General features: G+C 71.3%; 52 protein-coding genes and 2 tRNA genes (1 of these 54 running past the window's edge). 39 read left to right on the top strand and 15 right to left on the bottom strand.

Translation table 11 applies throughout. The annotated features are described in order from the left end of the window. The 4 genes from A6A25_RS18230 to A6A25_RS18215 form a co-directional block, all read left to right on the top strand. Positions 1 to 263, top strand: the 3' portion of a protein-coding gene (locus tag A6A25_RS18230) for a 2-hydroxyacid dehydrogenase (protein WP_073891652.1). The gene continues 652 nt to the left of window position 1, outside the view; 263 of the gene's 915 nt are visible here — the last part of the coding sequence; its start codon lies off the left edge, out of view; it ends in the stop codon at positions 261 to 263. 72 nt (positions 264 to 335) lie between these two features. Further along, complete coding sequence (locus A6A25_RS18225; protein ID WP_073891650.1) at positions 336 to 1,070, top strand: DoxX family protein; 735 nt, start codon at positions 336 to 338, stop codon at positions 1,068 to 1,070. Positions 1,071 to 1,113: 43 nt separating this feature from the next. Next, positions 1,114 to 1,629: a DUF2716 domain-containing protein gene (locus tag A6A25_RS18220; protein ID WP_073891648.1), complete on the top strand. Its 516-nt coding sequence runs from the start codon at positions 1,114 to 1,116 to the stop codon at positions 1,627 to 1,629. After that, positions 1,626 to 1,877, top strand: a complete 252-nt coding sequence (locus A6A25_RS18215; protein WP_073891646.1) for a hypothetical protein — start codon at positions 1,626 to 1,628, stop codon at positions 1,875 to 1,877. Before A6A25_RS18220 ends, A6A25_RS18215 begins: the two co-directional genes overlap by 4 nt. 47 nt (positions 1,878 to 1,924) lie before the next feature. Here the strand turns inward: A6A25_RS18215 and ilvD are convergent, their stop codons facing one another. The 3 genes from ilvD to A6A25_RS18200 form a co-directional block, all read right to left on the bottom strand. After that, entirely contained in the window at positions 1,925 to 3,769 is a 1,845-nt protein-coding gene (ilvD, locus tag A6A25_RS18210; RefSeq protein ID WP_073891644.1) for a dihydroxy-acid dehydratase, read from the bottom strand. Between the two features lie 78 nt (positions 3,770 to 3,847). Continuing rightward, complete coding sequence (locus A6A25_RS18205) at positions 3,848 to 4,291, bottom strand: vitamin K epoxide reductase family protein (RefSeq protein ID WP_073891642.1); 444 nt, start codon at positions 4,289 to 4,291, stop codon at positions 3,848 to 3,850. Next, positions 4,288 to 4,737: a PH domain-containing protein gene (locus tag A6A25_RS18200; RefSeq protein WP_158073756.1), complete on the bottom strand. Its 450-nt coding sequence runs from the start codon at positions 4,735 to 4,737 to the stop codon at positions 4,288 to 4,290. The genes A6A25_RS18205 and A6A25_RS18200 overlap by 4 nt, the downstream gene beginning before the upstream one ends. 287 nt (positions 4,738 to 5,024) lie before the next feature. On the opposite strand from A6A25_RS18200, the gene A6A25_RS18195 reads away from it, so the two are divergent. The 12 genes from A6A25_RS18195 (at position 5,025) to cimA (ending at position 21,553) form a co-directional block, all read left to right on the top strand. Then, entirely contained in the window at positions 5,025 to 6,863 is a 1,839-nt protein-coding gene (locus tag A6A25_RS18195) for an acetolactate synthase large subunit (RefSeq protein WP_073891640.1), read from the top strand. A gap of 55 nt (positions 6,864 to 6,918) precedes the next feature. Continuing rightward, positions 6,919 to 7,425: an acetolactate synthase small subunit gene (ilvN, locus tag A6A25_RS18190; protein ID WP_073891785.1), complete on the top strand. Its 507-nt coding sequence runs from the start codon at positions 6,919 to 6,921 to the stop codon at positions 7,423 to 7,425. Positions 7,426 to 7,456: 31 nt separating this feature from the next. Next, on the top strand, positions 7,457 to 8,470 hold the full coding sequence (gene ilvC, locus A6A25_RS18185) for a ketol-acid reductoisomerase (RefSeq protein WP_073891639.1): 1,014 nt from the start codon (positions 7,457 to 7,459) through the stop codon (positions 8,468 to 8,470). A gap of 63 nt (positions 8,471 to 8,533) precedes the next feature. Continuing rightward, positions 8,534 to 8,803 carry a DUF397 domain-containing protein gene (locus A6A25_RS18180; protein ID WP_073891637.1) on the top strand — a complete coding sequence of 90 codons (270 nt, stop codon included), beginning with the start codon at positions 8,534 to 8,536 and terminating at the stop codon, positions 8,801 to 8,803. Positions 8,804 to 8,884: 81 nt separating this feature from the next. After that, the gene (locus A6A25_RS18175) at positions 8,885 to 9,754 is read left to right on the top strand and encodes a glycosyltransferase family 2 protein (protein ID WP_073891635.1); all 870 of its coding nucleotides are present in this window, start codon (positions 8,885 to 8,887) and stop codon (positions 9,752 to 9,754) included. 331 nt (positions 9,755 to 10,085) lie between these two features. Next, entirely contained in the window at positions 10,086 to 11,675 is a 1,590-nt protein-coding gene (serA, locus tag A6A25_RS18170) for a phosphoglycerate dehydrogenase (RefSeq protein WP_073891633.1), read from the top strand. A 268-nt stretch (positions 11,676 to 11,943) separates the two neighbouring features. Further along, positions 11,944 to 15,285, top strand: coding sequence for a S8 family serine peptidase (locus tag A6A25_RS18165; RefSeq protein WP_083668437.1), 3,342 nt, complete (start codon positions 11,944 to 11,946; stop codon positions 15,283 to 15,285). Between the two features lie 229 nt (positions 15,286 to 15,514). Then, positions 15,515 to 16,552 (top strand): 3-isopropylmalate dehydrogenase, encoded by a 1,038-nt coding sequence (locus A6A25_RS18160; protein WP_073891631.1) that lies wholly within the window; start codon positions 15,515 to 15,517, stop codon positions 16,550 to 16,552. A gap of 420 nt (positions 16,553 to 16,972) precedes the next feature. Further along, the gene (locus A6A25_RS18155) at positions 16,973 to 18,046 is read left to right on the top strand and encodes a FecCD family ABC transporter permease (protein ID WP_073891781.1); all 1,074 of its coding nucleotides are present in this window, start codon (positions 16,973 to 16,975) and stop codon (positions 18,044 to 18,046) included. Next, entirely contained in the window at positions 18,046 to 18,795 is a 750-nt protein-coding gene (locus A6A25_RS18150) for an ABC transporter ATP-binding protein (RefSeq protein WP_073891629.1), read from the top strand. Before A6A25_RS18155 ends, A6A25_RS18150 begins: the two co-directional genes overlap by 1 nt. Further along, positions 18,792 to 19,769: an ABC transporter substrate-binding protein gene (locus A6A25_RS18145; RefSeq protein ID WP_073891627.1), complete on the top strand. Its 978-nt coding sequence runs from the start codon at positions 18,792 to 18,794 to the stop codon at positions 19,767 to 19,769. The genes A6A25_RS18150 and A6A25_RS18145 overlap by 4 nt, the downstream gene beginning before the upstream one ends. A gap of 188 nt (positions 19,770 to 19,957) precedes the next feature. Next, positions 19,958 to 21,553 carry a citramalate synthase gene (cimA, locus tag A6A25_RS18140; protein WP_073891625.1) on the top strand — a complete coding sequence of 532 codons (1,596 nt, stop codon included), beginning with the start codon at positions 19,958 to 19,960 and terminating at the stop codon, positions 21,551 to 21,553. Here cimA and A6A25_RS18135 read toward each other — a convergent pair. Continuing rightward, complete coding sequence (locus tag A6A25_RS18135) at positions 21,534 to 22,166, bottom strand: S1 family peptidase (RefSeq protein WP_073891623.1); 633 nt, start codon at positions 22,164 to 22,166, stop codon at positions 21,534 to 21,536. The genes cimA and A6A25_RS18135 overlap by 20 nt on opposite strands. A gap of 57 nt (positions 22,167 to 22,223) precedes the next feature. Between A6A25_RS18135 and A6A25_RS18130 the strand changes: the two genes are divergently transcribed. Then, positions 22,224 to 22,994, top strand: coding sequence for a fumarylacetoacetate hydrolase family protein (locus A6A25_RS18130; RefSeq protein WP_073891621.1), 771 nt, complete (start codon positions 22,224 to 22,226; stop codon positions 22,992 to 22,994). A 4-nt stretch (positions 22,995 to 22,998) separates the two neighbouring features. Here the strand turns inward: A6A25_RS18130 and A6A25_RS18125 are convergent, their stop codons facing one another. Then, on the bottom strand, positions 22,999 to 24,246 hold the full coding sequence (locus tag A6A25_RS18125; protein ID WP_073891619.1) for an FAD-dependent oxidoreductase: 1,248 nt from the start codon (positions 24,244 to 24,246) through the stop codon (positions 22,999 to 23,001). A gap of 90 nt (positions 24,247 to 24,336) precedes the next feature. Between A6A25_RS18125 and gltX the strand changes: the two genes are divergently transcribed. The 4 genes from gltX to A6A25_RS18105 all read left to right on the top strand — a co-directional run bounded on the left by gltX (position 24,337) and on the right by A6A25_RS18105 (position 26,986). Further along, complete coding sequence (gene gltX, locus A6A25_RS18120) at positions 24,337 to 25,818, top strand: glutamate--tRNA ligase (protein WP_073891617.1); 1,482 nt, start codon at positions 24,337 to 24,339, stop codon at positions 25,816 to 25,818. 104 nt (positions 25,819 to 25,922) lie between these two features. Further along, positions 25,923 to 26,660 carry an HAD family hydrolase gene (locus A6A25_RS18115; protein WP_241828772.1) on the top strand — a complete coding sequence of 246 codons (738 nt, stop codon included), beginning with the start codon at positions 25,923 to 25,925 and terminating at the stop codon, positions 26,658 to 26,660. Between the two features lie 101 nt (positions 26,661 to 26,761). Then, positions 26,762 to 26,833, top strand: a tRNA-Gln gene (locus A6A25_RS18110). A gap of 80 nt (positions 26,834 to 26,913) precedes the next feature. Further along, a tRNA-Glu gene (locus A6A25_RS18105) sits at positions 26,914 to 26,986 on the top strand. Positions 26,987 to 27,252: 266 nt separating this feature from the next. On the opposite strand, the gene A6A25_RS18100 is transcribed toward A6A25_RS18105, so the two are convergent. Continuing rightward, the gene (locus A6A25_RS18100; RefSeq protein ID WP_053723084.1) at positions 27,253 to 27,954 is read right to left on the bottom strand and encodes an IclR family transcriptional regulator; all 702 of its coding nucleotides are present in this window, start codon (positions 27,952 to 27,954) and stop codon (positions 27,253 to 27,255) included. A gap of 71 nt (positions 27,955 to 28,025) precedes the next feature. On the opposite strand from A6A25_RS18100, the gene leuC reads away from it, so the two are divergent. From leuC to A6A25_RS18085, 3 genes are all read left to right on the top strand, one after another. Beyond that, positions 28,026 to 29,429, top strand: a complete 1,404-nt coding sequence (gene leuC, locus A6A25_RS18095) for a 3-isopropylmalate dehydratase large subunit (RefSeq protein WP_073891613.1) — start codon at positions 28,026 to 28,028, stop codon at positions 29,427 to 29,429. 15 nt (positions 29,430 to 29,444) lie between these two features. Further along, positions 29,445 to 30,047, top strand: coding sequence for a 3-isopropylmalate dehydratase small subunit (gene leuD / locus A6A25_RS18090; protein WP_073891611.1), 603 nt, complete (start codon positions 29,445 to 29,447; stop codon positions 30,045 to 30,047). 209 nt (positions 30,048 to 30,256) lie between these two features. After that, positions 30,257 to 30,940: an HU family DNA-binding protein gene (locus A6A25_RS18085; RefSeq protein ID WP_073891609.1), complete on the top strand. Its 684-nt coding sequence runs from the start codon at positions 30,257 to 30,259 to the stop codon at positions 30,938 to 30,940. A gap of 207 nt (positions 30,941 to 31,147) precedes the next feature. Here A6A25_RS18085 and A6A25_RS18080 read toward each other — a convergent pair whose 3' ends face one another. From A6A25_RS18080 to A6A25_RS18070, 3 genes are all read right to left on the bottom strand, one after another. After that, positions 31,148 to 32,059, bottom strand: coding sequence for an NUDIX hydrolase (locus A6A25_RS18080; protein WP_143193240.1), 912 nt, complete (start codon positions 32,057 to 32,059; stop codon positions 31,148 to 31,150). Between the two features lie 7 nt (positions 32,060 to 32,066). Continuing rightward, positions 32,067 to 34,343 carry an RNA degradosome polyphosphate kinase gene (locus A6A25_RS18075; protein WP_073891607.1) on the bottom strand — a complete coding sequence of 759 codons (2,277 nt, stop codon included), beginning with the start codon at positions 34,341 to 34,343 and terminating at the stop codon, positions 32,067 to 32,069. Positions 34,344 to 34,414: 71 nt separating this feature from the next. Continuing rightward, the gene (locus A6A25_RS18070) at positions 34,415 to 34,621 is read right to left on the bottom strand and encodes a hypothetical protein (RefSeq protein ID WP_073891605.1); all 207 of its coding nucleotides are present in this window, start codon (positions 34,619 to 34,621) and stop codon (positions 34,415 to 34,417) included. A gap of 87 nt (positions 34,622 to 34,708) precedes the next feature. Between A6A25_RS18070 and A6A25_RS18065 the strand changes: the two genes are divergently transcribed. Then, a complete protein-coding gene (locus A6A25_RS18065) occupies positions 34,709 to 36,259 on the top strand; it encodes a hypothetical protein (protein ID WP_143193235.1) in 1,551 nt (516 codons plus the stop codon). 22 nt (positions 36,260 to 36,281) lie between these two features. Here the strand turns inward: A6A25_RS18065 and cofC are convergent, their stop codons facing one another. Next, positions 36,282 to 36,890, bottom strand: a complete 609-nt coding sequence (gene cofC, locus A6A25_RS18060; protein WP_073891601.1) for a 2-phospho-L-lactate guanylyltransferase — start codon at positions 36,888 to 36,890, stop codon at positions 36,282 to 36,284. A gap of 109 nt (positions 36,891 to 36,999) precedes the next feature. On the opposite strand from cofC, the gene A6A25_RS18055 reads away from it, so the two are divergent. The 4 genes from A6A25_RS18055 to A6A25_RS18040 all read left to right on the top strand — a co-directional run bounded on the left by A6A25_RS18055 (position 37,000) and on the right by A6A25_RS18040 (position 40,429). After that, positions 37,000 to 37,701, top strand: coding sequence for a lysophospholipid acyltransferase family protein (locus tag A6A25_RS18055; RefSeq protein ID WP_073891777.1), 702 nt, complete (start codon positions 37,000 to 37,002; stop codon positions 37,699 to 37,701). Between the two features lies 1 nt (position 37,702). Continuing rightward, positions 37,703 to 38,707 (top strand): NAD(P)H-dependent glycerol-3-phosphate dehydrogenase, encoded by a 1,005-nt coding sequence (locus A6A25_RS18050; RefSeq protein ID WP_073891599.1) that lies wholly within the window; start codon positions 37,703 to 37,705, stop codon positions 38,705 to 38,707. Continuing rightward, the gene (locus A6A25_RS18045; protein ID WP_073891597.1) at positions 38,704 to 39,762 is read left to right on the top strand and encodes a cystathionine gamma-lyase; all 1,059 of its coding nucleotides are present in this window, start codon (positions 38,704 to 38,706) and stop codon (positions 39,760 to 39,762) included. The genes A6A25_RS18050 and A6A25_RS18045 overlap by 4 nt, the downstream gene beginning before the upstream one ends. Before the next feature lie 199 nt (positions 39,763 to 39,961). Further along, a complete protein-coding gene (locus A6A25_RS18040; RefSeq protein WP_073891595.1) occupies positions 39,962 to 40,429 on the top strand; it encodes a cysteine dioxygenase in 468 nt (155 codons plus the stop codon). On the opposite strand, the gene A6A25_RS18035 is transcribed toward A6A25_RS18040, so the two are convergent. After that, a complete protein-coding gene (locus tag A6A25_RS18035) occupies positions 40,413 to 41,060 on the bottom strand; it encodes a pyridoxamine 5'-phosphate oxidase family protein (RefSeq protein ID WP_073891593.1) in 648 nt (215 codons plus the stop codon). The two genes, A6A25_RS18040 and A6A25_RS18035, sit on opposite strands and share 17 nt — an antisense overlap. Before the next feature lie 67 nt (positions 41,061 to 41,127). Between A6A25_RS18035 and A6A25_RS18030 the strand changes: the two genes are divergently transcribed. Both A6A25_RS18030 and A6A25_RS18025 read left to right on the top strand, forming a co-directional pair. After that, the gene (locus tag A6A25_RS18030) at positions 41,128 to 42,522 is read left to right on the top strand and encodes an aminotransferase-like domain-containing protein (RefSeq protein ID WP_073891591.1); all 1,395 of its coding nucleotides are present in this window, start codon (positions 41,128 to 41,130) and stop codon (positions 42,520 to 42,522) included. A gap of 106 nt (positions 42,523 to 42,628) precedes the next feature. After that, positions 42,629 to 43,696, top strand: coding sequence for a D-alanine--D-alanine ligase family protein (locus tag A6A25_RS18025; protein WP_073891589.1), 1,068 nt, complete (start codon positions 42,629 to 42,631; stop codon positions 43,694 to 43,696). On the opposite strand, the gene A6A25_RS18020 is transcribed toward A6A25_RS18025, so the two are convergent. Then, complete coding sequence (locus A6A25_RS18020; RefSeq protein ID WP_083668436.1) at positions 43,693 to 44,262, bottom strand: DUF3515 domain-containing protein; 570 nt, start codon at positions 44,260 to 44,262, stop codon at positions 43,693 to 43,695. The two genes, A6A25_RS18025 and A6A25_RS18020, sit on opposite strands and share 4 nt — an antisense overlap. Before the next feature lie 20 nt (positions 44,263 to 44,282). Next, entirely contained in the window at positions 44,283 to 44,516 is a 234-nt protein-coding gene (locus A6A25_RS18015; protein WP_073891587.1) for an Lrp/AsnC family transcriptional regulator, read from the bottom strand. 97 nt (positions 44,517 to 44,613) lie between these two features. Here A6A25_RS18015 and A6A25_RS18010 point away from each other — a divergent pair, with 97 nt between their 5' ends. The 4 genes from A6A25_RS18010 to A6A25_RS17995 are packed head-to-tail and all read left to right on the top strand — an operon-like array spanning position 44,614 to position 47,297. After that, the gene (locus A6A25_RS18010; RefSeq protein ID WP_073891585.1) at positions 44,614 to 45,579 is read left to right on the top strand and encodes a thiamine-phosphate kinase; all 966 of its coding nucleotides are present in this window, start codon (positions 44,614 to 44,616) and stop codon (positions 45,577 to 45,579) included. A gap of 53 nt (positions 45,580 to 45,632) precedes the next feature. Next, the gene (locus A6A25_RS18005; RefSeq protein WP_380735258.1) at positions 45,633 to 46,064 is read left to right on the top strand and encodes a GNAT family N-acetyltransferase; all 432 of its coding nucleotides are present in this window, start codon (positions 45,633 to 45,635) and stop codon (positions 46,062 to 46,064) included. A 22-nt stretch (positions 46,065 to 46,086) separates the two neighbouring features. Beyond that, the gene (locus A6A25_RS18000) at positions 46,087 to 46,608 is read left to right on the top strand and encodes a gamma carbonic anhydrase family protein (protein ID WP_073891581.1); all 522 of its coding nucleotides are present in this window, start codon (positions 46,087 to 46,089) and stop codon (positions 46,606 to 46,608) included. A 14-nt stretch (positions 46,609 to 46,622) separates the two neighbouring features. Continuing rightward, positions 46,623 to 47,297, top strand: a complete 675-nt coding sequence (locus tag A6A25_RS17995) for a uracil-DNA glycosylase (RefSeq protein WP_073891580.1) — start codon at positions 46,623 to 46,625, stop codon at positions 47,295 to 47,297. A 128-nt stretch (positions 47,298 to 47,425) separates the two neighbouring features. Here A6A25_RS17995 and rpmB read toward each other — a convergent pair whose 3' ends face one another. Further along, positions 47,426 to 47,617 carry a 50S ribosomal protein L28 gene (rpmB, locus tag A6A25_RS17990; protein ID WP_073891577.1) on the bottom strand — a complete coding sequence of 64 codons (192 nt, stop codon included), beginning with the start codon at positions 47,615 to 47,617 and terminating at the stop codon, positions 47,426 to 47,428. Positions 47,618 to 47,764: 147 nt separating this feature from the next. Here rpmB and A6A25_RS17985 point away from each other — a divergent pair, with 147 nt between their 5' ends. From A6A25_RS17985 to A6A25_RS17975, 3 genes are read left to right on the top strand one after another with little or no spacing between them, the layout of a single operon-like run. Further along, positions 47,765 to 49,357 (top strand): DAK2 domain-containing protein, encoded by a 1,593-nt coding sequence (locus A6A25_RS17985; protein ID WP_073891576.1) that lies wholly within the window; start codon positions 47,765 to 47,767, stop codon positions 49,355 to 49,357. A gap of 14 nt (positions 49,358 to 49,371) precedes the next feature. After that, positions 49,372 to 51,555, top strand: coding sequence for an ATP-dependent DNA helicase RecG (gene recG, locus A6A25_RS17980; RefSeq protein ID WP_073891574.1), 2,184 nt, complete (start codon positions 49,372 to 49,374; stop codon positions 51,553 to 51,555). Positions 51,556 to 51,604: 49 nt separating this feature from the next. Further along, the gene (locus A6A25_RS17975) at positions 51,605 to 52,414 is read left to right on the top strand and encodes a hypothetical protein (protein ID WP_073891572.1); all 810 of its coding nucleotides are present in this window, start codon (positions 51,605 to 51,607) and stop codon (positions 52,412 to 52,414) included. A gap of 30 nt (positions 52,415 to 52,444) precedes the next feature. Here the strand turns inward: A6A25_RS17975 and A6A25_RS17970 are convergent, their stop codons facing one another. Then, entirely contained in the window at positions 52,445 to 53,758 is a 1,314-nt protein-coding gene (locus A6A25_RS17970; protein WP_241828771.1) for a hypothetical protein, read from the bottom strand. A 373-nt stretch (positions 53,759 to 54,131) separates the two neighbouring features. Here A6A25_RS17970 and A6A25_RS17965 point away from each other — a divergent pair, with 373 nt between their 5' ends. Next, the gene (locus tag A6A25_RS17965; protein WP_073891568.1) at positions 54,132 to 57,509 is read left to right on the top strand and encodes a pyruvate carboxylase; all 3,378 of its coding nucleotides are present in this window, start codon (positions 54,132 to 54,134) and stop codon (positions 57,507 to 57,509) included. Positions 57,510 to 57,671: the final 162 nt, after the last annotated feature.

Below are 57,671 nucleotides of genomic sequence, written 5' to 3'. Positions count from 1 at the left end.
CGGCCCGCGGCGCGGTGGTCGACACCGACGCGTTGCTGGCCGAGCTGACCTCGGGGCGGCTGCGCGCGGCGCTGGACGTGACCGAGCCCGAGCCGCTGCCGACCGACCACCCGCTGTGGACCGCGCCCGGCCTGTTCCTCACGCCGCACGTGGCCGGCAGCTGCACCGGTCACGCCGAGCGGGCGTACGCCGTGGTGTCCGCCGAGGTCGCCCGGTTCGCCCGCGGCGAGCAGCCGCGAAACCTGGTCAAGGGCGAATATTAGCCCGTTCGGGTGAACGCGCGCCGCGAAACGGACGCTCGCGGACGTCGTCCGAACCTCCTAACGTGCGGGTGCGTGGCTACTCACGACGACCGTTCGAGGACATCGGGCGGCTACTCCGACGACGGGTTCTACTCGACGAGTGGCGTGGGCGGAGGAGTTCACCACTTCGACGACGGCACTCGGACGATCGACGGCGACGCGTTCGGCAAGGACACGAAGGGCTTCGACACCTCCGGCTACACGCCGATCACGGACTTGGACGACAAGCCCGCCACCCACTACGACGCCTTCGAGGACGAGGACGACCGCAAGCCGTTCGGCTGGACCGCCAGTGCCGACATCGGCCTGCTGGTGCTGCGGCTGGCGCTGGGCGGCGCGTTCGTCATGCACGGCCTGCAGAAGGTGTTCGGCCTGTTCGGCGGGCCCGGCATCGACGGGTTCGCGGGCTACCTGCAGTCCGCCGGGTTCCGCGAGGCGCGGATCCTGGCGTGGGTCACCGGCGTGACCGAGCTCGGCGGCGGCGCGCTGCTGATCCTCGGCCTGTTCACGCCGCTGGCGGCGGCCGGCGTGCTCGGCGTGATGGCGAACGTCATCGCGCTGAAGTACCGAGGCGGCTTCTTCGCGCCGAACGGCGTGGAGCTGGAGGCGGTCTACGCGGCGATGGCGTTCGCGGTGCTGTTCGCGGGCCCCGGCCGGGCCGCCTTCGACTACAACCGCAGCTGGTTCCGCCACCCGCTGCTGTCCGGTTTCATCTGCCTGGTGATCGCCGCCGGCGCCACCGCGGCGACCCTCTACGTCTTCCGCTGATCCCGGATGCCCGCCGGCCGGCCGCGCACTAGCGTGGTCGGCCGTGGAGGAAGACGCCTGGGTGGAACTGGACCGCGGGTTCCAGGAGCCTCTCTGGGCCGACTTCGTCGAGGAGTTCGGCTTCCGGCCGGGGATCGGTCCCGAGGACTACCCCGCCATCCGCGAGCCGACGCCGTCGGTGACGTGGGACCTCCGGCCGCTGTACGAGCGGTTCGGCGGGCATTCCCGGCCGCTCGCCCAGGTGGTGTGTGACGTGCTGCGGGAGTGCACCGAGTACTGGGAGTCAGTGGTGGCGCACGACTGGGTGCACCCGTCAGTCCTCTACCGGCCGCACCGGGTGCTGGACGTGACCGACCTCGAGCACTGGGACGTCGAGCTCATCCCGAACGGTGACTACGTGATCTTCGTGGCGAAGGACCTGTCCTTCGGCGTGTTCGGGCATCCGTGGGAGCAGAGCCTGTGCTTCTTCGGTGAACCGGCCGTCCGCGCGGTCGAGCGGGTGAACAGCGGCCTGCTCACCCGCGTGCTCCGCCGCGACGGCCGTCCCGAGGCGTCGTGAACGAGCGGGTGACCGCGGCGGTGGCGCAGTTCGCGTTGGTGGTGGTCGGGATACCGGTGGTCTACCTGATCGCGTTCCCGATCGGCCTCACCACGCGTTCGCTGCTGCCGCCCCTCGGGCTGGTCGCGGGCCTCGTCGTGGGCGGGCTGCTCGTCACCAGGGTGCGAAGACCCGTCACCGGGCCGTTGGCCGGGTGGGCGGTGTTCCTCGCCTCACTGGCCCTGGTCTGGTTGCTGAACCGCCCCTAAACAGCGGAAACCGGCCGACGTCCAGTGTCGGCCGGTTCCGGCAAGACCTACTTGTTCACGTCGCGCACGGCGCCCGTGGACGCATCCGTCGCCATCCGGGCGTACGCGCGCAGCGCCGCCGTCACCGGCCGGTCCCGGTCGACCGGCTGCCACGGCCGCTCCGAGGCCTCCATCTTCGCCCGCCGCTCGGCCAGCACGCCCTCGTCCACCAGCAGCTCCAGCCGCCGCTCGTGGACGTCGATCAGGATCCGGTCGCCGTCCTGGACCAAGCCGATCACGCCGCCACCCGCCGCCTCCGGCGAGACGTGCCCGATCGACAGGCCCGACGTGCCGCCGGAGAACCGGCCGTCCGTGATCAGAGCGCACTTCTTGCCCAGCCCCGCGCCCTTGAGGAACGCGGTCGGGTGCAGCATCTCCTGCATGCCCGGCCCGCCCGCCGGGCCCTCGTAGCGCACCACGAGCACGTCGCCCGGCTGGATCTCCTTCTTCAGGATCATTGAGACGGCCTCCTCCTGGGACTCCACCACCCGCGCCGGCCCCTCGAAGCGCCACAGCTCCTCGTCGATGCCCGCCGCCTTGATCACCGCGCCGCGCTCGGCCAGGTTGCCGTGCAGCACGGCCAGCCCGCCGTCCTTGGTGTACGCGTGCTCGACGTCGCGGATGCAGCCGCCGGCCGCGTCCGCGTCCAGCTTCGACCACCGGTTGGACGTGGAGAGCGCCTGCGTCGTGCGCACGCCGCCGGGCGCCGCGTGGAACAGCTCGACCGCCCGCTGCGACGGCGACTCGGCGCGGATGTCCCACTCGCCCAGCCACGACGCGACGTCCGGGCTGTGCACGGTGTGCACGTCCTCGTTGAGCAGGCCGCCCCGCCACAGCTCGCCCAGCAGCGCCGGGATGCCACCGGCCCGGTGCACGTCCTCCATGTGGTAGTCCGAGTTCGGCGACACCTTCGCCAGGCACGGCACCCGGCGGCTCACCGCGTCGATGTCGGCCAGCGTGAAGTCGACCTCGCCCTCCTGCGCGGCGGCGAGGATGTGCAGCACGGTGTTGGTGGAGCCGCCCATCGCCATGTCCAGCGCCATGGCGTTCTCGAACGCCTTGCGGTTGGCGATCGAGCGCGGCAGCACCGACTCGTCGTCCTGTTCGTAGTAGCGTTTGCACAGGTCCACGATCGTGCGGCCGGCCTCGGCGAACAGCTCGCGCCGCGCGGAGTGAGTGGCCAGCGTGGACCCGTTGCCCGGCAGCGCCAGGCCCAGCGCCTCGGTGAGGCAGTTCATCGAGTTCGCGGTGAACATGCCTGAGCACGAGCCGCAGGTCGGGCACGCCGACCGCTCCACCTCGGCCAACCCGGCCTCGTCCACCTCCGGCGAGGCGGACGCGGCGATCGCGGTGATCAGGTCGGTCGGCGCGACGGCCACGCCGTCCACCACGACCGCCTTGCCCGCCTCCATCGGTCCACCGGAGACGAACACGACCGGGATGTTGAGCCGCATGGCCGCGTTGAGCATGCCCGGCGTGATCTTGTCGCAGTTGGAGATGCACACGATCGCGTCGGCCTGGTGCGCGTTGACCATGTACTCGACCGAGTCGGCGATGATCTCCCGCGACGGCAGCGAGTAGAGCATCCCGCCGTGCCCCATGGCGATGCCGTCGTCCACCGCGATGGTGTGGAACTCGCGCGGCACCCCGCCCGCCTCGCGGACCGCCTCGGCCACGATGTCGCCGAGGTCGCGCAGGTGCACGTGCCCCGGCACGAACTGGGTGTAGGAGTTGGCGATGGCCACGATCGGCTTGCCGAAGTCGCTGTCGGTCATGCCGGTCGCACGCCAGAGCGCGCGTGCGCCCGCGGCGTTGCGGCCGTGCGTGGTGGTGCGGGAACGGAGCGGTGGCACGGCTCCTCCAGAAGTCTTTGCCGAGAGAATCGCGAACGACGCGCGCGGGGTGGGGCGCGGGAGGGCGGGAGCGGTGCCTCAGAGATTACTCCGCCGCAACGCGCCGGTGACCAGCACGGCGGCGAGCGCGAGCGTGATCACGTGCACGGCGGTGCACCACAGGCAGATCTTCCCGATCAGCAGGAACTCGGCCGCCACCAGGTACACCACGAACAGCACGCCGACGCCGACCGACACCAGCCGCGCCCAGTGCAGCGCCTCGTTGCGCCAGGCGAACGGCAGGCACGCGACGGTCAGGAACGCGAAGAACGCCAGGCCCAGCACCGCGACCGGGATGCCGAACAGCTCCGACTGCTCGCTGCTGGTGACCGTGCCGCAGTCGATCACCGCGCCCTCGGCGCACAGCAGCGCGCCGGCCGTGAAGTGCGCGACGGTGAGGTAGGTGGAGACCGCCAAGCCCGCCAGCGACAGCACCAGGCTGACGACAGGCACCCAACCCGTGGTCCGCGTGTTCCTGCTCACTCTCCGGACTTTACGGGCGGCGGCGTTTCGTCCCCGTCAGCCTCGGTGGGCTCCTCTTCGGGCTCGTCGGCCGCCGCCACGGCCGTCGGATCGGCCACCCGGCCACCGCTGACCTGCGACAACATCGGCAGGTGCCCGGCGCGGACGGCGGGCAGCCGGACCAGCGAGTCGTCGGTCAGCACCGCCGACAACCACCCCTTCGGGACCACCTTGATCGCCTTCACGTCCGACCACTGCACCTCGCGCTTGCCGAACGTGCCCCGGGCCACGATCCGCTCGCCGTCCACGGTCGTGCGGTTGCGCACCACCCACCACGCGAAGGCCGCCGGCAGCAGGTAGAGGGCTTGGAGACCGGGCACGCCCCAGGCGACGGGCGTCGCGCAGATGGCGGCGGACCCGGCGGCCAGCAGCGCGGGGGTGGGGATGCGGAACACGACTTTCGGCACGTGTCGAGATGCTGCCACCCATCGTCCGAGCGGGTGACTCCGGCCCGCGTCCGCGCACGTGACGCCTTCCACCATCCGGGAGTGCCGTCCCGCACAGTTGACGCTCCACCTGCTTCACGGTTAACGTCAGCGCCATGCAGCGCAACCTCGTTCTCGTACTTCCCAGGCGCGTCGACGCCTAGGCATTCGAGCTTGCGTCGACGCGCGACCCTCGTACGACCCGTTCGGGTTGGCGAGGGTTTTTTCGTGCCCGGACCGTGCATTCTCCTTACCCACGAGGCAGACAGATGACCAGCGCAACCTCGCGACCGGCTCCCGGAGAGTCGTCGTCGCCCCGCCCTGGACCGCGGCCGAAACCGGCCCCGCCGAGCGGCGCTCCCATCCGCGTGACCGGTGCCCAGTCCCTCGTCCGCTCGCTGGAGGCAGTGGGCTGCGAGGTGGTCTTCGGCATTCCCGGCGGCACGATCCTGCCTGCCTACGACCCCCTCCTCGACTCCACCAAGGTGCGCCACGTCCTGGTCCGCCACGAGCAGGGCGCGGGCCACGCCGCCACCGGGTACGCCCAGGCCACCGGCAAGGTCGGCGTCTGCATGGCGACCTCGGGGCCCGGCGCGACGAACCTCGTCACCCCGCTGGCGGACGCCAACATGGACTCCGTCCCGGTGGTCGCCATCACCGGCCAGCAGTCCCGGCCGCTGATCGGCACCGACGCGTTCCAGGAAGCCGACATCTGCGGCATCACGATGCCGATCACCAAGCACAACTTCCTCATCACCGACGCCGCGGACATCCCGCGCGCGATCGCCGAGGCGTTCCACCTGGCCGCGACGGGTCGACCCGGCCCCGTCCTGGTGGACATCCCCAAGGACGTGCTGCAGGAGATGACCTCGTTCTCCTGGCCGCCGGAACTGCGCCTGCCCGGTTACCGGCCGACGACCCGGCCGCACGGCAAGCAGGTGCGCGAGGCCGCGAAGCTGATCGCCGCGGCCCGTCGCCCCGTCCTCTACGTCGGTGGCGGCGTGATCAAGGCCGAGGCGTCGGCCGAGCTGCTGGAGCTGGCCGAGTCCACCGGCATCCCGGTGGTGACCACGCTGATGGCCCGCGGCGCGTTCCCCGACTCGCACCCGCAGCACCTGGGCATGCCCGGCATGCACGGCACGGTCTCGGCGGTCGCCGCGATGCAGAAGTCGGACCTGCTGATCGCCCTCGGCGCGCGGTTCGACGACCGGGTCACCGGCCAGCTGTCCACGTTCGCGCCGGACGCGCAGGTCGTGCACGCCGACATCGACCCGGCGGAGATCTCGAAGAACCGCCGCGCGGACGTGCCGATCGTCGGCGACTGCAAGGAGATCATCCGGGACCTGGTCGACGCGGTCCGCACGGAGAAGGAGAACGCGGCCCGCACGGTCGACCTCGCCCCGTGGTGGGACCAGCTCAACGCGCTGCGCGAGACGTTCCCGCTGGGCTACGACTGGCCCGAGGACGGCACGCTGTCGCCGCAGTACGTGATCGAGCGGATCGGCGCGCTGACCCCGCCCGACACCCTGTTCACCGCGGGCGTCGGCCAGCACCAGATGTGGGCGGCCCAGTTCGTCAAGTACGAGCGCCCGCGCACGTGGATCAACTCCGGCGGCCTGGGCACGATGGGCTACGCGGTGCCCGCGGCGATGGGCGCGAAGGCGGGCGTGCCGGACGTCCAGGTGTGGGCGATCGACGGCGACGGCTGCTTCCAGATGACCAACCAGGAGCTGGCCACCTGCGCCATCGAAGGCATCCCGATCAAGGTCGCCGTCATCAACAACGGCAACCTGGGCATGGTCCGCCAGTGGCAGACCCTGTTCTACGGCGAGCGCTACTCCAGCACCGACCTGGGCACGCACAAGCACCGCATCCCCGACTTCAAGCTGCTCGCCGAGGCGATGGGCTGCGCGGGGCTGCGCGCCGAGTCCCGCGAGGAGGTCGACGCGGTCATCCAGCAGGCCATGGAGATCAACGACCGGCCGGTCGTCATCGACTTCGTGGTCGGCAAGGACGCCCAGGTCTGGCCGATGGTGGCCGCGGGCACCGGCAACAGCGAGATCATGGCCGCGCGGGGCATCCGCCCGCTGTTCGACGAGGACGAGTGATGGCCGAGGACAGCGCCCGGGCGGGCGTGGATCGCAACGACGAGGACGAGTGACGATGACTAGGCACACCCTGAGCGTTCTGGTCGAGGACAAGCCCGGTGTCCTCGCGCGTGTGGCGGGCCTGTTCTCGCGCCGCGGGTTCAACATCGAGTCGCTGGCCGTCGGCCGCACCGAGCACCCCGACATCTCCCGGATGACCATCGTCGTCTCGGTCGACGAGCTGCCGCTGGAGCAGGTCACCAAGCAGCTCAACAAGCTCATCAACGTCATCAAGATCGTGGAGCTGGAGTCCACCGCGTCGGTCCAGCGGCAGCTCCTGCTCGTCAAGGTGCGCGCCGACGCGACGGTGCGCAGCCAGGTCCTGGAGACGGTGCAGCTCTTCCGCGCGAAGGTCGTCGACGTCTCCCCGGAGGCGGTCACCGTCGAGGCCACCGGCACGTCTGAGAAGCTCGACGCGCTGCTGCGGATGCTGGAGCCCTACGGGCTCCGCGAGATCGTCCAGTCCGGCATGGTCGCCATCGGCCGTGGCGCCCGCTCCATCACCGCGACCGCGGTGCGCTGATGTTCCAGTTCCGAGGAAGGAAGTACCACCAGTGAGCGTCGAGATCTTCTACGACGACGATGCCGACCTGAGCATCATCCAGGGGCGCAAGGTCGCGGTCATCGGCTACGGCAGCCAGGGCCACGCGCACGCGCTGAGCCTGCGCGACTCCGGCGTCGACGTCCGGATCGGCCTCCCCGAGGGCTCCAAGTCCCGCGCCAAGGCCGAGGAGGAGGGCCTGCCCGTCGGCACCCCCGCCGAGGTCTCGGCCGAGGCCGACCTGATCATGATCCTGGCGCCGGACACCGCGCAGCGGCACATCTACGCCAACGACATCGCGCCGAACCTGAAGGACGGCGACGCGGTCTTCTTCGGCCACGGCTTCAACATCCGCTACGGCCTGATCACCGTGCCGTCCAACGTGGACGTCGCCATGGTCGCGCCGAAGGGCCCGGGCCACCTGGTCCGCCGCCAGTTCGTGGACGGCAAGGGCGTGCCCGCGCTGATCGCGGTCGAGCAGGACGCCTCGGGCAACGCGCAGGCGCTGGCGCTGTCCTACGCCAAGGGCATCGGCGGCACGCGCGCGGGCGTCATCAAGACGACGTTCAAGGAGGAGACCGAGACCGACCTGTTCGGTGAGCAGGCCGTCCTCTGCGGTGGTGCGTCCGCGCTGGTGCAGGCCGGTTTCGAGGTGCTGACCGAGGCCGGTTACGCGCCCGAGGTCGCCTACTTCGAGTGCCTGCACGAGCTCAAGCTCATCGTGGACCTCATGTACGAGGGCGGCATCGCCCGCATGCGCTACTCGATCTCCGACACCGCCGAGTACGGCGACCTGACCCGGGGCCCGCGCGTGGTCACCCCCGCGGTCAAGGAGGAGATGCGCAAGATCCTGGGCGAGATCCAGGACGGCACGTTCGCCACCGAGTGGGTGAACGAGGACGACGCCGGCCGCGGCAACTACAAGAAGCTGCAGCAGGAGGGCGAGCAGCACCCGATCGAGGAGGTCGGCAAGAAGCTGCGCGGCCTGATGTCCTGGGTCGACCGCCCCATCACCGAAACGGCGTAAGATCGGGCGCTTTTTCGCCGGGGCCCGCGGTTTCGACCGCGGGCCCCGGTATACCTAGGGCCCATGACCGACAGCGCGCCGATCTACGACGACAAGGCCCACGTCCGGGGCAACCTCGACCTCAGCGGAGCCGAGTGGATCCGCAGCGACGAGGGCGCCGAGGACGAGGAGGAGCACGTCGAGATCGCGTTCGTCGAGCACACCGACGGCGTGACCTACACGGCGATGCGCAACTCGGCCCACCCTGACGGCCCGGTGCTGGTCTTCACGCCCGCCGAGTGGGAGGCGTTCATCCTCGGCGTCAAGGACGGCGAGTTCGACGAACCCTGGTGACCCGCGGTTCGGGACCTGCAGCCCGCGCCACTGGTTATGCTGCCGCCCGTCTGGTCGGCGGTGTGACGGGGGTGCGGGACCGTGAAGGTGGTCGGCGTCGCGATGGTGCGCGACGAGGACGACATCCTGGCCACGATGCTGGGGCACCACCTGTCCATCGGCGTGGACGAGGTGCTCGTGGTGGACAACGGCTCGTCCGACGGGACGGGGCGGATCCTGCGCGGCATGAGCCGCACCACCGGCCGGGTCCGGTGGACCCGTGACGACGGCGAGTACCGGCAGTCCGAGGTGACCACGGCGCTGGCGCGCGAGGCCGTGGAGCGGGGCGCGGACTGGGTCCTGGTGATCGACGCCGACGAGTTCTGGCACGCCGACGGCGACCTGCGGTCCCGGCTGGCCGCGACCGAGGCGGACGTCCTGCGGTGCCCCGTGGTGAACTTCGTCCAGGAGCGCGGGCGCGAGCGCAACGCGAGCCAGGGTTTGCTGCGCATGAACCGGCGCGTCGAGCGCGCGGTCGGGCCCGTCGACCGCACGATGGAGCTGGTCACGTCGCAGCAGATCGGGTTCATCGAGATGCAGTACCCGCCCAAGTGCATCTCGCGCGCGGTGCCGACGATCGAGGTGCACCCCGGCAACCACGGTGTGTCCGGGCACGACGGTCCGCACGAGGACGTCGAGGACATCTCCTGCCTGCACGCGCCGTTGCGCAGCCGGGCCGACCTGCGGCGCAAGGCCGAGCAGGGTGCGCGGGTGGCGAGCAGCCCGGGGTTCCGCCCCGACCAGGGCTGGCACGTGCGCCGCTGGCGGGAGTTGGCCGAGGGCGGCGACCTCGACGCCGAGTGGGCCGCGAACAGCTACGACGAGACGGGCAGCCTGGACGTGTACGGCGTGGCGAAGCCCTTGGTGCGCGACGACCGCCTGGCCGCCATCGCCCGCCGGATCGGCGTCTGACCACACCGGAACGCTCAACTCGCGCGACCTGAACGTAGGACATGCGCGTTCCGAACGTAGGACACGCGCGCGAGTCCTACGTTCAGGTCGCGTGTGTCCTACGTTCAGGACCCCCGAGTTCAACGCTCAGGTCGGAACCGGCGGGGTCCATGTAGGACGCGCGTACCGCGTTCCAGCAGGTGAAACAGGGCACCCGGGTGGCGAGCACCGGGTGGGCGCTGACTATGCTCGTTAACAACCCGGACACATTGCCGTGGCCGGCCGGCGCGGGTGACGACCTGCTCGACGGCCCCGCGCTCCCCACCCGTTCACACCACCGGGAGCGACGTCCGTGACCAAGCCCGTTGTCCTCATCGCCGAGAAGCTCGCACCGTCCGTTCTCGACGTCTTCGGTGATGGCATCGAGGTGCGCCACGTCGACGGTACCGACCGTCCCGCGCTGCTCGAAGCCGTCGCCGTCGCCGACGCCCTCCTGGTCCGCTCCGCCACCAAGGTCGACGCCGAGGTCTTCAAGGCCACCACCAAGCTCAAGGTCGTCGCCCGCGCGGGCGTCGGGCTGGACAACGTCGAGGTGCCCGCCGCCACCGAGCGCGGCGTCATGGTCGTCAACGCGCCCACCTCGAACATCGTCAGCGCCGCCGAGCACGCGGTCGCCCTGCTGCTGGCCACCGCGCGCCAGATCCCGGCCGCGCACACCACGCTGCAGAACCACGAGTGGAAGCGCAGCAAGTTCAACGGCGTCGAGGTCCAGGGCAAGACCGTCGGCGTGGTCGGCCTGGGCAAGATCGGCCAGCTGTTCGCCGCGCGCATCGCCGCCTTCGGCACCACGCTCGTCGCCTACGACCCGTACGTCAGCGCCGCCCGCGCCGCGCAGCTCGGCATCGAGCTGGTCACGCTGGAAGAGCTGCTGGAGCGCGCCGACTTCATCTCGATCCACCTGCCGAAGACCCCGGAGACCAAGGGCCTGATCGGCGCCGAGCAGCTGGCCAAGGCCAAGCGCGGCGTGATCATCGTCAACGCCGCCCGCGGTGGTCTGATCGACGAGGAGGCGCTGGCCGAGGCCGTGAAGGAGGGCCAGGTCGGCGGCGCGGGCATCGACGTGTTCTCCACCGAGCCCACCACCGAGAGCCCGCTGTTCGGCCTGCCGAACGTCGTCGTCACCCCGCACCTGGGCGCCTCCACGAGCGAGGCGCAGGACCGGGCGGGCACGGACGTGGCCAAGTCGGTGCTGCTGGCCCTGGCGGGCGACTTCGTGCCGGACGCGGTGAACGTGCAGGGCGGCGGCGTGGTCGGCGAGGAGGTCCGCCCCTACCTGCCGCTGGTGCAGAAGCTGGGCACGGTGGTCGCGGCGCTGAGCGCGAAGGCGCCGACGGCGGTCTCGGTCGAGGTGCGCGGCGAGCTGTCCAGCGAGGACGTCGCGGTGCTGCCGCTGGCCGCGCTGCGCGGCGTGTTCTCCAGCGTGGTCGAGGAGCAGGTCACCTTCGTCAACGCCCCGGCGCTGGCGAACTCGCTCGGCGTGAGCGTCGACCTGGTCAAGGAGCCGGAGAGCGCCAACCACCGCAGCCTGGTCACGGTGCGCGCGGTGCAGGCCGACGGCGCGGTCATCACGGTGTCCGGCACCCTGACGGGTCTGGACCAGGTGGAGAAGCTGGTCGGCATCAACGGCCGCGGCTTCGACCTGCGCGCCGAGGGCAACGTGCTGCTGCTGGAGTACCCGGACCGGCCGGGCGTGATGGGCACCGTCGGCACGCTGCTCGGCGAGGCGGGCGTGAACGTCGAGGCCGCCCAGATCAGCCAGACCAAGGACGGCGCGGACGCGTTCATGCTGCTGCGCGTGGACCGCCCGGTGGACACCGCGGTGCTCGATCCGATCGGCGCGGCCGTCGGTGCGCGCACGGTGCGCTCGGTCAACTTCGACTGATCGGAAGTCCCCGAAACGGAGTAACGCCGCCGAGACCCGTCGATGTATATCGCCGCAGGTCTCGGCGGCGTCACAGTTAACCGTTAGTCGTCAAAACTGTGGTTGCCGTCACTCGTCTGGGCTAACTGATCAGCTCGACCGAGCGATTAGGTTCCTCCCACGAGGTTGACCCGGTGCCGTAGAGGGCACGGCACCACGCGGGCAGTTCCCTTCCCCCACTGGACGACGCTGCCTGCCCGGTCGAATCCGACCTCGCTTGGGGCACGTTGTGAGCCGATCTCGCGTTGTCGCCAGATCTGCCGTACCGGTGCTGGCCGCGATACTCGTCGCCGGGTCCACCGCCGGTACCGCGCTGGCCGCGGAAGATCCGCTGGCACCGTCCGTCGCGAACGCGCGCGGGCTGGATGCCGGCAAGTTGCAGTTGAAGGTGTCCGACCGGCTGACGGCCGCCAAGGGCAGGGTCACCGCGTTCGTGGAGCTGGAGGCCAAGCCGGCCGTCGACACGTTCGCCGAGAAGACCAGCCAGGGCGCGACCAAGCAGCAGGCCAAGGACGCCGCCAAGGCGACCAAGAACGACGCGGGCCGGATCACCGACCTGGTCGTGGGCGCCCTGAAGGTCAAGGACTCCGCCACCAAGGAGCTGTTCCGCACCGCCAACGGCGTGCCGGGCGTGGTCGTCCAGGCCGACGCGGCCAAGGTGCGCGAGCTGGCCCAGCGCCCGGACGTGAAGTCCGTGCGCACGGTGGTGCCGAAGTCCCGCCAGAACTCCACCGCCGTGCAGCTGACGAACACGCTCAAGGCGTGGCAGGAGTACGGCAAGCTCGGTGACGACACCCGCATCGGCATCATCGACACGGGCATCGACTACACCCACAGCGACTTCGCGGGCCCCGGCACCATCGAGGCGTTCCAGGCGATCGACGAGACCAAGGTCGACGCCTCGTACTTCCCGACCGCCAAGGTGGTCGGCGGCTACGACTTCGTCGGCAACGCCTACGACGGCGGCAGCGACGACCCGGCGCTGAACACCCCGAAGCCGGACCCGAACCCGCTCGACTGCAACGGCCACGGCTCGCACGTCGCCGGCACCGCGGCGGGCTTCGGCGTCAACGCCGACGGCAGCACCTTCGAGGGCGACTACACCAAGCTCACCCCCGAGGCGCTGGACGGGATGCGCATCGGCCCCGGCACCGCGCCGAAGGCCCTGCTCTACGCGCTGAAGGTGTTCGGCTGCGACGGCTCGACCAACGTCACCGCGCAGGCCCTGGACTGGTCGCTCGACCCCGACGGCGACGGCGACTTCTCCGACCACCTCGACGTGGTGAACCTGTCGCTCGGCTCGGACTACGGCGCCCCGGACGACCCGGACAGCCTGTTCGTGCGCAAGCTCAACGCCTCCGGTGTGCTCACCGTGTTCTCGGCGGGCAACGGCGGCGACCTGTACGACATCGGCGGCTCGCCGGGCAGCACCCCCGAGGCGCTGACCGTGGCCAGCACCCGTGACGCGTACGTGCTGCGCGACGCGGCCGAGGTGACGGCGCCCGCCGGTTCGGCGGGCAAGAAGCCGGGTCAGTACAGCGTGAACTTCAACTACGAGGGCGCGGACGTCACCGCGCCGGTCGTGGCGATGGGCGACGCGGCCAACAAGGACGGCTGCCTGCCGTTCTCGGCCGCGGACAAGGCCGCCGTCGCGGGCAAGATGGTGTGGCTGGAGTGGGACGACAACGACGCCACGCGTCGCTGCGGCTCCATCGGCCGGGCCGACAACGCCACCGCCGCAGGTGCCGTCGGCGCCGTGTTCACCTCGAACCTGGAGCACTTCAACGCCGGCATCGCGGGCAACGCGGCGATCCCGGTGTTCCAGCTGACCGGCTCGGCGACCGCGGCCCTGCGCCCGGTGCTCGCCGCGGGCACGCTGACCCTCCGCCAGGCGGGTGACCTGCGCACCTCGCTGCCCACGTACGACCAGTCCATCAGCGACACCCCGAGCTCGTTCACCTCGCGCGGCGTGCGCGGCCCGGTCGTGAAGCCGGACGTGGCCGCCCCCGGTGACTCCATCGCCTCGGCGCTGGTCGGCTCGGGCAACAAGACGATGGTCAACTCCGGCACGTCGATGGCCGCGCCGCACATCTCCGGTGTCGCGGCGCTGGTGCGCCAGGTCCACCCGGACTGGACGCCGGAAGAGGTCAAGGCCGCGGTCATGAACACCGCCGGTCACGACGTGAAGGCCGGTGGCAAGACCTACGCGCCCAACCGCGTCGGCGCCGGCCGCGTCGACGGCAAGGCCGCGGTCGAGAACCAGGTCCTCGCCTACGTGCAGGACGACCCGGGCTCGGTGTCGGCGTCCTTCGGCACGGTCGAGGTGGCCGGGCCGGTCAGCCTCACCAAGACCATCAAGGTGGTCAACAAGTCCACCAAGTGGGTGGACTACACAGTGGGTTACGAGGCGCTGACCGAGATCCCGGGCGTGCGCTACGAGCTGTCCGCGAACACCGTGCGGCTCAGCCCGCGCGGCATCGCCCGCGTCACCGTGACGCTGAAGATCGACGACCCGGCGGCGCTGCGCAAGACGGTCGACCCGACCATCGAGGCGAACCACCTCGACGTGCCGCGCCAGTACCTGGCCGACGCGTCGGGCCGGGTCGTGCTCACGCCGACGGCCGGTTCGTCGGTGGCGCTGCGGGTGCCCGTGTACTCGGCGCCGAAGCCGGTGGCCGACATCAACGTGGCCAACAACGTGCGGGTGAACGGCAAGGGCCAGGGCGTGCTCAACCTGACCGGCCGGGGCGTCAACCAGGGCGCTTACCGGTCGCTGGTGAGCGTGCTCGAGCTGCAGGCGTCCTCGCCGCAGCTGGCGGAGTGCCGCCGCAACGTCACCACCAACTGCGTGCTGAACAACACCGCCAAGGGTGGTGACCTGCGGTACGTCGGCGTCGCCTCGACCGCGCCGCTGGCGAAGGCGCAGGGCAACCCGCAGGACGCGATGCTCGCGTTCGGTGTCGCGACCTGGGGCAACTGGTACAACCTGGGCAGCAACACCATCCCGTTCATCGACATCGACACCAACGGTGACGGCACGTTCGACTACGAGGTCTACGCGACCAAGCTGACCGACACCGACCTGCTGGTCGCGGCCACGGTGGACCTGAGCACCGGCGCCACGGTCGACCTGCAGGGCGTCAACGGCCAGTTCGGCGACGTCGACACGAACGTGTTCGACACGAACGTGGTGGTCCTGCCGGTGCTGCTGTCGGCGCTGGGCATCGACGCGTCGGCGGACACCTCGCGGATCAGCTACCAGGTCGGTGTGGCCGGTTTCTACGTGGCACCGGGCACGTCCAACGGCCTGATCGACTCGATCCCGAACGCGCTGTCGTTCGACCCGCTCAAGCCGGGCCTGTGGGTGCAGGGCGGTGGCGACGCCGCGCTGTCCTACCAGGCGCGTCCGGCGACCGCGCTGGTGGTCAACCGGAACGCCGACGCCATCGCGGTCGACGGTTCGGACAGCCTGCTGGTCCTGCACCACCACAACGCCACGGGTGACAAGGCGGACGTGGTGAAGGTGCGGGCGCCGTCGACGGTGAGCCCGGCCGTCCGCTCGGTGGCCTGATCGTTCGTGCACCGCTCTGGCCGGTCGGGGACTGCCCCGGCCGGCCAGAGCCGTTTACGCGTGTTGGGTGACGCCCGATCGGGGGCACTGAACCGTTCGGGTGTCCCGCAGTCCGGGAGATGTGGCCACGGAGGGGTGTTCCGAGTGCGGTTTCACCGCCTCGGACCGGTAGCCTTTCGCAATGGAAACTAGTCCCGCGCAATGGGACTGATACCTGGGAGGTGTGTGGATGCGGCTCGCAGTGATCCCAGGAGACGGGATCGGGCCCGAGGTCGTCGCCGAGGCCCTGAAGGTGCTCGGTGAGGTCGTTCCAGCGGCTGAGATCACCCGCTACGACCTCGGCGCGGCGCGCTGGCACGCCACAGGTGAGTTGCTGCCGGAGTCCGTGCTCGGGGAACTCCGCCAGCACGACGCGATCCTGCTCGGTGCCGTGGGCGACCCGTCGGTGCCGAGCGGAATCCTGGAACGCGGCCTGTTGCTGCGGCTCCGGTTCGAGCTCGACCACCACGTGAACCTGCGCCCGGCCCGGCTCTACCCCGGCGTGCGCAGCCCGATCGCCGATCCGCCCGAGATCGACATGGTGGTGGTGCGCGAGGGCACGGAGGGCCTGTACGCCGGCAACGGCGGGCTCTTGCGGAAGGACACGCCGCACGAGATCGCGACCGAGGTGTCGATCAACACGTCGTTCGGCGTGGAGCGGGTGGTGCGCGACGCGTTCGCCCGTGCCGCGAACCGGCCGCGCAAGCACCTCACGCTCGTGCACAAGACCAACGTGCTCACGCACGCCGGGTCGTTGTGGTCGCGCGTGGTGGAGGAGGTGTCGTTGCAGCACCCGGACGTGACGGTGGCCTACCAGCACGTGGACGCGGCGACGATCCACCTGGTCACCGACCCGGGCCGGTACGACGTGATCGTGACAGACAACCTGTTCGGCGACATCCTGACCGACCTGGCGGCGGCCGTGACCGGCGGCATCGGGCTGGCGGCGTCGGGCAACCTGGACGTGACGCGGCGCAACCCGAGCATGTTCGAGCCGGTGCACGGCAGCGCGCCGGACATCGCGGGCCAGGGCATCGCCGACCCGACGGCGGCGGTCCTCTCCGTCGCCCTGATGCTGGACCACCTCGGCGAGTCCGAGGCGGCCCGGCGGATCGAGGCGTCGGTGGCGTTCGACCTGGCCACCCGCGACCACTCGTCGCCGGGCGCGACCTACGCGGTGGGCGACCGCCTGGCCGCCCTCGTCTCCTCCAACGTCCGCACCGCCTGAACCGCCGCGCGAGTCGAACCTCCAGGTCCCGCGTGTCGAACCTTCAGGACCCCCGAGTTCAACGCTCAGGACCCGGGTGAGCGGACCTGAGCGTTGAACTCGGGGTACGCGAGCGTTCGACACGCGGGACGCGAGCGTTCGACTCGCGGGTAGTAGTGATCAGGGCCACCACGGCGAAGTCGTGGTGGCCCTGAGCGCGTCACGGGTCGTAAGGTCGCGAGAGCCGCCCGTGGGGGAAGTCCGGTCGAAGTCCGGCGCTGACCCGCAACGGTAGGCCGAGCAGCACGCTCGGCGAGCCCGATCACCCGCGGGCGGTGGGAAGAAGCTCCACCTCCTGCCGTGGTCTGCGGGACGGGTGCGCCGGCCCGCCACGTGCGGGTGCGGGTGGCCGGTCTGGGCCACCCGTCCGAAAGGCGACCGGTGACCTCCACCCCCGCCCCGGTGCGCACACCGCCGCCGACACCGCGCCGCCCACCCACCGCGGGCCTGTGTCTGGCCCTCACCGCCGTCCTGGCCGCCTCGGTCGTGGCCGGCGTCGCGCTGGGACCGGTGCGCATCCCGTTCGACGACGTCGTCCGCTTCCTCGCCGCCGCGCTCACCGGCGGCACGATCGACGCCGCCGAAGCGGGCCCCTACCGGATCGTCTGGGACATCCGCCTGCCCCGCGTCCTGCTCGCCGCCGTCGTCGGCGCGGGCCTGTCCGTGGTCGGCGTCGCCATCCAGGCCATGGTCCGCAACGCCCTCGCCGACCCGTACGTGCTGGGCATCTCCTCCGGCGCGAGCGTCGGCGCCACCGCGGTCGTCACCACGGGCCTGTTCGCCTCGCTCGGCATCTACGCGCTCTCCACGGCCGCGTTCCTGGCCGCCCTCGCCGCGATGGCCCTGGTCTACGTCGTCACGGGCGGCGGCCTCACCCCGCTGCGCCTGGTCCTCACCGGCACCGCCCTGGCCTACGGCTTCTCCGCCGTCGCCATGCTGCTGGTCTTCCAGTCGCCACGGGGTGAGGCCGCACGTGCCGCGATGTTCTGGCTGCTCGGCAGCCTCGGCGGGGTCACCTGGACGTCGCTGCCGATCGCCGCCGCCGTCACCGCGGCGGGCGTGGTCTACCTCCGCACCCGCGCGAAGCACCTCAACGCCCTCTCCCTGGGCGACGAGACGGCCACCACCCTCGGCATCGACGTCTCCCGCACCCGCAAGGCGCTGTTCGGCGTCACGGCCGCCATGACCGGCGTGCTGGTCGCGGTCAGCGGCGCGGTCGGGTTCGTCGGCCTCATGCTGCCGCACCTGGTCCGCCTCGTGGTCGGCGCGGACCACCGCAAGGTGCTCGCCGTGGCGCCCCTCGCCGGTGCCTGCTTCCTCATCTGGGTGGACGTCGCCGCACGCCTGCTCGCCGCACCCGAGGAACTGCCCCTGGGCGTCATCACGGCCGCGCTCGGCGTGCCGTGCTTCATCCTGCTGATGCGCCGCCGCGGTTACGTGTTCGGTGGTCGCTGATGGACGTCCGACTCCAAGACCTGACCGTCGCGGGCATCCTGCACGGCATCGACCTGCACGCTCCCGCGAACGAGGTCCACGGCATCGTCGGCCCCAACGGCAGCGGCAAGTCCACCACGCTGCGCTGCGTGTACCGGGCGCTCGCACCGTCCGGGGGAGTGGTCCTCCTCGACGGCCGCGACATCACGCGGTCGAAGATCCGCGACACCGCCGTGGACCTGGCCGCGCTCACCCAGGACAGCCACGTCGAGTTCGACTTCACCGTCACCGAGGTCGTCGCCATGGGACGGCTGCCGCACCGGACCACCCCCGCCCACGACGACGAAGTGGTGGCCGAGGCACTGTCGCGAGTGGACGCCGCCCACCTGGCGCACCGCGGCTTCCTGAGCCTGTCCGGCGGCGAGCGCCAACGCGTCCTCATCGCCCGCGCCCTCGCCCAGCAGCCCAAGGTGCTCGTCCTGGACGAACCCACCAACCACCTCGACATCAGCCACCAGCTGGCGGTCCTCGCGCTGGTCCGGAGCCTGGGCGTGACCGTCCTCGCGGTGCTGCACGACCTCAACCTCGCCGCCGCCCACTGCGACCGCCTGCACGTGCTGGACCACGGCCGCGTGGTGCGCAGCGGCAAGCCCGAGGAAGTGCTCACCCCTGAAGTGCTGCGCGACGTCTTCCACGTCCGCGCCCACGTCGTGCGCCACCCCACCAGCGGAGTCCCCCAGCTGCTCTTCGAACACCAGGAGACCGAGTGAAGAAGCTCGTCGCCCTCGCCGTCCTGCTCACGACGGGCTGTGGCGCGCACATCGCACCGACCGCCGCCGCGGACACGGTCACCGTCACCAATTGCGGCCGGCAGGTCGCGTACGCGAAACCGTCCCGTGTGGTCACCAACGACACCGGCATCGCGGAACTCATGTTCGCGCTCGGTCTGGGCGACCGGATGGCCGGCTACGTGATCGGCGGCGGGCAGGCGAAGGACGTCGACTCCTCACCGTGGAAAGCGGACTTCGAACGCGTGCCGAACCTCGGCGAGCAGATCACCAAGGAACTCGTCCAGGGCGCCGGTGCCGACCTCGTGTTCGCCGGCTGGAACTACGGCTTCTCCGAGCCGACCGGGTTCACCCCGGACGCCCTGGCCGACCTCGGCATCGCCACCTACCAGCTCACCGAGGCGTGCCGCAACGGCGTGGGCAAGCAGCGCGGCATCATGCCGCCGTTGGACGCCCTCTACACCGACCTGCGCAACCTCGGCGACATCTTCGGCGTGCGGGACAAGGCCGAGGAGCTGATCGCGGGCTACCGGGAGCAGGTCGCGGCGGCCGAAGCGCTCGTCAGGCCGTACCGACCGAAGGTGTTCCTCTACGACAGCGGCCTCGACCAGCCGTTCACCTCCGGCCGCAACGCCGCGCCGCACGACATCATCGGCAAGGCGGGCGGCGACAACATCTTCGGCGACCTGGACGACAGCTGGACCACGGTCGGCTGGGAGGCCGTCGTGGACCGCGCGCCGGACGTCGTGCTGATCAACGACTACGCCGACGGCGAGGCGACCACCCCGGACGAGAAGCGGGCGTTCCTGCAGTCCTACCCGCCGCTCGCCGACGTGCCCGCGATCAAGCACAAGAGGTTCTTCGTGCTGCCCTACGCGGCCCTGGTGGAGAGCCCGCGCAACCCGGCCGCGATCGAGGCGTTCGCCAGGTTCTTGGTCGATAGCGTCCACCCATAGTGTGAGACGACCCGTCCGCGGCTTGGTATCCGCGGACGGGTTGTGGCACCATCGCTGACGTGGCTCTCCACACCGTGATCATTATTGACCAGCGCGTCGGGTAGTGCTCCTCGAAGCACCCGACGCGCCGACCTCTCGCATCCTGCGGGGGGTCTTTTTGTTTTCCAAGATCCCCTAGGAGCCCCCTCGTGACCCCCCTCGGCGATTCATTCCACGTCTTCGACACGACCTTGCGGGACGGTGCCCAGCGCGAGGGCATCTCCTACTCGGTCAACGACAAGCTGGCCGTCGCCCGCCTGCTCGACTCGCTGGGCGTCGGCTTCATCGAGGGTGGTTGGCCGGGCGCCATGCCGAAGGACACCGAGTTCTTCGCCAGGGCCGCGGCGGGGGAGCTCACGCTCAAGCACGCGCAGTTGGTCGCGTTCGGCTCGACCCGCAAGGCGGGCGTCAAAGTGGAGCAGGACGCGCAGGTCAGGGCCCTGCTGGACGCGCAGACGCCGGTCGTGACGCTGGTCGCCAAGTCCGACCGCAGGCACATCGAACGGGCACTGCGCACCGACGTGGCGGAGAACTGCGCGATGGTCCGGGACACGGTCGCGTTCCTGGTGGGCGAGGGCCGCCGGGTGTTCCTGGACGCCGAGCACTTCTTCGACGGCTTCGCGTTCGACCCGGACACCGCCCTGCGCGTGCTGGAGTCCGCGGTGGAGGGTGGCGCGGACGTCGTCGTGCTGTGCGACACCAACGGCGGCCAGCTGCCCCTGGGCCTGGCCGAGACCGTCGCCGACGTCATCGCCCGCACGGGCTTCCGCGTCGGCATCCACTGCCAGGACGACACGTCCTGCGCGGTGGCCAACACCATCGCCGCGGTGCAGGCGGGGGCGACCCACGTCCAGTGCACCGCGAACGGCTACGGCGAGCGAGCGGGCAACGCGGACCTGTTCGCCGTCGTCGGGAACCTCGTGACCAAACTCGGCCTGCGGGTGCTACCCGCCGAATCGCTGGCCGAGCTCACCCGGGTCTCCCATGCGCTGGCCGAGATCGCGAACATCGCACCCGACACCCACCAGGCCTACGTCGGGTCGTCGGCCTTCGCCCACAAGGCGGGGCTGCACGCGAGCGCGATCAAGGTGGATCCGGAGCTGTACAACCACATCGACCCGGACACCGTCGGCAACGACATGCGGGTGCTGGTCACCGAGATGGCGGGTCGGGCCAGTCTCGAACTCAAGGGACGTGAGTTCGGGATCGACCTGACCCGCCGGCCCGAAGCGCTCACCAACGTGGTGCGCAAGGTCAAGGAGCTGGAGGCGGGCGGCTGGTCGTTCGAGGCCGCCGACGCCTCCCTGGAACTGCTCCTCAAGGCCGAGCTGTCCGATCTGGACGCGCCACCGTTCGTGCTCGAGTCGTACCGCGTCGTGCTCGACCACCACCAGGACGGCACCATCGTGTCCGAGGCGACGGTGAAGGTGCACGTGGCCGGTGAGCGCGTCATCGCGACCGCCGAGGGCAACGGCCCGGTGCACGCGCTGGACGCCGCGCTGCGCAAGGCGCTCCTGCCCCACCTGTCGTGGTTGGACGCGGTGGAGCTGAACGACTACAAGGTGCGCATCCTCACCGACCACCACGGCACCGACGCCGTCACCCGCGTGCTGGTGGAGTCCACCGACGGCGAGCGCGAGTGGACCACCGTCGGCGTGCACGGCAACATCGTCGAGGCCAGCTGGCTCGCCCTGTGCGACGCGCTGGTGCACAAGGCGCTGCGGGTCACCCCGTCACGAGCGTGAGCCTCTCGGCGGCCAGGATCCGGTTGAGCGGGTAGAAGAAGGACGAGCCGCCGACCGAGCAGTTGCCGCTGCCGCCGAGCGAGTGCCCCTGGGCCTGCGACCCGGTGAAGATGGGCGCCCACTGGTCGCCGGGCTCGGTGCACACGTTCGTCCGCGTGAGGCCGTAGACGATCCCGCCCGGGTAGTTCACGGTCACGTTCTTGGCCTGCACGGTGCCGCACCGCCAGCCGGTGGTGCGGCCCACCGCGCACACCTGTCCGCCGACCGGGGTCTCGAGCGAACCGGTGATGGCGCTGCCGGCGTACCCGGCGATGGTGGGCCGCTGGACCCAGGCGGCGGTGTTCGTTATGCGGACGACGAGGTAGGTCGACCGCACGGCGACGACCGGGCCTATGTCGACCATGTTCGGTCCGCGGACCACCGTGCCGAGCGTGCCGCAGGACGGCGAGATGAGCAGGTGGCCGCGCACGTTGAAGCCGTTGGCGCAACGCGCACCGCTCGACGTGTAGAGGGTCGTGCCGGCTTCCAGCGGGGTGGGCAGGGCCGACGTGGTCGCCGCGGCGGGTGCGGCCGTGGCGACGAGCAGGGTGAGTACGAGCAGCAGGGTTCGCATCCCTTTGACGCTAGGGATGGACGGTGGGGTTTCAAGCCGCCGGTTAGGGTGATTGCCGTGCGCATTGCCCGTATCGCCCAACCCGACGGCCTGGCCTTCGCCGCGATCGAAGGTGACGGCGACGACCTCACCGCGGTCGAGATCGCCGACGACCCCTTCGCCAACCCGACGTTCACCGGTCGCCGCTGGCCGCTGGCCGACGTGCGCCTGCTGGCGCCGTTCCTGCCGCCCAAGATCGTGGCCATCGGCCGCAACTACGCCGAGCACGCCGCCGAGCTCGGCAACGAGGTACCCGCGGAACCGCTGATGTTCCTCAAGCCCAACACCGCGGTGATCGGGCCGAACGCGGACATCAAGCTGCCCGCCGTCTCCGAACGGGTGGACTTCGAGGGTGAACTGGCCGTGGTCGTCGGCGTCGGCGGGCGGGACATCCCCGCCTCCCGCGCCCGCCAGTCGGTCCTCGGCTACACGATCGCCAACGACGTCACCGCGCGCGACCTGCAGAAGGCGGACGGGCAGTGGACGCGGGCCAAGGGCTTCGACACGTTCTGCCCGCTGGGACCGTGGGTGGAGACCGAGTTCGACCCGTCCGACGTGGCCATCCGCACCGAGGTGGACGGCGTGGTCAAGCAGGACTCGCGGACCTCGCTGCTGCTGCACGGCATCCCGGAGCTGATCGAGTACATCTCGTCGGTGATGACCCTGCGACCGCTGGACGTGATCCTCACCGGCACGCCCGCCGGCGTCGGCCCGCTGACCGCCGGGCAGACCGTCTCGGTGACCGTCGAAGGTCTGGGCACGCTGACGAACACCGTCACCAACCGCTGACGCGTCAGCTCCGCTCGATGCGCTCGGGCGCGCGCCGGGCGAACTCCGGCGCGTGCTCGGGCCGCAGCCCGATCGCCACCAGGTACGCGGGCACCCCTTGCAGCCACGGGAACCGCGCCATCAGCCGGACCGGCAGCGGCGGACGCCCCGGCGCGGCGTTCGCCGTGCCGGTGAGCGTCGGCTTGAGGAACGAGTCCTGGATCCGCCGCTGGATCGCCTGGGTCACCGCCGTGGGCAGCCACCGCCTGCGCCGCACCTTCGCCAGCACCTCCGGGCCCAACCGACCGCGGCGCAGCGGTGCGGCGACGAGCGTCGCGGCGGCCACCGCGTCCTGCACCGCCAGGTTGATGCCGACGCCGCCGATGGGTGACATGGCGTGCGCCGCGTCACCGATGCACAGCGCGCCGTCGGCGTGCCAGCGCCGCAGGCGGTCGAGCTTCACGTCCAGCAGCTTCACGTCGTCCAGCGACTCGACGGTCTCCATCCGCTCCGCCAGCCACGGCACCAGCTTCACCACCCGCTGCCGGAACGCGGCGATCCCCTCCGCACGCAGCAGCTCGTCGGTGCCCTTGCGGATGAGGTACGCGCATTGGAAGTAGTCGCCCCGGGGGATCAGCACCATGGCCTGGCCCTGGGTGAACCGCCCGGTGGCGCCGCTGAGCTCGCCGGGGTCGCGCGGCAGCCGGAACCACCACACGTCCATCGGTGCGCCGAACTCGTGCACCGGCAGCCCGAGCTGCTCGCGCACCAGCGAACGCCGCCCGTCGGCCGCGATCACCAGGTCGGCCGCCAGCTCGCCGGTCCCGCCGCCGGGCGTGCGGTAGCGGACGCCGGTCACCTTGCCGCCGCTGCGGAGCAGGCCGGTGAACTCGGTGTTCATCCGCAGGGTGAACGTCGGCTCGCGCTTGCCCGCGTCGGCGAGCAGGTCCAGGAAGTCCCACTGCGGCACGAACGCGATGTGCTTGTGCGGCCCGGGGAGCCGGGTGAGGTCGCCCATCGTCTGCGGGCCGCTGTCCAGCAGCACCTGCACCTTGTCCACGAGCTGGTGCGGCACCTCGGCGAACGACGGCCCCAGGCCCAGCTCGTCCAGCAGCGTCAGCGTCGACGCGTGCACCGTGTCACCGCGGAAGTCGCGCAGGAAGTCCCCGTGCTTCTCCAGGACGGTCACCTCGACACCGGCCCTGGCCAGCAACAATGCCGCCACCATGCCCGCCGGGCCGCCCCCGACGACCACGACGCCAGTCCTGTCCATGAGTCACCCCTCCAGTTTTCAACACCAGTTGAATTACCTCAGGATGCTCCGGCGTGCGGCCCCGGTCAAGCCCGATACGCTGATCGGGTCATGAGCGCATCAGCAGAGGTCCGCGTCCGCTTCTGCCCCTCGCCCACCGGCACCCCGCACGTGGGACTCCTGCGGACCGCCCTGTTCAACTGGGCTTACGCACGCCACACCGGCGGCGCGGTGGTGCTGCGGATCGAGGACACCGACGCGGCTCGCGACTCCGAGGGGTCCTACCTCCAGCTGCTGGAAGCCCTGCGGTGGCTCGGTCTCGACTGGGACGAGGGCCCCGAGGTCGGCGGTCCGCACGCGCCGTACCGGCAGAGCCAACGCCGCGACCTCCACGACGACATCGCCAAGCGCCTGTTCGAGGCGGGCGAGCTGTACGAGTCGTTCTCCACCGCCGACGAGGTCGAGGCCCGCCGCAAGGCCGCCGGCCAGGACCCGAAGCTCGGCTACGACGGCTACGACCGCGACCTGAGCGAGGAGCGGAAGTCCGACCTCCGCGCCGAGGGCCGCGAACCGGTGCTGCGCCTGAAGATGCCCGACGAGGACATCACGTGGGTCGACCTGGTGCGCGGCGAGATCACGTTCAAGGCGGGCAGCGTGCCGGACCCGGTCCTGGTGCGGGCCAACGGCGACCCGCTGTACGCGTTGGTGAACCCGGTGGACGATGCCCTGATGGGCATCACGCACGTCCTGCGCGGCGAGGGCCTGCTCCCGTCGACACCGCGCCAGATCGCGCTGCACCGGGCGTTGACCCGGATCGGCGTCACGTCGTCCACGCCCAGCTTCGGGCACCTGCCGCACGTGCTGGGCGAGGGCGACAAGAAGCTCTCCAAGCGCGACCCGCAGTCGGACCTGTTCCGGTACCGCGACCGCGGGTTCGTGCCCGAGGGCCTGCTGAACTACCTGGCGCTGCTGGGCTGGTCCATCGCCGACGACCGCGACGTGTTCTCGGTCGCCGAGCTGGTCGAGGCGTTCGAGTTGACGAAGGTCAGCCCCAACCCGGCCCGGTTCGACCTGAAGAAGGCCGAGGCGGTCAACGCCACGCACCTGCGCGCGCTGCCGGTCGAGGAGTTCCTCAGCCGCGTGCTGCACTACCTGGTCAGGGACGGCGTGCTGCCGCCCGACCCGAGCCCGGAGCAGGTGGCGGTGCTCGCGGGCGTCGCGCCGCTGGTGCAGGAACGGCTGGTGGTGCTGTCCGAGGCGTCCGGGATGGTGCGGTTCCTGTTCGTGGCGGAAGAGGACTTCGCGCCCGAGGAAGACTCCGCGGCCAAGGCGCTCGGCGAGGACGCCCGGCCCGTGCTGGAGGCGAGCGTGCGCGCCCTGGAATCGGTTCCGGAGTGGACGGCCGCCGCGATCGAGAAGGCGCTGAAAGCGTCTCTTGTGGACGGATTGAGCCTCAAACCGCGCCTGGCGTACGCGCCGGTGCGGGTCGCCGTGACGGGCCGTACCGTCTCGCCGCCACTCTACGAATCCATGGAACTACTGGGTCGGAGTCGCTCGATCGGGCGATTGCGCCGCGCGCTCGGGGCAATCTGACTGGTTCGTTCGGGCGGTTCAGCGGTGCTTGACCGTGCAAGAACCCCTAGATATCACCTCTCTGGTCGAGTCGGACGAGGGGTGACCGCACCTAGCCTCACGGGGTGACAACCGCAGCCCCGACTTTCACCCCTCGGAGAACCGGCGAGATCCGGGCCGTGTGCCTCGACGTCGACGACACCCTTGTCGACTACAGCACGTCGTCCCGGGCCGCCCTGGCCGCGATGGTCGGCAACGCCGACGCCTGGCCGCTGTGGCAGCGCATCACCGATGAGCACTGCGAACGCCTCCTCGCGGGCGAGCTCGAATACGAGACCATGCGGAACATCCGGACCCGGGCGTTCTTCGCGGCCCTCGGCGAGGAGTTGGACCAGGAGGAGGCGACCCGCCGGGAACTGCACCGGCAGGAAGTCCTCGCCTCCGGCTGGCGGCTGTTCCCCGACGTGGTGCCGTGCCTGGAGTGGCTGCGGGCCACCGGTCTGCCCATGGCGGCCGTGAGCAACGCCTCAGGGCGCCACCAGCGGGTGAAGATCGCCTCGCTCGGGTTGGCCCAGTACTTCGACACGGTCCTCATCGCCGGCGAGGTCGGCGCGGCGAAACCGGACCGGGTGATCTTCGACACCGCGTGCGCCGACCTGGGGGTCGAGCTGGGTGACACGGTGCACATCGGCGACCGGCTGCACGCGGACGCGATCGGCGCGCGCGACGCCGGGATGAAGGGCGTGTGGCTGAACCGCCAGGGTCCGCGCGAGGGCGCGCTGCCCAGCGGCATCTCCGCCATCAGCAGCCTCGCTGAGCTGCCGGAACTCCTGGTCTGCGAGCTCTCGGCCGCCTCGGCGTGACCCCGATTTCCGTTCCGCCGGGCCCGTGGTCTAGTATTCCTCCCGGCGGAACGGACAGCCCCCTGAGCAAGACCGACAGGGAGCCGGAGCCGGGAAACCAATGGGGTATGGTGTAATTGGCAGCACGACTGATTCTGGTTCAGTTAGTCTAGGTTCGAGTCCTGGTACCCCAGCTGCAAGGCTAGAAAGAAAGTGTGCTAGACTAGCCGCGCACCGCAGGACAGCAGGACATGAAGTGAATATGAAAGTTCCTGGCCCCGTCGTCTAGCGGCCTAGGACGCCGCCCTCTCAAGGCGGTAGCGTGGGTTCGAATCCCATCGGGGCTACAGATCCGGGAGATCCCTGTTTCGCTGACGCGAAACGGGGATCTTTCGCATTTACACCGGGGGTCCAACCCCCGGACCCCGGGCAGGAGGGCTTCGCCCCCTGCACCCCCCGCGCGTGTGAAGCGTGGAATGTGGATCGGGGCGCGGCTGCCGGAACCCGAGCGGAGGGCTTTCCCCTGCACCCCCAGGCCGGTTGGCACCGTCGAGAGTTGGTGGCGCCCCCGCCGGTTTCGCGTGGCGGGGGCGGGTCACTGCCGATAATCCGGTCAGAGGCGCGACTGGAGGGCCTCGGCGGCGGCCAGGAGGTCGGCGGCCCAGCGGGCGCCCGGGCGGCGGCCCATGCGGTCGATCGGGCCCGAGACGGAGACCGCGGCCACTACCGAACCCGTGCTGTCCCTTACCGGGGCGGAAACAGAGGCTACGCCCGGTTCGCGTTCCGCTACTGATTGCGCCCAACCGCGGCGGCGCACTTCCAACAATGTGCGCTCGCCGTAAACGGCGTCGGCGAGAACCGAGCGTTGAGTTCCCGGATCCGCCCACGCGGCCAATACCTTCGCGCCCGAACCCGCCGTCATCGGCAATCGCGCGCCGATCGGCACGGTGTCGCGCAAACCACTCGGTGGTTCCGCCGACGACACGCAGATCCGCTGCATCCCGTCCCGCCGGTACAACTGGACGCTCTCGCCTGTGATGTCGCGCAACCTCGGCAACACCGAGGACGCCGCGTCGAGCAGCGGGTCGGTGGCCCCGCCCGCCAACTCCGCCAGTGCCGCGCCCGGGCGCCAGCGGCCGTCGGAACCCCGTCGCAGCAACCGGTGCACCTCGAGCCCGACCGCCAACCGGTGCGCGGTAGCCCTCGGCAAGCCCGTCCGGTTGCACAACTCGGCGAGCCCACACGGATCCTTTGCGACGGCGTTCAAGACAGCCACTGCCTTGTCGAGCACGCCGATCCCGCTATGCTGTCCCACAAGCCGATACTAACTTCCCACTGTCTGGGAAGTCCAGATCTATCGACTGTCCAGATCTTGGGAGAGTTGCGATGAGCCGCACGCTCGCGGAGAAGGTGTGGGAAGCACACGTCGTGCGCCACGGCAGTGGCGCGGAGCCGGACCTGCTCTACATCGACCTCCACCTGCTGCACGAAGTGACCAGTCCGCAGGCGTTCGACGGCCTGCGCCTGGCCGGCCGACAGATCCGCCGACCCGACCTCACGATCGCCACCGAGGACCACAACGTCCCGACGGTCGACATCGAGCTCCCCATCGCCGACCCGGTCTCGCGCACGCAGGTCGAGACGCTGCGCAAGAACTGCGCGGAGTTCGGCGTCCGGCTGCACCCGATGGGCGACTTCGAGCAGGGCATCGTGCACGTGGTGGGCCCGCAGCTGGGCCTGACCCAGCCCGGCATGACCGTCGTCTGCGGTGACAGCCACACGTCCACGCACGGCGCGTTCGGCGCGCTGGCGTTCGGCATCGGCACGTCCGAGGTGGAGCACGTGATGGCCACCCAGACGCTGCCGCTGCGGCCGTTCAAGACGATGGCCATCACGGTCGACGGCGAGCTGAAGCCCGGCGTCACGGCGAAGGACATCATCCTCGCGGTGATCGCGAAGATCGGCACCGGTGGCGGTCAGGGCTACGTCCTGGAGTACCGGGGCAGCGCCATCGAGGCGCTGTCCATGGAAGCACGCATGACCGTGTGCAACATGTCGATCGAGGCGGGCGCCCGCGCGGGCATGATCGCGCCGGACCAGACCACGTTCGACTACATCAAGGGCCGCCCGCACGCGCCTTCGGGCGCGGACTGGGACGCGGCGGTCGAGTACTGGCAGACGCTGCGCACCGACGACGACGCCGAGTTCGACGCCGAGGTCCGCCTCGACGCCGACGAGCTGACGCCGTTCGTCACCTGGGGCACCAACCCCGGCCAGGGACTGCCGCTGAGCGCCTCCGTGCCCGACCCGGAGACCATCGTCGACGAGAACGAGCGCGTGGCGGCCGAGAAGGCGCTGACCTACATGGGGCTGGAGCCGGGCACCCCGCTGCGCGACATCCACGTCGACACCGTGTTCCTCGGCTCGTGCACCAACGGCCGCATCGAGGACCTGCGCGCGGCGGCGGACGTCCTGCGCGGCCACAAGGTGGCCGACGGCGTGCGGATGCTCGTCGTGCCCGGGTCCATGCGGGTGCGTGCGCAGGCCGAGTCCGAGGGTCTGCACGAGGTGTTCCTGGCGGCCGGCGCGGAGTGGCGCCAGGCAGGCTGCTCGATGTGCCTGGGCATGAACCCGGACCAGCTCAAGCCGGGCGAGCGCAGCGCGTCGACCTCCAACCGCAACTTCGAGGGCAGGCAGGGCAAGGGTGGCCGCACCCACCTGGTTTCGCCACTCGTGGCCGCCGCCACCGCCGTGCGGGGCACCCTGTCGTCGCCCGCCGACCTGGTCTGAGGGAGTTCTACGAACATGGAAGCGTTCACCACGCACACCGGGGTCGGTGTTCCGCTGCGCAGGTCCAACGTGGACACCGACCAGATCATCCCGGCCGTCTACCTCAAGCGCGTGACCCGCACGGGCTTCGAGGACGGCCTGTTCGCCGCCTGGCGCGGTGACGAGCACTTCGTGCTCAACCAGGAGCCTTTCCGGGCGGGCAGCGTGCTCGTCGCCGGGCCCGACTTCGGCACCGGGTCGTCCCGCGAGCACGCCGTCTGGGCGCTCATGGATTACGGCTTCCGGGTGGTCATCTCGTCCCGGTTCGCCGACATCTTCCGGGGCAACGCGGGCAAGCAGGGCCTCGTGGCGGCCCAGTGCGAGCAGTCCGATGTCGAATTGCTGTGGAAGCTGCTGGAGAACGAGCCCGGCACCGAGGTCACCGTCGACCTGACCGCGAACACGGTTGTGGCGAAGGACTTCACCGCGCCCTTCACCATCGACGAGTACACCCGCTGGCGGCTGCTGGAGGGATTGGACGACATCGCCCTGACCCTGCGGCACGCCGATGACATCACCGAGTTCGAGCAGCGCAGGCAGGGTTGGTTGCCGACTACCGATCCGCTGCCCGCGGGGTGACGCCGAAGGGGCCGGATTCCCTCCCCAACAGCGGGAATCCGGCCCCTTCGATCCCTCCTCCGGCCCCCGGGGTGTCCCTCGACAGGTCGTAATTGCCCACGCCACAACAAGAAATCTGGCGTGGCGATTGGTATTTCCTTGCATATGGGCTTACCGTGGGCAATCAGTCGGCCCGACTAGGGCCGTGAGCGTCCTGGGAGGGACTGAAGGTGAACAAGGCCCAGCTCATCGAGGCGCTCGCCGAGCGCCTTGGCGACAAGAAGAACGCCGCTGCCGCTGTCGACGGCATCGTCGACGTCATCGTCCGCAGCGTCCACAAGGGCGAGAAGGTCAACATCACCGGCTTCGGTGTCTTCGAGAAGCGTGCCCGTGCGGCCCGCACCGCTCGCAACCCGCGCACCGGTGAGACCGTGAAGGTCAAGAAGACCAACGTTCCCGCGTTCCGCGCGGGTTCGACGTTCAAGGACGTCATCAGCGGCACGAAGAAGCTGCCGCGCGTCACGGCCGCCAAGCCCGCCGCGGCCGCGGCGGCCAAGCCGGCCGCCGGGACGAAGGCGCCGGCGACCCGCAGCACCACCGCGCGTACCACCACTGCGCGCGCGACGCGCAGCACCGGTACCGCGACGCGTGCCGCTGCGGCAGCCACGAAGGCGCCGGCGACCCGCCGGACCGCCGCGGCGGCGAAGCCCGCCGCCACCGCCACCAAGGCCGCGCCCGCCAAGAGCACCGCGACCAAGGCCACCGCCGCGAAGACGACGGCGGCCAAGGCGACGGCGGCCAAGCCCGCCACGGCGGCGAAGAAGGCCACCGCGACGAAGGCGTCGACGGCGAAGGCCACCACGGCCGCCGCCGCGAAGCCCGCGGCGAAGAAGGCCCCGGCCAAGAAGAAGTGAAACCGGGCCGGGTGATCACCGGCCAGGTACGCAACACACACGCTCAGGGCCCGGTGCGGACGCGCACCGGGCCCTGAGCGCAACTTACCCCCGGCAGCGCGTTCGAGGCCCGCAGAGCGCGTCTCAGCGGCCGTTCCCGCGTCCGTCCGGTGGCCGATGCCGTCGGTGTCGGGCGGCGGAACCCCGAAGCTTCGGCACCTCGCCGGATCAGGTCGTCGGCACGGGCAGGGCGGTGGGGAAGTAGTGGGCCGAGACCAGCCGCGGCCAGGACGTGTGCGAGTCCGAAGTGGACCACCCCGGCTCCGGTCGGCGGAACGCCAGCAGCCAGGTGCTGCCCTTCTTGCACGGGGTGCCGTCCAGCGACAGACCGCCCAGGTCGGCGAGGGTGGACACGACGTCCGGAATCACACCGCCCTGGCTGCACACGACCGGCGTGCCTGCCCCGTCGGCGATCTCCAGCAGGCGCACCAACCCGGCCTCGCGGTCCGGCCAGTACCCCTCCTCGGACAGCCGGGGCTCCAGCAGCACGCCCACGCCGAGGTCCTCCGCCACGCCCTGGACGGTCTCCACGCACCGCACCCGCGGCGCGGAGTGCACCCGCGCGGGCCCCCACAACGGCAGCATCGACCGCAGCCCGCCCGCCTGCCGCCACCCCGCCGAGCTCAACGGCCGCAGGTCGTCGTCACCCGGCCAGTTGTCCCGCTTGCCCGCCTTCGCGTGCCGCACCAGCAACACCGTCGCCAGGTCCGCGGGCTCCGCCGTGAACGCCGCCAGCACGGTGCGGTCGGTGTCCGACGTCACCAGCGCAGCCGCCTCGGCGATCGGCAACCACCGCAGCTCGTCCACCTCGTCGTTCGGCACGAACGCACCCGAACCGGTGCGCGCGCTGAAGTAGTCCACGACCTTCGGCCGGCCGAAAGCCCGGTACGACACCTGGCACAGGTAGCGGCCGAGGGTGGCGTGGAACCCGGTCTCCTCCAGCACCTCCCGCACCGCCGCGGCCGGCACGGTTTCACCGGCGTCCAACTTGCCCTTGGGCAGGGACCAGTCGTCATAACGCGGTCGGTGCACGACCGCCACGGAACCCTCGCGCCACAGCACGGCGCCGGCCGCCCGGATCAACGACTCACCCCAGCGCGCGGTGGCTGCGCAGCATCTCGGTCTGGTGGTCGCGCACCCGCGTGCCGTCCGCCGGGGACGCCTCCCACTCGCCGTCCGGCTGCAGCACCCAGCACCGCGTGGTCGGTTCCAACGCCGAGTCCATCATCGCGTCGAGCTGCGCGGTGAGCTTCGGGTCGGTGACCCGCACCTGCACCTCGACCCGCCGGTCCAGGTTGCGGTGCATCATGTCGGCGCTGCCGATCCAGTGCTCGCCGCAGCCGACGAAGTGGAACACCCGCGAGTGCTCCAGGAACCGGCCGAGGATGGACCGGACGTGGATGTTCTCCGACAGCCCCTTGATACCCGGCTTCAGCGCGCACACACCCCGCACGACCACGTCCACCCGCACGCCCGCCTGCGAAGCCCGGTACAGCGAGTCGATGACCTGCTCGTCCACCAGCGAGTTCACCTTGATGCGCACACCGGCCGGGTCGCCCGCGCGGGCGTGCTCGATCTCCCGCTCGATGCGCTCCACGATCCCGCGCCGCACGCCGTAGGGCGCCACGAGCAGGCTGCGGTAGTGGTCCTGCCTGGCGTACCCGGTGAGCACGTTGAACAGGTCGGTGAGGTCCGCGCCGATGGTCGGCTCGGCGGTGAGGATGCCGATGTCCTCGTACAGCCGGGCCGTCTTCGGGTTGTAGTTGCCGGTGCCGATGTGGCAGTACCGCTGGATCCGCGAGCCCTCCTGCCGCACCACCAACGACGTCTTGCAGTGCGTCTTCAGCCCCATCAGGCCGTAGACGACGTGCACGCCCGCCTTCTCCAGCTGACGCGCCCACTTGATGTTCGCCTGCTCGTCGAACCGCGCCTTGATCTCCACCAGCGCCACGACCTGCTTGCCCGCCTCGGCCGCGTCGATGAGCGCGTCCACGATCGGGGAGTCGCCGGAGGTGCGGTACAGCGTCTGCTTGATGGCCAGCACGCGCGGGTCGGCCGCGGCCTGCTCGATGAACCGCTGCACGGACGTGGAGAACGAGTCGTACGGGTGGTGCACCAGCACGTCACCCTCGCGCAGGGTGGCGAAGATGCTCTTCGGCGTCTCCCGCTCGCCGAACGCCGAGTGCGTCGCGGGCACGAACGGCGCGTCCTTGAGCTGCTTGCGGTCCACGCTGTAGAGCTGCCACAGGCACGACAGGTCCAGCAGGCCGGGCACCTGGACGACGTCGTGCGGGTCGACCTCCAGCTCGCGCAGCAGCCGCTCCAGCATGTGCTCGGTCATGTCGTCGGCGATCTCCAGCCGCACCGGCGGCCCGAACCGGCGGCGGGCCAGTTCCCGCTCCAACGACTTGAGCAGGTCCTCGTCCTGGTCCTCCTCGACCTCCAGGTCGGCGTTGCGGGTGACCCGGAAGGCGTGGCACTCGATCACCTGCATGCCCGCGAACAGCTCGCCCAGGTGGGCCGCGATGAGGTCCTCCAACGGCAGGAACGTCGCCGTCGGGCTGGTCCGGTCGCTCTCCACGCGGACCAGGCGGGGCACGTTGTCGGGAACCTTGATGCGCGCGAACCGCTCCGCGCCGCCCTCCGGGTCGCGGACCGTCACGGCGAGGTTCAGCGACAGGCCGGAGATGTAGGGGAACGGGTGCGCGGCGTCCACGGCCAGCGGCGTGAGCACCGGGAACACCTGGTCGGTGAAGTAGTTCGTCAGCCGCAGCTTCTCGAAATCGGTCAGCTGCGCCCAGTTGACGATGCTGATGCCGTGCTTCTCCAGCTCCGGCTGCACGTGGTCGAGGAACGCCCTGGCGTGCTGCTCGACCAGCTCCTGGGTGCGCTTGGAGATGCTGGACAGCTGCTCGCGCGGGGTGAGGCCGTCCGCGCTGCGCACCGACAGGCCCGTCTCGTCGCGGCGCTTCAGGCCCGCGACCCGGACCATGTAGAACTCGTCCAGGTTCGACGCGAAGATGGCCAGGAACTTCGCCCGCTCCAGCAGCGGCTGGGAGGCGTCCTCGGCCAGCGCGAGCACCCTGGCGTTGAAGTCCAACCAGGACAGCTCGCGGTTGAAGTACCGGTCGTCGGGCAGGTCGGCCTGCGCCTCGGTGGCCGTGGCGGCCGGTGGTGAGCCCGGGAACGACCGCGTGGGCGCCTCGACGTCCTGCAGCGGCGTGGCACGCGTGCTGCCCCGGCGGGTGGCCGGGCGCGGTCGGCGGCGAGGCGTGCCCGCCGCCGGGGCGGTCGCCCTCGGCGTCCTCGTCCGTCGCTTGGGCGCGGGCTGCTCGGGAGTGTTGTCCGTGCTCACGATCAGCATTGTTCCCCAATATGGGCGACAGTGCGCTGAGCGGAGCCGACCTGGAAGTGAACTCCGCGTCACACCCGGAGTCACGCGGGGAGGAGTACTCCTCGCACGGTGCCGGCGGTATCCCGCACGAGGGTGACCCGTTGGCCGGGGCGCAGTGAGCGCCAGCCGCCTTCGGCGACCGCTTCCGCCGACGCGTCCACCAGCACGCCGTCGTCGCGCAGCACCGTCACTGAGCCGTCCGGGTGATGGGCGCTCACCGTGGCCTGCTCGCGCGGGTGCTCGGTCACGTGCCAAAGCTAGCCGATCGGCGGGTGGTGGGTGGTCGGGAGGCGCTGCCACGCTCCGGAATGGCCCCATCACCGAAGGGAGTCGGCATGAGGGTTGTGGCAGGGGTGTTGAGCGCGGTGCTGGTCGGCGGTGCGCTGGCCGGGCAGGGCACGGGCGTGGCGGCCGCGGCGTCCGCGCCGCAGGAGCGGACCGGTTTGCCGGCGGCGGCCAAGAACGTCGAGCTGCGGGCGGCCGTTCCCGAGACCGAAGGCGCGGTCTCCATCAACTTCATGCAGTACCGGCAGCGCGACGTGATGTTCCTGAGCGGCACGTTCGGGCTCAAGACCTACGACGTGACCGACGTCGACCGGCCCCGGCTGCTCGACCACCTGACCAAGCGGGAGCTGGCGCTGGCGGGCGACGATCCCGAGCAGCGGTTCTGGGAGAACGAGGACGTCACCGTCGACCCGAACCGCAAGCTGGTGTTCCTGGCCCGCGAGCGCAGCGCGTTCGGTCGGCAGGCCGGTGCCGACCGGCCGACCGGCGTGTACTTCGTCTCGGCGGTCGACCCGGCGCGGCTGGAGCTGTTGAGCTTCGCTCCGATGGGCACCGGGCACATCACGTCGTGCGTCAACGACTGCTCGTACCTGTGGACGACCGGCTACGACGGCACGCCGTCCACCGATCCGGACACGTACCGGCGATCCGGCAAGGTGTTCGTCACCGACATCCGCGACCCGCGCAACCCGAAGACCCTGAGCACGTACGTGGACCTCAACCGCAACCAGGGCGAGACGCACATGACGCACGACGTCCAGGTGGACGCGGCGGGCATCGCCTGGGTGGCGGGCACCGGTGGGACGCGCGGCTACCACACGCGCGGTTGGCACCGCGATCCGTTGACCGGGCGGGTGCGCGAGGCGACGCCGGTGGACCCGGTGCCGTACGCGGGCGGTGCGGCGCCGAAGCTGGACATGCCGACGTCGTTCTCGCACAACTCGTTCCGGCCGGTCGGGCGGACGCTGAAGGACGGCCCCAAGCCGTCGCGCGAGCACCCGGCGGGCAGCCTGCTGCTGCACACCGAGGAGGCGTTCGGCTCGGCGACGTGCAAGGACCAGGGTCGGTTCGTCATCTCGTCGTTGGCGGGTTCGACGGGTGGCGAGTCGTGGCGGGCGACGCCGGAGCGGCCGTTCCACCTCAAGACGGTGGGCGTGTGGTCGCCGGACGACCAGGAGGGCACGCTGCCGGGGCCGGACGCGTTCTGCTCGGCGCACTACTTCGACGTGCACGAGCGGATCGTGGCGTACTCCTGGTACGAGCAGGGGACGCGGTTCCTGGACATCAGCGACCCGGCGAACCCGATCCAGGTGGCTTACTGGCGGCCCGAGGGTGCGGTGTCGTTCGCGCCGTACTGGCACCGGGGGCGGGTGTTCGTGGCGGACCTGGCCCGTGGCGTGGAGGTGGTGAAGCTCACCTCCGGGGCGTACGAGGCGCAGGCTTCGCACACCAAGGTGACGTTGAAGACGGGCCCGGTGGACCCCGTCGTGCGACCGGCGGAGAGCCCGCGCCGGAAGTTGCCGTTGGCGCCCGATCCCGACTACGGCTACGCGTGCCCGATGCTCGTCGGTCGTTGCACGCCCGGAGAGCCGTGTTGCTGATGTGACGGTTGGGGTTCGGCGGTCAGCCGCCGACCGGTGCGACGGTGGCGGCGGTGCGTGGGCCCAGGCCCAGGTCCGCCGCCAGTCGCAGGTCTTCGGCCGTGTCCACGTCGTGCCGCAACGACGGCCACGGGCCGAGCAGCGGTGTGGCGCCCGACGCCGTGTGGGCTGCCGCCGATCCGACGCCGAAGGCCGGGGCGAGGTCGCCGCCCGGGGCGGAGAGCAGGAGCGTCGTCCCCGTGCCCTGGCGGTCCGGGCAGAACGCGCGACCGCGTGCCGTCGCCAGGGCCGCGGTGAGGTCTGCCGTCCGCAGTGCGGGCAGGTCGGCTTGGAGGGCGCCGATCACGGAGCCGGCGTCGCGGGCGCGCAGGAGCCGGAAGCCGAAGCGGAGCGACTCGTTCAGACCTTCCGGGCCGGGGGCTGATTCGACGCCGAGGGTGCGCAGCTCGGCGGCGACCGACGGGTCCGACGTGACGGCCAACACACGGCGCACCGCCGGCAGCGCGGCGGCGATGGTGTCCAGGGCGAAGGCCAGGGCCAGCGCCGGACGGTCCAGGCGGTGGCCGACGAGTCGCGACTTGGCCCGTTCCAGCGCCTTGACCGGCACCACCAGGTCGACGTCGGCTCGCACACCGCCATACTCCCGGATGCCGGCTGGACCTGGCCAGTGGCCTCGCGTTTGATTGTCGCCTCCGGTGACGTGGGGAAGACTCCAGGTCCACGACGAAGAGGGAGTGCACGTGGCCAAGGAGAAGGGCGGCTTCTGGGTCGGGCTCGCCGCGGCGGTCTTCTACCCCGCCACCGCGCTGATGGCGCGACGGCGCAACGAGGGCGCGGAGCGGGTGCCGAAGACGGGAGGGGCGCTCATCGTGATGAACCACGTGTCGCACCTGGACCCCGTGTACGACGCCGTCTTCACGCACAAGCAGGGCCGCGTGCCGCACTTCCTCGCCAAGCACAGCCTGTGGAACGTCCCGGTCCTCGGCGCCGTGGTCAAGGGCGCCCGGCAGATCCCGGTCTACCGCGGCACGGCGGACGCCCAGCAGAGCCTGCGCGCCGCGCACGAGGCCCTGGAGCAGGGCCTGGTCGTGATCATCTACCCGGAGGGCACGATCACCCGCGACCCGGACGGCTGGCCGATGACCTCGCGCACCGGTGTGGCGCGGCTCGCGCTGGAGCACGACGTGCCGGTGCTGCCGGCGGCGCGGTGGGGCACGCGTGACGTCTACGACCACTACCGGAAGAAGTTCCGGCCCTTCCCGCGCAAGACGGTGGTGACGAAGGTCGGCCCGCCGGTCGACCTGGACGCCTACCGGGACCAGCCGCAGAACCTGGCGTTGCTGCGCGAGGTGACCGACGTGCTGATGACCGAGGTGAAGGACCTGCTCGCGGACATCCGCCAGGAGCAGGCGCCCGACGGCTTCTACCAGAAGAAGGCCTGACGTGGACCGGGTCGCGGTGCTGGGCGCCGGATCGTGGGGCACCGCTTTCGCCAAGGTGCTGGCCGACTCCGGCACGGACGTGGTGCTGTGGGCGCGGCGTCCCGAAGTGGCCGACGCCATCTCGAAGGGCCGGGTCAACGTCGACTACCTGCCGGACGTGACGCTGCCGGCGAACCTGGCGGCCACCTCGGACGCGGAGAAGGCGTTGGCCGGTGCGCGGGCGGTGGTGCTGGCGGTGCCGAGCCAGACGTTGCGGGAGAACCTGAGCGGCTGGCGGCCGTGGCTGCCGGCCGGCGCGACGCTGGTGAGCCTGGCCAAGGGCGTCGAGCTGGGCACGTTGAAGCGGATGAGCGAGGTGGTCCGCGAGGTCGCGGGCGTGCCCGAGGACCAGGTCGCGGTGGTGTCCGGGCCCAACCTGGCCAAGGAGATCGCGGCCGAGCAGCCGACCGCGACGGTTATCGCGTGCACCGACCACGACCGCGCGGTGGAGTTGCAGCACGCGTGCTCGAACTCGTACTTCCGGCCGTACACGAACGTCGACGTGGTGGGCTGCGAGCTGGGCGGTGCGTGCAAGAACGTGATCGCGCTGGCGTGCGGCATGGCGGCGGGCATGGGGTTCGGGGACAACACGATGGCCTCGATCATCACGCGAGGGCTCGCGGAGACGGCGCGGTTGGGCGCGGCGCTCGGGGCGGACCCGTTGACGTTCGCCGGGTTGGCCGGGTTGGGCGACCTGGTGGCCACGTGCGCGTCGCCGTTGTCGCGCAACCGGTCGTTCGGGGAGCGGTTGGGGCGCGGTGACTCGTTGGCGCGGGCGCAGGAGGCGGCGCACGGGCAGGTGGCCGAGGGCGTGAAGTCGTGCTCGTCGATCCGGGAGCTGGCCGCGCGGGTGGGCGTGGACATGCCGATCACCGACGGCGTGCACCAGGTGTGCCACGAAGGACTGGACCCGCGCGTGCTGACGGCAGCGCTGCTCGGGCGTGAGCGGAAGGCGGAACGCCAGTGACCTGGGGTGACGGCACGCGGGTCGTGCACTCGACGCCGGTGGTGCCGGGTGAGCCGTTCCTGGCGGGGCCGGTGTTCGCGTCGGCCTACCACCTGGGCGGCAACGACACGTACGGGCGGGCGCACAACCCGACGTGGCGGGCGTTGGAGGCGGCGCTGGGCGAGTTGGACGGCGGGCACACCGTGCTGTTCCCGTCCGGCATGGCGGCGATCTCGACGTTCCTGCGGGTGGTGCTCGCGCCCGGCGATGTGGTGATGTTGCCGAGCGACGGCTACTTCCTGACGCGCACGTTGGTCGCGGAGATGCCGGTGGAGGTGGTCGGGGCGCCGACGGCCGGGCCGTACCCGTCGTTCGAGGGGGTGCGGCTGGTGCTGTTGGAGTCGCCGTCCAACCCCGGGCTGGACGTGTGCGACATCACGGCGCTGGCGGAGGCGGCGCACGCGGCGGGGGCGTTGGTGGCGGTGGACAACACCACCGCGACGCCGTTGGGGCAGCAACCGTTGTTGTTGGGCGCGGACGCGGTGGTGAGCAGCGACACGAAAGCCGTCGCCGGGCACAGCGACGTCCTGTTGGGGCACGTGTCCACTTCGGATCCGGCCTTGGCGGAACGGGTGCGTGCGGCGCGGACCACCGGTGGGGCGATCCCCGGCCCGTTCGAGGCGTGGCTGGCGCACCGGGGCCTGGGCACGCTGGACCTGCGGTTGAGCAGGCAGGCGGCGAACGCGGCGGCGTTGTACGAGGCGCTGAAGGCCCACCCGGCGGTGACCGGGCTGCGGTGGCCGGGCGCGCCGGAGGACCCCGCCCACGAGGTCGCGGCCAAGCAGATGCGGCGGTTCGGCGGGGTGCTGACGTTCGAGCTGGCGGGCGCGGACGCGGTGGCGGCGTTCCTGGAGAAGTCGAGGCTGGTGTTCGCGAGCACGAGCTTCGGCGGCCTGCACACCAGCCTGGACCGGCGGGCGCAGTGGGGCGACCCGGTGCCCGAAGGGCTGGTCCGGCTGTCCGCGGGCTGCGAGGACACCGCCGACCTGGTCGAGGACGTGCTCGGGGCGCTGTGACGGGTCCAGTGGGTGGGAGGGGTTGCGTGGCGGCGGGCCGGCTGCCACCCTCGTCACCATGTCTTTCCGCGCCATGACCGACGGGCGGGGTCACATCGACCTCCGCCTGGTCGCCAGCGCGCTCTGTCCTTCCCGGTGATCGTCTCGCGTCCCGCGGGCTGCTGACGCCCGCACCCTCACCGAGCACCGAGAAGGAACCATGTTCGCCGTTCCGGAGAACACCATCGCCCTGCCCCAGTCGCACGCCGCGCTGCACCCCGTGCGGATCGCGCTCGACACGGCGGCACGGCGAGAGCGCTGGGCCCACCTGCTCCGCTACGACCCCGAGACCCGCTTCGCCGCGTTGGTCGACTCCTCGCCGGAGCAGGAGGTGTGGCTGATGAGCTGGTTGCCCGGCCAGCACGCCGACCTGCACGACCACGGCGCGACCAGCGGCGCGTTCACCGTGGTCAGCGGCTCGCTGACGGAGGTCGTCACCCCTGGCCCGACCCAGGTGCTGCACCACCTGGTCGCCGGTCAGTCGCGGGTGTTCGGACCCTCGTACGTGCACCAGGTGCGCAATGACGGCGCCGATCCCGCCGTCACGATCCACGTGTACCGCGACGGCGGGCGCACCGTGCGCCCGGTCCGGTTCGACCCGGTGACGGGGACTACCTCCGCCCGGTGACGTGCGGCGGGACCTCCCAGTCGCCGACCAGCGTCGGGTCCGGCTCGGGCTCGCCCCACACCGTGCGCAGGGGAAGTACGCCCGCCCAGACCGCGTTGGCGGCGATGTCCTCGGGCTCGTCGCCGGGCGGTCCGCTGCGGATCTTCACCGAGGCCTCGGCGAGGTCGAGCGACAGCACGGCGGTCGCGGCGAGCTCCTTCGGCGTCGGCTGCCGGGCGTAGTCCCACGAGCCTGGGGCGAGGTGCTCGGTGAGCAGGCGCAGGGCGTGCAGCTTGGTGTCGGGGTCGGTGACCGGGACGGCCGTGCCGTGGATGACGGCGGCGCGGTAGTTCATCGAGTTGTCGAACACCGAGCGGGCGTAGACGACACCGTCCAGGATGGTGACGCCGACGCACACCGGCACGCCGGTCGCGGCTTCGCGGAGGCTGCGGGCGCCGGTCGAACCGTGCAGGTAGAGGGTGTCGCCGTCGCGGCCGTAGCCCGTGGGCAGCACGAGCGGCGCGTCGTCCACGACGACCGCGAGGTGGCAGACGAGGGCGGCGTCGAGGACCGCGTGCAGCGCCTCGCGTTCGGTCACGGCTCTGATGCGACCGCGCTTGATGGTGCTGCGGTCCGTCGGTGACAACGTCATGGGATCAGCCTCTCCGGTAAAGTGGCCCTCTGCAAGTGCCAATACTCGGCGATTTGAGGTGGCCACTGTGGCGGAGACGGCGTTGGCGGTGGTGTTGGACCGCGAGTCGGCCGAGCCGCTGGCCGTGCAGCTCGCGGACGCCCTGCGCACGGCGGCGGCCGACGGTCGGCTGCGCAGCGGTGACCGGCTGCCCTCGACCCGGGCACTGGCCGAGCGGCTCGGCGTGAGCCGGACCGTGACCGCGGCGGCCTACGAGCAGCTGCACGCCGAGGGCTGGATCGCCGGACGGCACGGGTCGGGCACCTACGTGACGACCACGCCGCCGGGCGCGTTGAAGTCGCGGGCCCGGCCGGTGGCGGTGCCCGCCGTGCCGGTGGACGTGGTGGACCTCGCGCCCGGTGCGCCGTGGGCGGAGGGGTTGGACCGGGCCGCCTGGCGGCGGGCGTGGCGTGCGGCGGCGGACGTGCAGCCGTTGTTCCGGCCGGCGCGCGGCGGGCTGCCGGAGTACCGGGCGGTGGTGGCGGAGCACCTGTTGCGGCACCGGGGGTTGGCGGTGCGCGGCGGGTTGCGGGAGGAACTGGTGCTGGCCACGGGCGGGACGACGGCGGCGTTGGTGGAGCTGGGGTCGGCCGTGCTGCGGCCCGGTGACGCGGTGGCCGTGGAGGAGCCGGGGTACCAGCGGGCGGTGTGGGCGTTGCGGTCGGCCGGGGTGAAGGTCGTGCAGGCGCCCGTCGACGCCGAAGGGCTGTTGGTGGAGGCCGTGCCGCCGGGCGTGCGCGGGGTGTACTGCTCGCCGGCGCACCAGTACCCGATGGGTGGGCGGATGTCGGCGGCGCGCCGGGTGGCGCTGGTGGAGCGGGCGCGGGCGGAGGGGTGGCTGGTCGTCGAGGACGACTACGACGGCGAGCTGCGGTACGACGTGGCGCCGTTGCCGTTGCTGGCGGCGTTGGCGCCGGACGTGGTGGTGCACCTGGGTACGACGAGCAAGATCCTGACGCCGACGCTCGGCGCGGGGTGGATGGTCGCGCCGGAGCCGATCGCCGCCGAGGTGATGGCGCACCGCGACCGGACCGGCACCAGCCCGTCCGCGGCGGGGCAGCGGGTGCTGATCGAGTTGGCGCGCAACGGCGACCTGGGGCGGCACCTGCGCAAGCTGCGCTGTGAGCTGTCCGAGCGGCGTGCGCTGCTGTCGGCGGCTTTCGCCGACGCCGGTGTTCCCGTGCTGGGTGACGACGCCGGCGCGCACATCGTCGTGCCGCTGCCCTCGGCGCAGGCGGAACGCGACGTGCTGGCCGAGGCGCTCGACCGCGGCCTGCGCCTGGACGGCCTGGCCCGCCACCACGCCGGCCGCTCGAAGGTGCACGGCGCCGCCATCGGCTACAGCGCCTGCTCCCGCGACCAGCTGACCGCGGTGGTCCCCGACCTGATCCGCATCCTCACCACCCACGCCCAGCCGTCTTGAGCGTTCAACTCGGGTGTCCTGAACGTAGGACACACGCGGCCCTGAGTTGAACGCTCGGGTGTGCGGCAAAGGTGGCGGGTTACGCCATCCGGGTAGGGTCCGAGCCATGACACAGCGCAAGACCAAGGTCGCCGTGGTGTTCGGCGGGCGCAGCAGCGAGCACACGATCTCCTGCCTGTCCGCCGGCAGTGTCCTGCCCCACCTGGACCGGGACCGGTTCGACGTCGTGCCGGTGGGCATCACGGAAACGGGCGCGTGGGTGATCGGCGCGGACGACACCAAGGCGCTCGAAGTGCGGGACCGGCAGCTGCCCACCGTCAACGCGCTGGTTCCCGTGTCCGGCAGCGAACTCGTGCCGGTGGCGCCCACCGAGGTGCTGGCCGACGTGGAGGTCGTGTTCCCCGTGCTGCACGGCGCGTGGGGCGAGGACGGCACCATCCAGGGCCTGCTCGAACTGGCCGACATCCCCTACGTGGGGCCGGGTGTGCTGGCCAGCGCGGTCGCCATGGACAAGGAGTTCACCAAGCGCCTGCTCAAGGGCGCGGGCCTGCCGGTCGGCGAGTTCGCCGTGCTGCGGCGCGACCAGGAGACGCTGGCGGTCGAGGACCGGGAGCGGCTGGGGTTGCCCGTCTTCGTCAAGCCCGCGCGCGCCGGGTCGTCGGTGGGCATCTCGAAGGTGGTCGACTGGGCGCACCTGGACAGCGCGATCGCGTTGGCGCGCAAGACCGACCCGAAGGTGATCATCGAGGCCGCCGTGTCCGGCCGCGAGGTCGAGTGCGGCGTGCTGGAGTTCCCCGACGGCCGCGTCGAGGCGTCGCTGCCCGCCGAGCTGCGCATCGTGGGCGGCGAGGTCGACTGGTACGACTTCGACGCCAAGTACCTCGACGACGTGTGCGAGTTCGACATCCCGGCCAAGCTGGACGAGCACGTCACCCGCGACCTGCGCGAGATGGCCGTCGCCGCGTTCCGCGCGCTGGACTGCCAGGGCCTGGCCCGGGTCGACTTCTTCGTCACCGACTACGACGAACTCGTCGTCAACGAGGTCAACACCATGCCCGGCTTCACGCCGATCTCGATGTACCCGCGGATGTGGGCCGAGACGGGCGTGGACTACCCGGCGCTGCTGACCACGCTGGTCGAGACCGCGATCGCCCGCGGCACGGGGCTGCGCTAGCGGCTGCCCGTGGTGTCGACGGGGCCCTTGGCCAGGGTGTCGCGGATAGCGGCCGAGACGTCCTGCAGGGGCCCCGTGCCCGCGTCGGACGGCACGGTCAGCGCCACGTACACCGGCCGGTCCACCACGTACCAGGTGGCCGCACCGCCCTCGGCCACTTCCAGCCACTGCACGTCGGAGATCACCCGCAGCCGGGAGGTCGGGGTGAGGTCACGGGGGCGGTCCAGCCCGCACCGCAGCACCACGGGCTCGTGCCGCGCGTCACCCCACGCCGACGCGCCCGCCGGTGCGGGTGACGCCAGCTCGCGGCGCGGGAACGGGACCCCGTTGGACACCAGCTCCGCCGGCAGCGCGCCCAGCAGGGCCTTGCACTCGTCCGACTCGGCCTCCGGCGCGGGCAACGGCACCAGCGCCACGGGGCCGGTGTGGACGGCCGGTTCCTCGGCGTCGCCGCCGAGGAACAAGCCCGCGGCGGCGACGCCGACCGCGAGCAGCGCCGTCAGCCCGACGGCCAACGCGAGCAGTGGGCGGGGGAGCGGCGAGGTGCGTTCCGGTTCCGGTGCCACGCGGCTATGACAGCACGTGCCTACAGGTGGACCACCGGGCAGGTCAGCGTTCGCGTGATGCCTTCCACGTTCTGGATGCGGGCGACCACCAGCTGCGCCAGCTGGTCGACGGTGTCGGCCTCGGCGCGGACGATGACGTCGTACGGGCCGGTGACGTCCTCCGCGGTGGCCACACCGGGGATGCCGGAGATCTCCGCCGCAACGGCGGCTGCCTTCCCGACCTCGGTCTGGATGAGGATGTATGCGTGCACCACGGCGTGCCCCTTCGTCGCGACAGGTTAGGTCGGGGTAGGAACGTGCACAGCAACGTACCCCAGTCGGGGTTCCGAATGCTCAGAACGGGAGGCAATCTTGCGTCCGGAGCCGCCGCGGAACGCGGACACGGTCGCTGAGGTGGGTGAGTTCGGTCTCATCCGCCGGGTGACGGCAGGTCGGACGCAGCCGCCCACCACCCTGCTCGGGCCGGGTGACGACGCGGCTGTCGTCGCGGCACCCGACGGCCGGGTGGTGGTGTCCACCGACGTGCTGGTCGAAGGTGTCCACTTCAGACTCGACTGGTCGTCTCCCGAGCAGGTGGGACGCAAGGCGGCGGCGGTGAACCTGGCCGACGTGGTGGCCATGGGAGCGCTGCCGACGGCCTTGCTGATCGGTCTCGCCTGCCCGTCCGACACGCCGTCCGCCGTGGTCGAGGGGATCACCGCCGGGCTGTGGCAGGAGGCGACCGTCGCGGGTGCCGGTGTGGTGGGTGGCGACATGGTGTCGTCCGCGACACTGGTGATTTCCGTTACCGCGATGGGTGACATGGGTGGTGTGGAGCCTGTCACCCGTTCGGGCGCGCAAGTGGGCGATGTCGTGGCGGTCTGCGGACGGCTCGGCTGGGCCGCGGGCGGACTGGCCGTGCTGCAGCGCGGGTTCCGCTCGCCCGTCGCGGTCGTCGGCGCGCAGCGGAACCCCGAACCGCCTTACGCCGCCGGGCCCCAGGCCGCCGCCGCCGGCGCGACCGCGATGATCGACGTGTCCGACGGCCTGCTGGCCGACCTCGGGCACATCGCGGACGAGTCGGGCATCGGCATCGACATCCGCACCGAGCTGCTGGAGGTGCACCCGCGGCTGATCGACGTCGCCGCGGCGCTCGGCGCGGACGCCAGGCACTGGGTGCTGACCGGTGGCGAGGACCACGCGCTGGCCGCGACGTTCCCCGAACCCGGGGCCGTGCCCGAGGGCTGGAGCACCATCGGCACGGTCCGGCACGGCAGCGGCGTCACCGTCGACGGCCGGGCCTACGAGAAACCCCCTGGCTGGGAGCACTGGCGGTAGGTAACCTGCGGTGTGTGGAACTATGCACGATCGCGTATGACCATCCAGACTCGGTGAAGTTGATCTCCGACATCCAGCAGGTCTACCTGGACCGCTACGGCGAGATCGACGTCACGCCGGTCGACCCCGCGGAGTTCGCCGCGCCGTTGGGGCACTTCGTGGTCGGCTACGTCGACGGCGGGCCGGTGGCGTGCGGCGGGTGGCGCGCGCACGACGAGGCCGAGCACTCGCTGCGCCCCGGTGACGCCGAGATCAAGCGCATGTACGTGGCGGAGGCCATGCGCGGGCGCGGCTTGGCCCGGCTCGTGCTCGCGTCGCTGGAAACGGCGGCGCGGGCGGCCGGGCGCAAGCGGATGGTGCTGGAGACCGGGTTGCGCCAGCCGGAGGCGATCGGGCTCTACCAGTCCAATGGGTACGCGCGCATCGACAACTTCGGCGTCTACCGGCATCATCCGGAAAGCCTTTGCTTCGCGAAGGATCTGTAGAGGACAGCCGGGAGGTACCGCGATGGCGATCTACGCGTTGGGTGACTTCGAGCCGGTGATCCACCCGGACGCCTACGTGCACCCCGACGCGACGGTGATCGGCGACGTGCGGATCGGCGCGCACGCTTCGGTGTGGCCGCAGGCCGTGCTGCGCGGTGACTACGGGCGCATCGAGGTCGGCGCGCGGACGTCGATCCAGGACGGCACGGTCGTGCACTGCACGGAGGTGCACCCGACGTTGATCGGCGCCGAGTGCGTCGTCGGGCACAACGTGCACATCGAGGGCGCGACCATCGCCGACCGGTGCCTGATCGCCTCCGGATCGGTGGTGCTCAACGGGTCCGTGGTGGAGACCGGCGCGATCGTCGGCGCGGGCGCGGTGGTGTCGTTCGAGGGTCACGTGCCGGCGCGGTCGATGGCGCTCGGGGTGCCCGCGAAGGTGCGCGAGGGTTACGTCGTGCCGGACGGCGCGTGGCAGTTCGCGGTGGACAAGTACGTGCAGAACATCTTGACCTACCGCAAACAACTGCGGCGCCTGGACTGAGATAGGGTCCCGCCGTGGCACGTCCGCTTGAGGAGATCATGGAAGCCGGCTGGGCCGCGGCGCTCGCGCCCGTGGCCGATCGCATCGCCGCGATGGGCGAGTTCCTGCGGGCGGAGGTGGCCGCCGGGCGGACCTACCTGCCCGCCGGGGAGAACGTGCTGCGGGCGTTCCAGCAGCCGTTCCACTCGGTGCGGGTGCTGATCGTCGGCCAGGACCCGTACCCGACGCCGGGGCACGCGGTGGGTCTGAGCTTCTCGGTGTCGCCGGAGACCCGGCCGATCCCGAAGAGCCTGGTCAACATCTACACCGAGTACATGTCCGACCTGGGGCACCCCAAGCCGTCCAACGGCGACCTGACCCCGTGGACCGAGCGCGGCGTGCTGCTGCTCAACCGCGCGCTGACGGTGCAACCGGGCAAGTCGAACTCCCACCGCAACAAGGGCTGGGAGCCGGTGACCGAGCAGGCGATCAAGGCGCTGGCCGAGCGGGACGCGCCGCTGGTCGCGATCCTGTGGGGCAGCCAGGCGCGTGCCCTCAAGCCGCTGCTGGGCGCCGACCGCTGCGTGGAGTCGGTCCACCCGAGCCCGTTGTCGGCGGCGGGCGGCTTCTTCGGCTCGCGGCCGTTCAGCAAGGCGAACGAGCTGCTGGTCAAGCAGGGCGCCGAGCCGATCGACTGGAAGCTGCCCTAGTTCTCGTCACGCCGGGTGACTGCGCTGCCTGCGCACAGTCATCCTGGCGGCTGGTTCGTCCGCATGCCGAAAGGCCCCCGGGAACGAGTCCCGGGGGCCTTTCGACAAGCTCGTTCAGGCGCGGGTCGTCAGCCGCGCACCACCTTGCCCGCCTTCAGGCACGAGGTGCACACGTTCAGCCGCTGCCGCGTCGAAGACGAAACCTTCGCGCGCACGGTCTGAATGTTCGGGTTCCACCGGCGGTTGGTGCGCCGGTGGGAGTGCGAGACCGACTTGCCGAAGCCCGGCCCCTTGCCACAGACGTCGCACACGGCAGCCACGTCAGCCACTCCTTAAGGTTTCTTCAGCGGTACTCACGCCCCGGCGGGCGCGCAAGCGTGCACAAGCCTCAGCCGGGCATGGCAACCCAGACAGGGTAGCCGGTGGCGCGTTCCGCCTCCAAACCGGGTGCGAATACCCTCGCCGGCATGCAGGCTCTCGATGCGGTCGCGGTGCGTCAGTGGGCGGACGCCTGCGTGCGGTCCCTGGACGCCAACCGGGAGGACCTCGACCGCATCAACGTGTTCCCCGTGCCGGACGGCGACACCGGGACGAACCTGCTCCAGACGATGCGCTCGGCGTTGGACGCGCTGCTCAGGACGCCCGTGGACACGGTCGGGGCGGCGTTGGGCGCGCTCGCGCGCGGTGCCCTGGCCGGGGCGCGCGGCAACTCCGGGGTGATCCTGTCGCAGGTGCTGCGCGGTCTGGCGGAGGCTGCGCAAGGGGCATCGACGGCGTCCGGCGCGTCGCTGCGGCGGGCGTTGTGGCGTGCCGACGAACTGGCCACCGCCGCCGTGTCGACGCCGGTGCCGGGCACGGTGCTGTCGGTGCTGCACGCGGCGGCCGAGGCAGCTCGCGACTGCACGTCCGACGACCTGGACGAGGTGGTCACGGTCGCGGCGAAGGCCGGTGCCGAGGCGTTGGCCAACACGCCCCGCCAGTTGGCGGTGCTGGCCAGGGCCGGTGTGGTCGACGCGGGTGGGCGCGGGCTGGTGGTGCTGCTGGACACGCTGGCGGCGGTGATCACCGGGCGGGAGGTCGAGGACGTGCCGGTCGTCGTCACGGTGCCGCGCGACGCGCTCACGACGGCGCGCGAAGCCGGGTCGGCCGAGTACGAGTACGAGGTCATGTACCTGCTGGACGGCACGCCCGACGCGGAGGCGCTGAAGGACGAGCTGACGGCCGTCGGCGACTGCGTGTCCGTGGTCGGTGACGGTGCCGGCCTGTGGACCGTGCACGTGCACTGCAACGACATCGGCGCGGCCGTCGAGGCGGGTGTCCGGGCGGGTCGGCCGCACCGGATCACGGTGGCCAGGTTCGCCGACCAGATCGCCGCCCAGGCGCCCCGGTTCGTGCGCGACCGGGCGATCGTCGTGCTGGTCGAGGGCGAGGGCGCGGCCGAGCTGTTCCGGTCCGAGGGCGCGGTCGTGTTCGAGCCCGGTGACGAGGTGACGGCCGCCGACCTGCTGGCCGTGGTGGTGAGCACGCGGGCGCGGCAGGTGACCGTGCTGCCCGGTGACCCGAAGTGGCGCGAACCGCTGGACGACGCCGTCACGCAGGCCGTCGCCGCGGGTCAGGACGTCGTGGTGGTGCCGACGTTCTCGCCGGTGCAGGCGTTGGCTGCGCTGGCCGTGCACTCGCCGTCGAGGCGCGCCGGTGACGACGTGGTCGCGATGGCGGAGGCCGCGGCGGCGACCAGGCGCGGCGAGGTCGCGGTGTCCGACCGGGAGGCGATCACGTGGGTCGGCCGGTGCCGTCCCGGTGACCTGCTCGGCATGGTGGACGGTGAGGTCGTGGTGATCGAGCCCGGTGACGCCGACGTCGGCGAGCTGGCGTGCCGGCTGGTCGACCGGATGCTCGCCAGCGGCGGCGAGCTGGTCACCGTGCTGCTGGGGCAGGGTGCCCCGGACGGGGTGGAACGGGTGTTGGAAGATCACCTGCGCGTCGTCCACCCGGAGGTCGAGCTGGCCGCTTACCGGGGTGGGCAGCGTGACGCCCTGCTCACTGTCGGTGTGGAGTAGTTGAATAGGCCGCGATGACGACCTTCGACGAGAAGCTGGTGTCGGTGCTCGGCAAGAAGAGCGCCGACGCGCTGGAGGCCGGGCTCGGCCTGACCACCGTCGGTGAGCTGCTGCGCCACTACCCGCGCCGGTACGACGAGCGCGGCAAGCTGACCGAGATCGCCGGGCTGGAGCTGGGCGAGCACGTCACCGTGCAGGCGCGCGTGAAGAGCGCGCGGCAGCGGCGGATGAAGTCGCGCAGCGGCGAGCTGCTGGAGGCCGTGATCACCGACGGCACCAGCGACCTGCACCTGGTGTTCTTCGGTCGCGGCTCGCGCAAGGTCGAGCGGGAGCTGCTGCCGGGGCGCGAGGCGATGTTCGCGGGCAAGGTCGGCATGTTCAACGGCAAGCTCCAGCTCGCCCACCCCGACTACCAGGTGCTCGACGGGGAGGGTGTCGCGGCGGCGGACTTCGCCGGCGCGTTGATCCCGGTCTACCCGGCCGCGCAGGGCATCCAGTCGTGGAACGTCTCCAACTGCGTCGAGCAGGTGCTCGCGGTGTGGGACGGGGTGACGGAGGACCCGCTGCCGGAGTCGCTGCGCGCCGAACGCGGGCTGATCGGGCTGGAACAGGCGTTGCGGCACATCCACCGGCCGGACGGCTGGGCCGCGATCACCATCGCGCAGCAGCGGCTGAAGTGGGACGAGGCGCTCGCGGTGCAGCTCGCCCTGGCGCAACGCCGCCGTTCGGCGACGGCCCGCCCCGCGCCCGCGTGCCCGCCCCGGCCGGGTCTGGTGCGGGAGGCGTTCGACGCCCGGCTGCCGTTCGAGCTGACGGCGGGGCAGCGCGAGGTAGGCGAGCACATCGCCCACGACCTGTCCGGCGAGCACCCGATGAACCGGCTGCTGCAAGGGGAAGTCGGCTCGGGCAAGACGATCGTGGCGTTGCGGGCGATGCTGCAGGTCGTGGACGCCGGGCGGCAGGCGGCGATGCTCGCGCCGACGGAGGTGCTGGCGGCGCAGCACGCGCGGTCGTTGCGGGAGTCGCTGGGTGATCTGGGGCAGGCTGGCGAGCTGGGCGGTGCCGAGCACGCGACGCGGGTGACGTTGCTGACCGGGTCGATGCCGGCGGCGGCGCGGAAGCGGGCGTTGCTGGAGATCGTGTCCGGCGAGGCCGGGATCGTGGTCGGCACGCACGCGTTGATCCAGGACAAGGTGGAGTTCGCGGACCTGGGGCTGGTCGTGGTGGACGAGCAGCACCGGTTCGGCGTGGAGCAGCGGGCGGCGCTGAGCGGGCGCGCGGGCGGGTCGACACCACACGTGCTGGTGATGACCGCCACGCCGATCCCGCGCACGGTCGCGATGACGGTGTACGGCGACCTGGAGGTGTCCGCGCTGCGCGAGTTGCCGCAGGGGCGTTCGCCGATCAGCACGTCCGTGGTGCCGGTGGCGTCGAAGCCGGGGTGGCTGGACCGGGCCTGGCGGCGCATCCACGAAGAGGTCGGTAAGGGTCACCAGGTGTACGTGGTGTGCCCGCGCATCGGTGACGGTGCGGCGGAGGACGACGCGGAAACGCCGCCGAAGGAGGACGCCGGCTCCGACCGGAGGCCTCCGCTCGCGGTGGTGGACGTGGCGAACAAGCTGGCCGAGGGGCCGTTGCGCGGGCTGCGGATCGACATCCTGCACGGCCGGATGGCGCCGGACGACAAGGACGCCGTGATGCGGGCGTTCGCGGCGAACGAGGTGCAGGTGCTCGTCGCCACGACCGTGGTCGAGGTCGGCGTGAACGTGCCCAACGCCACCGTGATGGTGATCATGGACGCGGACCGGTTCGGCGTGAGCCAGCTGCACCAGCTGCGCGGGCGGGTCGGCCGGGGCAGCGCGCCGGGGCTGTGCCTGCTGGTGACCGAGATGCCGGACGGCACGTCCACGATGGAGCGGCTGCGCGCGGTCGAGTCCACTCTGGACGGTTTCGAGCTGGCGCAGCTGGACCTGGAGCTGCGCCGCGAGGGCGACATCCTCGGCGCGGCCCAGTCCGGCAAGCGGTCGGGGCTGAAGATGCTGTCGCTGCTGCGCGACGAGGACGTGATCGCCGAGGCGCGGGTGGTCGCGCAGGAGGTCGTGGAGGCGGACCCGGAGCTGACCGCGAACCCCGGGCTGGCCGGGCTGGTGGCCGGGCTGCTGGACGACGAGCGCGCGGAGTACCTGGAGAAGGCGTAGGTGCGGGCCGGGGAGCCGGGGGTCGACGGCGGCCCGGTTACCCTGGCTTGTGCCCCGATTCCTGCTCGTCCTGGTTCCGCTGGTGCTCGCGGCCTGCACGGCCGCCCCGGCCGCCGATCAGGCCCCGACCACGTCCTCGCTGCCCAAGGGCGATCTGGCGGTGCTCGCCGAGCGCATCGAGCAGCGGCGGGCCGAGCTGGGGACGGCGACGTTCCACACCGAGGGGTTCGCCTCCGACGGGCAGGCCACCGAGGTGCGCAACGTAGTGGACGGCGCGGTGCGGCAGGACGCGGACGGCGTGACCGCGTCGATGACGATGGACGTGTCGACCGGCGGCCAGCCCAAGAAGATCGCGCTGGTGGTCGTCCGTGACGGCACGTACGTGCAGGTCGAGGGCGCGCCGATGCCCGCCGGGAAGAAGTGGGGCTTCTACCCGGCGGCGAGCGGTGGCGAGGTGTCGGCGTTGCTGCGCGGCTTCGGGCCGAGCGCGACGGTCGGCGCGGAGCTGGACTACGTGCAGCCGCGGGCGGCGCTGATCGTGGGCCGGTCGGCGGAGCAGCTGGACGGGGTGCCGGTGACGCGGTACGACCTGGTGGTGGACGCGTTGAAGATGGCCAAGGTCATCGAGGACCAGGACATCCAGCTGCAGCACACTCAGCTGGCCGAGTACGGGGTGAAGATCTCCGCGACGGTGTGGGTGGACGGCACGAGCGCGCCCGTGCAGGCCGAGTACCGGTTCGAGCTGAACGGCAAGGTCGTCAAGCAGTCCACGACCCGGTTCCGCGGATGGGGTGAGCCGGTCGGGATCACCGTGCCCGACCAGGCCGAGGTCGTGCCGGCCGACCAGTTGCCCCAGTAGCCGGCCGGTCGGCCGAGAGCGGGGTCGGCCCTACTTGGGCTGCCTGCCCTTGGGTACCGGCAGTTGGGTGGTCGGCTGCTCGGACGCGGGCACGTCCTTCGCCTTGCCGGCGGGCTTGGCCGCGGGCTTGGGCGGCACGGGCTTGGCGGTCGCCGGTTTGGTCGGCGCGTCGTCGACAGCCGGGGCAGCGGCACGGTCGGTGGTCGCGGGCTCCGGAGGGGTGGGCGCGTCGTCCTCGGTGGCCTTGTCCTCGGCCGCCTCCTCGTCCAGCGGCGTGAGGCTGGCCACGGCCCGGGACACCGCTTCCTGCGCCGCGGCGAACTGCTCGCTCAACGCGCGGTGCACGCGGTGCAGCTCGGCCAGCTTCTCGTCGGCCGCGGTGGTGCGGCGGTCGGCGTGGGCGTCCGCCTCGGTGACGGTCTTCTCCGCCTGGGTGTTGGCGTCGGTGATCGTCTTCTCGGCCTGGGTGTTGGCTTCGGTGACGGTCTTCTCGGCCTTGGCCAGCGCCTCGGACTCCAGCTCGGCGACCTGCTTCTCGGTCTCGGAGCGCAGCTCGGCGGCCTCGGCGCGGGCGGCTTCGAGGAGCTTCGCGGCCTCGGCCTTCGCCTCGACCACGTGCACCTCGTGCTCCTTGCGGAGCTTGGTGCGCAGCTCGTCGTACTCCTTGTCGAGGTCGTCGTGGTAGCCCTTGTACTTCTGCTCCAGCTCGACCCGCCTGGCCTCCAGCGCCGCGGTCTTCGCCTCGAAGTCCTTGGTCAGCCGCTCGCGGTCGGCGCGGGTCTCGGCCATCAACGCCTCGTGCTCGGCGGTCAGCTTGGCCCGCAGCTCCTCGTGCGAGCGCTCCAGCTCGGTGCGGCGCTCGTCGTGCTGCCGCTCCAGCTCGGTGGTCCGCTGCTGGTGGGCCGCCTCCAGTTGCCGCCGCCGGTCCTCCAGCTCACCCATCGCCCGCTGGTGCGCCGCCTTGCCCTCGGCCGCCGCCCGCTCGGCCTTGGCGCGGGTCGAGTTCGCCTCGTCCAGCGCGGCCTTGCGGATGTCGGCGATCTCCTCCTCGGCCAACGTCATCATCACGCGCACGCGCTCGGTGACGTTGGACGCGCTGGCCGGGCTGGTGGCCAGCTTGCCGAGTTGGGACTTGACCTTGTCGAGCTCGGCGCGGGTGGAGTTGAGCAGCTTGCTCAGCTCGGCGACCTGGGCCGACGCCGCGTCCCGGGCCCGGTTCGAGTTCTTGAGGTCGAACTCGAGCCGCGTCACCCGCTCGTTCACCTGGCGCTGGTTGTACCCGCGCAGTACGACGTCGAAATGGGTGCGGGCAGCAGGCTGCCCAGTCCCTTCAGCCCCGGCCATGGGCCAACCCTACCGAGAAGTCGCGCGGCGTAGTCACCCGATGCAGCGAACGCACCGTAACGAGTCGGTGATCCACCGTGTGGGGTTAATCGCGTTTGGCGGGTGGTGCGGTAGGGCGATGTGAAAGGGGGCCGTCAATCCGCCGCCCGCGTGCCGTGCGCTCGGGGGCTGCGCGAGGAGACCGCGCAAGGGAGAATCCCGGGGCGTGATCCCAGGTCGCGTCTGCCTTGACCGGGTGAGTGAACGATCACGATGACGTCCGTCACGTGAGATGGAACTCCCGAGGGGCGGGAAGCGCACGGTAGCGTGCCTTGATTCATCGAGTCCCGCCCCCTCGGGCGGGACTCGCCGAGTAACCGGGAGGGAACGCCGCATGTTCCGCAAGGTTCTTGTCGCCAACCGCGGCGAGATCGCGATCCGGGCCTTTCGCGCCGCCTACGAGCTGGGCGCGGGCACGGTTGCCGTCTTCCCCCACGAGGACCGCAACTCCCTGCACCGCCTGAAGGCCGACGAGTCGTACGAGATCGGCGAGCCCGGTCACCCCGTCCGGGCCTACCTGTCCGTCGAGGAGATCATCAAGGCGGCCCGCAAGGCGGGCGCCGACGCGGTCTACCCCGGCTACGGCTTCCTGTCGGAGAACCCCGAGCTGGCCAAGGCCTGCGCGGACGCGGGCATCACGTTCGTCGGCCCACCGTCGGAGGTCCTCGAGCTGACCGGCAACAAGGCCCGCGCCATCGCCGCGGCCAGGGAAGCCGGCCTCCCGGTGCTCAAGTCCAGCGAGCCGTCGAGCGATATCGAAGCCCTGGTGCGGGCCGCCGAGGACATCGCGTTCCCGGTGTTCGTGAAGGCCGTGGCGGGTGGTGGCGGGCGTGGCATGCGGCGCGTGGAGGAGCCCGCCGCGCTGAGGGAGGCCCTGGAAGCCGCGTCCCGCGAGGCGGAGTCGGCGTTCGGCGACCCGACGGTGTTCCTGGAGCAGGCCGTGGTCGAGCCGCGGCACATCGAGGTGCAGATCCTCGCCGACGGCGAGGGCAACGTGATGCACCTGTTCGAGCGCGACTGCTCGGTCCAGCGCCGGCACCAGAAGGTCATCGAGATCGCGCCCGCGCCGAACCTCTCGCCGGAGCTGCGCGACCGGATCTGCACCGACGCGGTCAAGTTCGCCCGGCACATCGGCTACCGCAACGCCGGCACCGTCGAGTTCCTGCTCGACCCGAACGGCAACTACGTCTTCATCGAGATGAACCCCCGCATCCAGGTCGAGCACACGGTCACCGAAGAGGTCACCGACGTGGACCTGGTGCAGTCGCAGATGCGCATCGCCAGCGGCGAGAACCTGGGCGACCTCGGCCTGAGCCAGGAGACCGTGCAGCTGCGCGGTGCCGCCCTGCAGTGCCGCATCACGACGGAGGACCCGGCCAACGGCTTCCGCCCCGACACCGGCATGATCAGCGCCTACCGCTCGCCGGGCGGCTCGGGCATCCGGCTGGACGGCGGCACGACCGGCGCCGGCACCGTCATCGGCGCGCACTTCGACTCGATGCTGGTCAAGCTGACGTGCCGCGGTCGCACGTTCTCGGCGGCGGTGGCGCGGGCGCGGCGCGCGGTGGCCGAGTTCCGCATCCGGGGCGTGTCCACGAACATCCCGTTCATCCAGGCGGTGCTGGACGACCCGGACTTCTACGAGGGCCGCGTCACGACGTCGTTCATCGAGAAGCGCCCGCACCTGCTGACGGCGCGGCACTCCGCCGACCGCGGCACCCGGATGCTGACCTACCTGGCCGACGTGACGGTCAACAAGCCGAACGGCCCGCGTCCGTCCGTTGTGGACCCGAAGGTGAAGCTGCCGGTGGTCGACCTCAACGCCGAGCCGCCGGCGGGGTCGAAGCAGAAGCTGGACGAGCTGGGGCCGGAGGGCTTCGCCCGCTGGCTGCGGGAGAGCAAGGCGCTGGCCGTCACGGACACGACGTTCCGCGACGCGCACCAGTCGTTGTTGGCGACGCGGGTCCGGACGAAGGACCTGCTGGCGGTGGCGCCGCACGTGGCGCGGATGGCGCCCCAGCTGCTGTCGCTGGAGGCGTGGGGCGGTGCGACGTACGACGTGGCGCTGCGGTTCCTCGCGGAGGACCCGTGGGAGCGGCTGGCGGCGTTGCGCGAAGCGGTGCCGAACATCACGCTGCAGATGCTGCTGCGCGGCCGGAACACGGTCGGCTACACGCCGTACCCCGAGGCTGTGACCAGCGCGTTCGTCGAAGAGGCGACGAAGACGGGTATCGACATCTTCCGGATCTTCGACGCGTTGAACGACGTCGAGCAGATGCGGCCGGCGATCGAGGCGGTGCGGGAGACGGGCACGGCGGTCGCGGAGGTGTGCCTGTGCTACACCGCCGACCTGTCGAACCCGGACGAGCGGATCTACACGCTCGACTACTACCTGAAGCTGGCCGAGCAGATCGTCGGCGCCGGTGCGCACGTGCTCGCGGTGAAGGACATGGCCGGCCTGCTGCGCCCGCCGGCGGCGGCACGGCTGGTGACGGCGTTGCGCAAGGAGTTCGACCTGCCGGTCCACCTGCACACGCACGACACGGCGGGTGGGCAGCTGGCCACCTACCTGGCGGCCATCCAGTCCGGTGTGGACGCGGTGGACGGCGCGGTGGCGTCGATGGCGGGCACGACCTCGCAGCCGCCGTTGTCGGCGATCGTGGCGGCGACCGACTACACGGACCGGGCGACGGGGCTGGACCTGCGGGCGGTGTGCGACCTGGAGCCGTACTGGGAGTCGGTGCGGAAGGTCTACGCGCCGTTCGAGTCGGGCATCCCCGGTCCGACCGGGCGGGTCTACTCGCACGAGATCCCCGGTGGTCAGCTGTCGAACCTGCGCACGCAGGCGGTCGCGCTCGGGCTCGGGCAGAAGTTCGAGGAGATCGAGGCCATGTACGCGGCGGCCGACCGGATGCTCGGTCGGCTGGTGAAGGTGACGCCGTCGTCCAAGGTGGTCGGCGACCTGGCGTTGCACCTGGTCGGGGCGGGTGTGTCGCCGAAGGAGTTCGAGGCGGACCCGGGCCGGTTCGACATCCCGGCCTCGGTGATCGGGTTCCTGCACGGCGAGCTGGGCGACCCGCCCGGCGGGTGGCCGGAGCCGTTCCGGAGCAAGGCGCTGCAGGGGCGGGCCGCGCCCAAGGGTGTTGCGGAGCTGACGGACGATGACGTGAAGGGGCTGGAGGCCGACCGGCGGGCGACGCTGAACCGGTTGCTGTTCCCGGCGCCCACGAAGGAGTTCCTGGCGCACCGCGAGGCGTACGGCGACACGAGCGTGCTCGGCAGCAAGGACTTCTTCTACGGGCTCAAGCCCGGCGAGGAGTACCAGGTCGACCTGGAGCCCGGTGTGCGGCTGCTGATCGGGTTGGAGGCCATCGGTGAGGCGGACGAGCGCGGTATCCGCACGGTGATGGCGACGTTGAACGGGCAGCTGCGGCCGATCCAGGTGCGCGACCGGTCGATCGCGGCCGAGGTGCCGGTGGCGGAGAAGGCGGATCGGGGCAACCCGGGGCACGTCGCGGCGCCGTTCGCCGGGGTGGTGACGCCCAGCGTGGCCGAGGACGACGTGGTCGAGGTCGGTCAGACGATCGCCACCATCGAGGCGATGAAGATGGAGGCGGCGATCACCGCGCCCAAGGCGGGGCGGGTCAAGCGGTTGGCCGTGCGTGGGGTGCAGCAGGTCGAAGGTGGGGATCTGCTGATCGTGCTGGAGTGAGGTCGCGTGGAGTCGGGTCGGGTCGGGCTGGGCTTGGTGGTTCGGTCCGGTCCGGTCCGGCCCGGCTCGGTGGGTTCTTCCGGCTCGGTGGTTGGGTCCGGCCCGGCTCGGTGGTTGGGTCCGGCTCGATTTGACATGGGGCCCTTACCTTGATCTTTAACC

The organism is Saccharothrix sp. CB00851 (assembly GCF_001905065.1).
GTDB lineage: Bacteria > Actinomycetota > Actinomycetes > Mycobacteriales > Pseudonocardiaceae > Actinosynnema.
The sequence above is the reverse complement of the archived record's forward strand: the minus strand, read 5'-3'. Positions and strand labels throughout refer to the sequence as shown.

Bases quoted from the DNA above. Each gene is read 5' to 3' on its own strand.
- A6A25_RS18195 (WP_073891640.1), top strand. From the start codon at position 5,025: ATGACCAGCGCAACCTCGCGACCGGCTCCCGGAGAGTCGTCGTCGCCC.
- ilvN (WP_073891785.1), top strand. From the start codon at position 6,919: ATGACTAGGCACACCCTGAGCGTTCTGGTCGAGGACAAGCCCGGTGTC.
- A6A25_RS18180 (WP_073891637.1), top strand. From the start codon at position 8,534: ATGACCGACAGCGCGCCGATCTACGACGACAAGGCCCACGTCCGGGGC.
- A6A25_RS18160 (WP_073891631.1), top strand. From the start codon at position 15,515: ATGCGGCTCGCAGTGATCCCAGGAGACGGGATCGGGCCCGAGGTCGTC.
- A6A25_RS18150 (WP_073891629.1), top strand. From the start codon at position 18,046: ATGGACGTCCGACTCCAAGACCTGACCGTCGCGGGCATCCTGCACGGC.
- A6A25_RS18135 (WP_073891623.1), bottom strand. From the start codon at position 22,166: ATGCGAACCCTGCTGCTCGTACTCACCCTGCTCGTCGCCACGGCCGCA.
- A6A25_RS18125 (WP_073891619.1), bottom strand. From the start codon at position 24,246: ATGGACAGGACTGGCGTCGTGGTCGTCGGGGGCGGCCCGGCGGGCATG.
- gltX (WP_073891617.1), top strand. From the start codon at position 24,337: ATGAGCGCATCAGCAGAGGTCCGCGTCCGCTTCTGCCCCTCGCCCACC.
- leuC (WP_073891613.1), top strand. From the start codon at position 28,026: ATGAGCCGCACGCTCGCGGAGAAGGTGTGGGAAGCACACGTCGTGCGC.
- leuD (WP_073891611.1), top strand. From the start codon at position 29,445: ATGGAAGCGTTCACCACGCACACCGGGGTCGGTGTTCCGCTGCGCAGG.
- A6A25_RS18075 (WP_073891607.1), bottom strand. From the start codon at position 34,343: ATGCTGATCGTGAGCACGGACAACACTCCCGAGCAGCCCGCGCCCAAG.
- A6A25_RS18065 (WP_143193235.1), top strand. From the start codon at position 34,709: ATGAGGGTTGTGGCAGGGGTGTTGAGCGCGGTGCTGGTCGGCGGTGCG.
- A6A25_RS18040 (WP_073891595.1), top strand. From the start codon at position 39,962: ATGTTCGCCGTTCCGGAGAACACCATCGCCCTGCCCCAGTCGCACGCC.
- A6A25_RS18035 (WP_073891593.1), bottom strand. From the start codon at position 41,060: ATGACGTTGTCACCGACGGACCGCAGCACCATCAAGCGCGGTCGCATC.
- A6A25_RS18025 (WP_073891589.1), top strand. From the start codon at position 42,629: ATGACACAGCGCAAGACCAAGGTCGCCGTGGTGTTCGGCGGGCGCAGC.
- A6A25_RS18000 (WP_073891581.1), top strand. From the start codon at position 46,087: ATGGCGATCTACGCGTTGGGTGACTTCGAGCCGGTGATCCACCCGGAC.
- A6A25_RS17985 (WP_073891576.1), top strand. From the start codon at position 47,765: ATGCAGGCTCTCGATGCGGTCGCGGTGCGTCAGTGGGCGGACGCCTGC.
- recG (WP_073891574.1), top strand. From the start codon at position 49,372: ATGACGACCTTCGACGAGAAGCTGGTGTCGGTGCTCGGCAAGAAGAGC.
- A6A25_RS17970 (WP_241828771.1), bottom strand. From the start codon at position 53,758: ATGGCCGGGGCTGAAGGGACTGGGCAGCCTGCTGCCCGCACCCATTTC.
- A6A25_RS17965 (WP_073891568.1), top strand. From the start codon at position 54,132: ATGTTCCGCAAGGTTCTTGTCGCCAACCGCGGCGAGATCGCGATCCGG.